This is a genomic window from Mobilisporobacter senegalensis (assembly GCF_003752155.1).
In the GTDB taxonomy this organism is placed as follows: domain Bacteria; phylum Bacillota; class Clostridia; order Lachnospirales; family Lachnospiraceae; genus Mobilisporobacter; species Mobilisporobacter senegalensis.
In genome coordinates this window covers 57,672-115,342 of sequence record NZ_RJVG01000010.1, presented here as the reverse complement: position 1 = coordinate 115,342, position 57,671 = coordinate 57,672, and the positions used below count along the sequence as shown (strand labels likewise).

General features: G+C 35.2%; 48 protein-coding genes (2 of these 48 cut by a window edge). 34 read left to right on the top strand and 14 right to left on the bottom strand.

Annotated features, from left to right (window positions below):
• Positions 1–399, top strand: partial view of an HAD family hydrolase gene (locus tag EDD66_RS14835; protein ID WP_123610363.1) — the 3' portion only. Its footprint begins 267 nt before the window's first position; only the last 399 of its 666 coding nucleotides appear in the window; the start codon falls outside the window, past its left edge; its stop codon occupies positions 397–399.
• Positions 400–491: 92 nt separating this feature from the next.
• Here the strand turns inward: EDD66_RS14835 and EDD66_RS14830 are convergent, their stop codons facing one another.
• Positions 492–1,853, bottom strand: a complete 1,362-nt coding sequence (locus EDD66_RS14830; protein ID WP_123610362.1) for a PQQ-dependent sugar dehydrogenase — start codon at positions 1,851–1,853, stop codon at positions 492–494.
• Between the two features lie 209 nt (positions 1,854–2,062).
• Here EDD66_RS14830 and clpB point away from each other — a divergent pair, with 209 nt between their 5' ends.
• Positions 2,063–4,645, top strand: coding sequence for an ATP-dependent chaperone ClpB (clpB, locus tag EDD66_RS14825; protein ID WP_123610361.1), 2,583 nt, complete (start codon positions 2,063–2,065; stop codon positions 4,643–4,645).
• A 148-nt stretch (positions 4,646–4,793) separates the two neighbouring features.
• Here clpB and EDD66_RS14820 read toward each other — a convergent pair whose 3' ends face one another.
• Entirely contained in the window at positions 4,794–5,084 is a 291-nt protein-coding gene (locus EDD66_RS14820; protein ID WP_123610360.1) for a hypothetical protein, read from the bottom strand.
• Between the two features lie 211 nt (positions 5,085–5,295).
• Between EDD66_RS14820 and spoIIR the strand changes: the two genes are divergently transcribed.
• From spoIIR to EDD66_RS14800, 4 genes are all read left to right on the top strand, one after another.
• Complete coding sequence (gene spoIIR, locus EDD66_RS14815; RefSeq protein ID WP_123610359.1) at positions 5,296–6,000, top strand: stage II sporulation protein R; 705 nt, start codon at positions 5,296–5,298, stop codon at positions 5,998–6,000.
• Between the two features lie 290 nt (positions 6,001–6,290).
• On the top strand, positions 6,291–7,352 hold the full coding sequence (locus EDD66_RS14810; RefSeq protein WP_123610358.1) for a D-alanine--D-alanine ligase family protein: 1,062 nt from the start codon (positions 6,291–6,293) through the stop codon (positions 7,350–7,352).
• Between the two features lie 12 nt (positions 7,353–7,364).
• Positions 7,365–8,171 (top strand): glutamate racemase, encoded by an 807-nt coding sequence (gene murI, locus EDD66_RS14805; RefSeq protein WP_123610357.1) that lies wholly within the window; start codon positions 7,365–7,367, stop codon positions 8,169–8,171.
• Between the two features lie 71 nt (positions 8,172–8,242).
• Positions 8,243–8,674, top strand: coding sequence for a DUF1934 domain-containing protein (locus tag EDD66_RS14800; protein WP_123610356.1), 432 nt, complete (start codon positions 8,243–8,245; stop codon positions 8,672–8,674).
• 68 nt (positions 8,675–8,742) lie between these two features.
• Here EDD66_RS14800 and EDD66_RS14795 read toward each other — a convergent pair whose 3' ends face one another.
• The 5 genes from EDD66_RS14795 to EDD66_RS14775 form a co-directional block, all read right to left on the bottom strand.
• On the bottom strand, positions 8,743–9,183 hold the full coding sequence (locus EDD66_RS14795) for an OsmC family protein (protein ID WP_123610355.1): 441 nt from the start codon (positions 9,181–9,183) through the stop codon (positions 8,743–8,745).
• 117 nt (positions 9,184–9,300) lie between these two features.
• Complete coding sequence (locus EDD66_RS14790; RefSeq protein WP_123610354.1) at positions 9,301–9,756, bottom strand: hypothetical protein; 456 nt, start codon at positions 9,754–9,756, stop codon at positions 9,301–9,303.
• Positions 9,757–9,839: 83 nt separating this feature from the next.
• Positions 9,840–10,568, bottom strand: a complete 729-nt coding sequence (locus EDD66_RS14785; RefSeq protein ID WP_123610353.1) for a lysophospholipid acyltransferase family protein — start codon at positions 10,566–10,568, stop codon at positions 9,840–9,842.
• 39 nt (positions 10,569–10,607) lie between these two features.
• Complete coding sequence (locus EDD66_RS14780) at positions 10,608–11,879, bottom strand: M15 family metallopeptidase (RefSeq protein WP_207667802.1); 1,272 nt, start codon at positions 11,877–11,879, stop codon at positions 10,608–10,610.
• A gap of 437 nt (positions 11,880–12,316) precedes the next feature.
• Positions 12,317–13,780 carry a nicotinate phosphoribosyltransferase gene (locus EDD66_RS14775; protein WP_123610352.1) on the bottom strand — a complete coding sequence of 488 codons (1,464 nt, stop codon included), beginning with the start codon at positions 13,778–13,780 and terminating at the stop codon, positions 12,317–12,319.
• A gap of 694 nt (positions 13,781–14,474) precedes the next feature.
• Between EDD66_RS14775 and EDD66_RS14770 the strand changes: the two genes are divergently transcribed.
• The 8 genes from EDD66_RS14770 (at position 14,475) to EDD66_RS14735 (ending at position 25,145) form a co-directional block, all read left to right on the top strand.
• Positions 14,475–15,290 carry a methionine ABC transporter ATP-binding protein gene (locus EDD66_RS14770; protein ID WP_123610351.1) on the top strand — a complete coding sequence of 272 codons (816 nt, stop codon included), beginning with the start codon at positions 14,475–14,477 and terminating at the stop codon, positions 15,288–15,290.
• Positions 15,283–15,969, top strand: coding sequence for a methionine ABC transporter permease (locus EDD66_RS14765; RefSeq protein WP_123610350.1), 687 nt, complete (start codon positions 15,283–15,285; stop codon positions 15,967–15,969). Before EDD66_RS14770 ends, EDD66_RS14765 begins: the two co-directional genes overlap by 8 nt.
• Position 15,970: 1 nt before the next feature.
• The gene (locus EDD66_RS14760; RefSeq protein ID WP_123610349.1) at positions 15,971–16,879 is read left to right on the top strand and encodes a MetQ/NlpA family ABC transporter substrate-binding protein; all 909 of its coding nucleotides are present in this window, start codon (positions 15,971–15,973) and stop codon (positions 16,877–16,879) included.
• Between the two features lie 154 nt (positions 16,880–17,033).
• Entirely contained in the window at positions 17,034–17,945 is a 912-nt protein-coding gene (gene uvsE, locus EDD66_RS14755; protein WP_123610348.1) for a UV DNA damage repair endonuclease UvsE, read from the top strand.
• A 142-nt stretch (positions 17,946–18,087) separates the two neighbouring features.
• Positions 18,088–18,270 carry a hypothetical protein gene (locus EDD66_RS14750; RefSeq protein ID WP_123610347.1) on the top strand — a complete coding sequence of 61 codons (183 nt, stop codon included), beginning with the start codon at positions 18,088–18,090 and terminating at the stop codon, positions 18,268–18,270.
• 81 nt (positions 18,271–18,351) lie between these two features.
• A complete protein-coding gene (locus EDD66_RS14745) occupies positions 18,352–18,939 on the top strand; it encodes a superoxide dismutase (protein WP_123610346.1) in 588 nt (195 codons plus the stop codon).
• Between the two features lie 354 nt (positions 18,940–19,293).
• Positions 19,294–22,473, top strand: a complete 3,180-nt coding sequence (gene ileS, locus EDD66_RS14740; protein ID WP_123610345.1) for an isoleucine--tRNA ligase — start codon at positions 19,294–19,296, stop codon at positions 22,471–22,473.
• Positions 22,474–22,706: 233 nt separating this feature from the next.
• Positions 22,707–25,145 carry a glycogen/starch/alpha-glucan phosphorylase gene (locus tag EDD66_RS14735; RefSeq protein WP_123610344.1) on the top strand — a complete coding sequence of 813 codons (2,439 nt, stop codon included), beginning with the start codon at positions 22,707–22,709 and terminating at the stop codon, positions 25,143–25,145.
• 146 nt (positions 25,146–25,291) lie between these two features.
• Here the strand turns inward: EDD66_RS14735 and EDD66_RS14730 are convergent, their stop codons facing one another.
• Together EDD66_RS14730 and sppA are read right to left on the bottom strand one after the other, a co-directional pair.
• Positions 25,292–25,852, bottom strand: a complete 561-nt coding sequence (locus EDD66_RS14730; protein WP_123610343.1) for an RDD family protein — start codon at positions 25,850–25,852, stop codon at positions 25,292–25,294.
• The gene (gene sppA / locus EDD66_RS14725; protein ID WP_123610342.1) at positions 25,830–26,825 is read right to left on the bottom strand and encodes a signal peptide peptidase SppA; all 996 of its coding nucleotides are present in this window, start codon (positions 26,823–26,825) and stop codon (positions 25,830–25,832) included. Before sppA ends, EDD66_RS14730 begins: the two co-directional genes overlap by 23 nt.
• A 472-nt stretch (positions 26,826–27,297) precedes the next feature.
• On the opposite strand from sppA, the gene EDD66_RS14720 reads away from it, so the two are divergent.
• The 5 genes from EDD66_RS14720 (at position 27,298) to EDD66_RS14700 (ending at position 31,269) form a co-directional block, all read left to right on the top strand.
• The gene (locus EDD66_RS14720; RefSeq protein WP_207667801.1) at positions 27,298–28,143 is read left to right on the top strand and encodes a transporter substrate-binding domain-containing protein; all 846 of its coding nucleotides are present in this window, start codon (positions 27,298–27,300) and stop codon (positions 28,141–28,143) included.
• A gap of 17 nt (positions 28,144–28,160) precedes the next feature.
• Complete coding sequence (locus EDD66_RS14715) at positions 28,161–28,967, top strand: amino acid ABC transporter permease (protein ID WP_207667800.1); 807 nt, start codon at positions 28,161–28,163, stop codon at positions 28,965–28,967.
• On the top strand, positions 28,967–29,695 hold the full coding sequence (locus tag EDD66_RS14710; RefSeq protein WP_123610341.1) for an amino acid ABC transporter ATP-binding protein: 729 nt from the start codon (positions 28,967–28,969) through the stop codon (positions 29,693–29,695). Before EDD66_RS14715 ends, EDD66_RS14710 begins: the two co-directional genes overlap by 1 nt.
• Before the next feature lie 72 nt (positions 29,696–29,767).
• Entirely contained in the window at positions 29,768–30,586 is an 819-nt protein-coding gene (locus EDD66_RS14705; RefSeq protein WP_170164377.1) for a M23 family metallopeptidase, read from the top strand.
• Positions 30,587–31,005: 419 nt separating this feature from the next.
• A complete protein-coding gene (locus EDD66_RS14700) occupies positions 31,006–31,269 on the top strand; it encodes a GIY-YIG nuclease family protein (RefSeq protein ID WP_123610339.1) in 264 nt (87 codons plus the stop codon).
• A 37-nt stretch (positions 31,270–31,306) separates the two neighbouring features.
• On the opposite strand, the gene trhA is transcribed toward EDD66_RS14700, so the two are convergent.
• On the bottom strand, positions 31,307–31,978 hold the full coding sequence (gene trhA / locus EDD66_RS14695; protein ID WP_123610338.1) for a PAQR family membrane homeostasis protein TrhA: 672 nt from the start codon (positions 31,976–31,978) through the stop codon (positions 31,307–31,309).
• A gap of 358 nt (positions 31,979–32,336) precedes the next feature.
• On the opposite strand from trhA, the gene EDD66_RS14690 reads away from it, so the two are divergent.
• The 9 genes from EDD66_RS14690 to EDD66_RS14650 all read left to right on the top strand — a co-directional run bounded on the left by EDD66_RS14690 (position 32,337) and on the right by EDD66_RS14650 (position 40,434).
• The gene (locus EDD66_RS14690; RefSeq protein WP_123610337.1) at positions 32,337–32,525 is read left to right on the top strand and encodes a DUF951 domain-containing protein; all 189 of its coding nucleotides are present in this window, start codon (positions 32,337–32,339) and stop codon (positions 32,523–32,525) included.
• Positions 32,526–32,653: 128 nt separating this feature from the next.
• Positions 32,654–32,941, top strand: coding sequence for a 30S ribosomal protein S6 (gene rpsF, locus EDD66_RS14685; RefSeq protein WP_123610336.1), 288 nt, complete (start codon positions 32,654–32,656; stop codon positions 32,939–32,941).
• A gap of 19 nt (positions 32,942–32,960) precedes the next feature.
• Complete coding sequence (locus EDD66_RS14680) at positions 32,961–33,401, top strand: single-stranded DNA-binding protein (RefSeq protein WP_123610335.1); 441 nt, start codon at positions 32,961–32,963, stop codon at positions 33,399–33,401.
• A 126-nt stretch (positions 33,402–33,527) separates the two neighbouring features.
• A complete protein-coding gene (rpsR, locus tag EDD66_RS14675) occupies positions 33,528–33,812 on the top strand; it encodes a 30S ribosomal protein S18 (protein WP_123610334.1) in 285 nt (94 codons plus the stop codon).
• A 366-nt stretch (positions 33,813–34,178) separates the two neighbouring features.
• Complete coding sequence (locus EDD66_RS14670) at positions 34,179–34,763, top strand: MptD family putative ECF transporter S component (protein WP_123610333.1); 585 nt, start codon at positions 34,179–34,181, stop codon at positions 34,761–34,763.
• Positions 34,763–35,494, top strand: coding sequence for an energy-coupling factor transporter transmembrane component T (locus EDD66_RS14665; protein WP_123610332.1), 732 nt, complete (start codon positions 34,763–34,765; stop codon positions 35,492–35,494). The genes EDD66_RS14670 and EDD66_RS14665 overlap by 1 nt, the downstream gene beginning before the upstream one ends.
• On the top strand, positions 35,491–36,921 hold the full coding sequence (locus EDD66_RS14660) for an ABC transporter ATP-binding protein (protein WP_123610331.1): 1,431 nt from the start codon (positions 35,491–35,493) through the stop codon (positions 36,919–36,921). Before EDD66_RS14665 ends, EDD66_RS14660 begins: the two co-directional genes overlap by 4 nt.
• 19 nt (positions 36,922–36,940) lie before the next feature.
• Positions 36,941–38,692, top strand: a complete 1,752-nt coding sequence (locus EDD66_RS14655; protein WP_123610330.1) for an ABC transporter ATP-binding protein — start codon at positions 36,941–36,943, stop codon at positions 38,690–38,692.
• A complete protein-coding gene (locus tag EDD66_RS14650; protein WP_123610329.1) occupies positions 38,689–40,434 on the top strand; it encodes an ABC transporter ATP-binding protein in 1,746 nt (581 codons plus the stop codon). The genes EDD66_RS14655 and EDD66_RS14650 overlap by 4 nt, the downstream gene beginning before the upstream one ends.
• 239 nt (positions 40,435–40,673) lie before the next feature.
• Here the strand turns inward: EDD66_RS14650 and EDD66_RS14645 are convergent, their stop codons facing one another.
• Positions 40,674–41,969, bottom strand: a complete 1,296-nt coding sequence (locus EDD66_RS14645) for a LysM peptidoglycan-binding domain-containing protein (RefSeq protein ID WP_170164376.1) — start codon at positions 41,967–41,969, stop codon at positions 40,674–40,676.
• 361 nt (positions 41,970–42,330) lie between these two features.
• On the opposite strand from EDD66_RS14645, the gene EDD66_RS14640 reads away from it, so the two are divergent.
• From EDD66_RS14640 to EDD66_RS14615, 6 genes are all read left to right on the top strand, one after another.
• Positions 42,331–48,960 (top strand): alpha-amylase family glycosyl hydrolase, encoded by a 6,630-nt coding sequence (locus tag EDD66_RS14640; RefSeq protein ID WP_123610327.1) that lies wholly within the window; start codon positions 42,331–42,333, stop codon positions 48,958–48,960.
• A 197-nt stretch (positions 48,961–49,157) separates the two neighbouring features.
• Positions 49,158–51,128, top strand: a complete 1,971-nt coding sequence (pulA, locus tag EDD66_RS14635; protein WP_243115382.1) for a type I pullulanase — start codon at positions 49,158–49,160, stop codon at positions 51,126–51,128.
• A gap of 255 nt (positions 51,129–51,383) precedes the next feature.
• Positions 51,384–53,441 carry a DHH family phosphoesterase gene (locus EDD66_RS14630; protein ID WP_123610326.1) on the top strand — a complete coding sequence of 686 codons (2,058 nt, stop codon included), beginning with the start codon at positions 51,384–51,386 and terminating at the stop codon, positions 53,439–53,441.
• Positions 53,442–53,888, top strand: coding sequence for a 50S ribosomal protein L9 (gene rplI / locus EDD66_RS14625; RefSeq protein ID WP_123610325.1), 447 nt, complete (start codon positions 53,442–53,444; stop codon positions 53,886–53,888).
• Positions 53,889–53,899: 11 nt separating this feature from the next.
• The gene (dnaB, locus tag EDD66_RS14620; RefSeq protein WP_123610324.1) at positions 53,900–55,231 is read left to right on the top strand and encodes a replicative DNA helicase; all 1,332 of its coding nucleotides are present in this window, start codon (positions 53,900–53,902) and stop codon (positions 55,229–55,231) included.
• Between the two features lie 359 nt (positions 55,232–55,590).
• Entirely contained in the window at positions 55,591–56,229 is a 639-nt protein-coding gene (locus EDD66_RS14615; protein ID WP_123610323.1) for a helix-turn-helix domain-containing protein, read from the top strand.
• A 143-nt stretch (positions 56,230–56,372) separates the two neighbouring features.
• Here EDD66_RS14615 and EDD66_RS14610 read toward each other — a convergent pair whose 3' ends face one another.
• The 3 genes from EDD66_RS14610 to grcA3 all read right to left on the bottom strand — a co-directional run.
• Entirely contained in the window at positions 56,373–56,540 is a 168-nt protein-coding gene (locus tag EDD66_RS14610; RefSeq protein ID WP_123610322.1) for a DUF362 domain-containing protein, read from the bottom strand.
• Between the two features lie 101 nt (positions 56,541–56,641).
• Entirely contained in the window at positions 56,642–57,409 is a 768-nt protein-coding gene (gene pflA, locus EDD66_RS14605) for a pyruvate formate-lyase-activating protein (RefSeq protein WP_123610321.1), read from the bottom strand.
• An 80-nt stretch (positions 57,410–57,489) separates the two neighbouring features.
• Positions 57,490–57,671: the 3' portion of an autonomous glycyl radical cofactor GrcA3 gene (gene grcA3, locus EDD66_RS14600; protein WP_330511293.1), read on the bottom strand. The gene runs 55 nt beyond the window's last position; the window shows 182 of its 237 coding nt (coding positions 56–237); its start codon lies off the right edge, out of view; its stop codon occupies positions 57,490–57,492.

Sequence of the window (57,671 nt, the reverse complement as noted above, 5' to 3'; positions counted from 1 at the left end):
GAAAATGAAGTTTATAATGGCGTAGAAAATATGCTATCTTCTTTAAAGAATGATAGAAAAAAACTAATCGTTGCAACATCAAAACCAACCTATTATGCTATTAAAATATTAGAATATTTTAATTTACTGGAATATTTTGATTTTGTGGCTGGAAGCGAATTAAATGGAGAGCGCTCAAGGAAGGCAGAAGTCATCTCATATGCCATAGAGCAATGTAATATCAGTGATAAGGACAAAGTAGTTATGATTGGGGATAGAAAACATGATATTAATGGAGCTATTGAAATTGGAATTGATTCAATCGGAGTACTTTATGGGTATGGAAGTAAAGAAGAACTGGAAAGGGCAGGGGCGACCTACATTGTATCTGATATTGCCCAATTAATGAAATTATTATAATTATAATAAATAAATAGAACTTAAAATGAAAGGACAGTTGTTTTAACGGATGTCCTTTCATTGATTATTTTCTTAATTTGGAAGACATATCTTTACATAGAATCGGTTCGAATTACCCTCCATATAACGCCGGTATTAGGAATAAATGTCTTCGGATTATTTCTTATATTCAATCCCACATCTACTATATACATGGCTTTATCTGGACCAAAGATTAAGTGAGTTGGTCTTTCAAATCCTCCCTCTCTGGATATGGAGGATGGAAATCCTGATTTGTTGATGGCAAAGGTACTAATTGTTCTGGATTTCATATCAATTCGGGATATTCTGTGCCCTGCCCCGGCATAGGAGATAGGATCGCCCACCCGGGAATGTACAGTGCTGCCATATTCAGCTATATACAAATCTCCATAGGTACTAAAGTCTCTGTTATAATTAAAGTCAAAGCCCCTGATATTTGTATTGGATGGAAATGAGACAAAAGGTCTTGGAGGAATATTTGGTTGATTTTTCAGCAGTAATTCAGGCTGAATTCCCCCATCAGGAGTGAATCTTGGTAAATTAACTGCTTCACCACCAGAATAATCAGGCCATCCATACCATAGACCCTGCTCCACATAGTAACAATCATCGGTTGCGTTTTCAATAGGCCTGCTTCCTACAGCTTCATAGCCGCTATTTCCCACAAATAATTTACCGCCATCATCAAACTTCATGAAGGAGGGGTTACGAAATCCCCAGGCTACCTGCTCTAGATTTGACCCGTTTAAGTTAGACCTTAATATGCTTCCGGAAGCCTTTATATATTTTTTTCTGATTTCATATGGCAGATTTGGTATTCCATAAGGAGAAAAAGCTCCTGTACTTGCCACATCATCAGTCAAAACATCTGTTAGAATATTATTCGTTTCATAATTTTGACCATGGAGCATAATGTAATCCCCAGGGTAGTCACATAATAAAGGTGAAGTTGTTACCCAATCATTATCATTTCCTACTATTCCAGAATTAGTCACTGTCCCTTGTCCAAAATATAATTTATTATCTGGAGAAAAAGTAACGGGACTATTTAAATGATCACCATTGCTTGGCAATCCTATAATGATATGCTGCTTTTCACCAGTTCTCTGTATTCTGGTAACATAACCTCTATGAGACACATATATCTCACCATTTAGATAATTAATCCCTGATATGGGGACATTAAAGCCCTGAGCAATAACTTCAAATCGTCCATCTACCAGCCGAAGAATTCTGGGATTTTCATCAGTTAATCCTGATTCAGCAATAAGGATGGATCCATCCTCATCAAAAACCATACTGACTGGTGAATTCAGACCACTTGCAAACACCTGAATCTGATAACCTTGTTGAATATAAATATCGGACGGATTTAAATTTCTTTCGGAAACTTCCTCATTTTGATTCACACGTATAAAAATATGCTCTTTCATTTTTTAAAATGATCTTTCACATAAAATATTTGTTTAAATATATTCTTATATATTTAAAATATTCACATACTAAAAATAGGGTAAATTAAAATGCATAAATAGCATAAAAAGTACTTGACTATTTTATTATAAATGTTATATTAGTTATAGAACAAACAAAATATAAAAGTTATAAATTAGAAAAGTATATCTAAATAGGAGGAGATCACATGAATATAAATAAATTTACTCAGAAATCAATGCAGGCAGTAAATGGCTGTGAAAAAGTGGCATATGAATATGGCAATCAAGAGATTGATCAAGAGCATTTCTTATATAGTTTGTTAACCATTGAAGATAGTCTGATTGCAAAGCTGATCACAAAGATGGATATCAATCTTGATGTCTTTCTGGCACAGGTAGAAGGTCTTTTAAAAAAGAGAGTGAAGGTATCGGGAGGACAGGTTTATATCAGTAATGATTTAAATAAAGTACTTATTAGCGGAGAAGATGAAGCAAAACATATGGGAGATGAATATGTATCTGTAGAGCATCTCTTCTTAAGCTTAATAAAATACCCCAATAAGGGAATCAAAGAATTATTCAGGAATTTTGGAATAACAAGAGATCGTTTCTTACAGGCACTGTCAACTGTAAGGGGAAATCAGAGAGTGACCAGTGATAATCCCGAGGCTACTTATGAAACATTAGAAAAGTATGGGTATGATCTGGTCGAGCGTGCAAGGGACGGAAAACTTGATCCGGTCATTGGACGAGACAGCGAGATACGAAATGTGATCCGCATCTTATCAAGAAAGACAAAGAATAATCCGGTATTGATTGGTGAACCGGGAGTTGGTAAGACTGCAGCAGTAGAGGGGCTTGCCCATAGAATCGTTCGTGGAGATGTTCCGGAAGGATTGAAGGACAAAAAGTTATTTGCTCTTGATATGGGAGCATTAGTTGCTGGAGCTAAATATCGTGGAGAATTTGAAGAACGTTTAAAAGCAGTTTTAGAAGAAGTGAAGAAAAGCGAAGGTCAAATCATATTGTTTATAGATGAGCTCCATACTATTGTTGGGGCAGGTAAGACAGAAGGTTCCATGGATGCAGGAAATATATTAAAACCGATGCTTGCCAGGGGAGAATTACACTGTATCGGTGCCACCACATTGAATGAATACCGGATGTATATTGAGAAAGACGCAGCTCTTGAGAGACGTTTTCAACCAGTAATGGTAGCTGAACCGACTGTTGAAGACACTATCTCAATACTTAGAGGTCTAAAAGAACGTTATGAAGTATTTCATGGGGTTAAAATAACAGATGCATCTTTAGTATCTGCCGCATCCTTGTCAAATCGATATATATCAGACCGATTTCTTCCAGATAAAGCAATCGATCTTGTAGATGAAGCCTGTGCTTTAATTAAAACAGAACTTGATTCCATGCCTACAGAGCTTGATGATATACAAAGAAGAATTATGCAGATGGAGATTGAAGAAGCGGCTCTTAAGAAAGAAACGGACCGTTTAAGCGGAGATCGTCTTTTGATTCTTCAAAAAGAATTAGCAGAATTAAAAGATACATTCATGAGCGCAAAAGCAAGATGGGATAGTGAGAAAGCATCTGTTGAGAAAGTGCAGAGATTAAGAGAAGAAATAGAAAATATCAACAATGAAATACAGATAGCACAGCGTAATTATGATTTAAACAAAGCTGCTGAATTACAATATGGAAAACTTCCTATGGTAAAAAAACAATTAGAAGAAGAGGAAGAAAGAGTTAAGACAGAAGACAGGACTCTGGTACATGAAAGTGTAACGGAAGAAGAGATCGCAAAGATCATCTCAAGATGGACCGGAATCCCAGTTGCTAAATTAACGGAAAGTGAGCGTAATAAAACACTGCATCTGGATGAAGAACTCCATAAACATGTAATTGGTCAGGATGAAGGTGTCACGAAAGTATCGGAAGCCATACTAAGATCAAAGGCAGGGATCAAAGATCCAACAAAACCAATTGGTTCTTTCTTATTCCTTGGTCCTACTGGTGTTGGAAAGACAGAACTTGCCAAGACCCTGGCAGCAAGTTTATTTGATAATGAGCAGAATATGGTCCGCATTGATATGAGTGAGTATATGGAGAAATTTTCAGTATCACGATTGATTGGAGCTCCTCCGGGATATGTAGGATTTGAAGAAGGGGGCCAGTTAACAGAGGCAGTTCGTCGAAAACCATATTCCGTTGTGCTATTTGATGAGATAGAGAAAGCACATCCAGATGTATTTAATGTCCTGCTCCAGGTATTAGATGATGGACGTATTACAGACTCCCAAGGCAGAACGGTAGATTTTAAGAATACAATATTAATTATGACATCAAATATCGGATCAAATTATCTTTTAGAAGGAATTAATGAGAATGGGGATATTAGCCCGGTAAGCGAAGAAATGGTCATGAATGATCTGCGGAATTCATTTAGACCTGAATTTCTGAACCGCCTGGATGAAATCATTCTGTTTAAACCATTAACAAAGAATAATATTGCAGAAATTATCAATTTATTGATTGATGATATAAATGATCGCCTTTCCGATAAAGAACTAAAATTAGAACTGACTCTAGCAGCAAAAGATTATGTGGTAGAACATGCATATGATCCAATCTATGGTGCAAGACCTTTAAAAAGATTCCTGCAAAAGAATGTGGAGACGTTAACTGCCAGACTGATTTTAGCGGATGATGTAAGAGCAGGTAATACGATTTTAATTGATGTACAAGAAGATAAATTAGTGGGAATACCAAAATAAACAGATTCAACACATGGGACTTTATATTATAAATAATAAATATAAATAAGAATTGTTGCAAAATACAATATCTGCAGAGTATTTTAAAAAGAAACTATATATTTTTGGAAAATATATAGTTTCTTTTAATGATAAAGAGAACTGTTTTCTATAACAACGAAAAATAATCGTCTAGCAGGTTGCCAATAGTTTCGCTATTATAGACCTTAATTACTTGATTATTTTCAGATAAGATTTTAGGCATAGATTCAAATTTAGAATCTACAAACATTTCAAACTGGGTAGTATCACCTGAGGCCTCGATAAATGCCATGTTTGGAGATGTTAATATAATATTTGCTTTGTCTGTTGAAATCCGTATTGCATTTTCTTTATTCTGTGGAATAACTAAGAAAGGAATTCCTTCAGAGATAAATCTGTTGACTAGTTCTTTAAACATTCTAATTTCCCCTTTATAAGTTTCATGTATTTTTACTAAATAAACACTAAATATTTTATTCAAAATTATTTTTATTAGAACAAAAAATAAGTTTAGATGTATAAAATTAAATTATCCGTGCATACTCCAAATATATTAACCGGTATATATTTCCAAATGAAGTCATTGGGAATAATCGCAATATATACATATATTAAATGGAGGTCTACATATGAACAAAATAAAAAGTATTATCAATCGTATAAATATAACAAAGAACCGAATATTTTTAGTGTTTCCAATTTTTATTGCAGTCTTATTATTCATATATTATTTATTTGATCCATCACCAGAATTAAAGGATAGTAAGGCTATGGAAGCTTCTTCAGTTATCCAGGAAGGAATTGCAAAAGAAATCATACGTTTTCATGTTCTTGCCAACAGTGATTCTGACGAAGACCAGGCATTAAAACTTAAGGTGAAAAATGCGGTGGTGGAAGGACTGAAAGAGCCTTTAGAAGAAGCAGAGAATATTGAAGAAGCAAGAAATATTATGAACCAAAATATTTCCCTTGTTACACAGATTGCCCTGAATATTATAAAAGAGGAAGGTTATGACTACGGAGTAAACGTTAATCTTTCTGATACCTATTTTCCAACAAAAATTTATGGTGATATGACATTTCCTCCTGGGATCTACGAAGCTTTAAGAATCGAGATTGGTGAAGCCAAAGGTAAGAATTGGTGGTGTGTGATGTTTCCTCCTTTATGTTTTGTGGATGGTACATATAGTGTAGTGCCGGAGAAGTCTAAAGAACAGTTAAAATATGTTCTGACAGAGGATGAATATGCTTCTTTAGCTAAGGAAGGAAAGTTAAAAGTAAAAGCGAAATTTAAAGTCCAGGAAGTAATGAAAGAATGGTTAGATAAGAAATAATTAGATCATTGGTGGAGAAACAGGGGTAGAAAAACATATTAAATAGTTGTATAATAGAATATAGCATAGGCTATCATGGATATCAAAAATCTTGAATAAATTTAAGATATTCCGAATAAAGATAGAAAAAAGAGTGAAAGAAAAACAAGTTCGCTCCCCAAATTTGCACCAAATAAAATCAAGACAACTTGATTTTGCTTGGTTTGGAAAACAAATTATAAATATAGATGCTCCCATTATGGTATAATGAATAGGAATTTGCAATCTATATTTCACAGAAAGGATATACAATGAATAGAAGAACAGTAGCAGTATTGTTTGGTGGACAGTCCTCTGAACACGAGGTATCCTGTGTATCTGCAACGACGATTATTTCGAATATAAACAAAGAACATTACGATATTATAATGGTAGGAATTACGAGAGAGGGTAAATGGCTGAAAGTAAACAGCATTGAAGATATAACATCAGGAGTGTGGAGAAATAGTAAAATTACGGCCATTTTATCCCCGGACACCAGCCAAGGCGGCATATTATTCATTGAAGGAAATAAGGTAACAGTGGCAAAAGTCGACATAGTTTTTCCTGCACTTCATGGTCTTTATGGAGAAGATGGGACAGTGCAGGGACTTCTTGAATTGGCCAAGATTCCTTATGTTGGCTGTGGGGTATTAGCCTCCAGTATATCAATGGATAAATTATATACTAAGATTATTGTTGATGCTCTAAATATAAGGCAGGCAAAATATGTTCCAGTCTTAAAGAATGAGATAAATCACATGGATGATGTGGTTAAGAAAGTGGAAGAAACACTGACTTACCCTGTATTCATCAAGCCATCAAATGCGGGATCTTCTCAGGGTGTATCAAAAGCACATAATAGAGACGAATTAATTACTGGTCTTAAAAATGCAATAATACATGATAGAAAAATTCTTGTAGAAGAAACAATCATTGGACGAGAAATTGAATGTGCCGTTCTTGGAGGTAGTGATCCAAAAGCATCTGGAATTGGCGAGATCGTTGCAGCAGCAGATTTTTATGATTATGATGCTAAGTATAATAATGCAGAATCAAAGACTATAATCTCACCAGAAGTTCCAGAAGGTGTAGAAAATAAAGTTAGAGAGAGTGCAATGAGAATATTCAGAGCAGTGGATGGATACGGATTATCCAGAGTTGATTTTTTCCTTGAAAAAGACACCAATGAAGTGGTATTTAATGAAATTAATACACTTCCTGGCTTTACCTCAATTAGTATGTATCCAATGCTTTGGGAAGCAAAAGGCATCGGTAAACCTCAATTGATTGAAAAATTATTACAGTTAGCATTTGCTAGATTTGGTGAGTAGGAGGACAAGAAGATGCCAAGTAATGCTCCAATTGGTGTATTTGATTCCGGTGTAGGTGGATTAACTGTTGCAAGAGAGATTATGAGACAAATCCCAAATGAAACAATTGTATATTTTGGAGATACGGCAAGAGTTCCATATGGAAGTAAGTCAAAAGAAACAGTCATTACATACTCAAGACAGATTGTGAAATTTCTGCAGACAAAGGAAATTAAAGCAGTTGTAATTGCATGTAATACTGCAAGCGCATTTGCTCTGGAAACAATTAGTAAAGAGATAGATATTCCAATTATCGGTGTAGTAAAGCCAGGTGCCAAGATAGCAGCCCAAACAACTAAGAATGGAAATATTGGTATTATTGGTACGGAAGGAACGATTAATAGCGGAATATATAATGAATTTTTAAGTAAAACTAATCCAAATGTAAAAGTTTTTGGTAAAGCCTGCCCTCTTTTTGTCCCTCTTGTGGAAGAGGGACTTTTGGAGGACCCTATTACTTATGAGATGGCAGGAAGATACCTTGACGAATTATTACATTATGATATTGATACTCTTGTCCTTGGATGTACTCATTATCCTCTTATCAGGCACACTATCCAGAAGGTAGTGGGGGACAAGATCACCCTTGTAAATCCAGCTTATGAAACAGCAAAAAGTTTGAAAGACGTTCTAATGACCAATAAGATTGAGAGTACAAGAGAACGACCAGAACATAGATTTTTTGTAAGTGACGGTGCAGAAAAATTTAAGGCTTTTGCAAATACGATTCTTCCTTGTGAGGTTCTTGAAACAAAGGATATCAATATTGAACAATATTAGTTATAATTCGTCCATGGAGAAACGGAAAATCGAGCTTATAGCTGAACTATAACTACAAAATAGGAGATGTTATGACAAAAGATGTACTTGTATCTATCTCAGGACTTCAGTTCGAGATTGATGAAGATGAGGCTGTTGAAGTAATTACAGCAGGAGAATACTTTAATCGAAATGGGAAACATTTTGTTTTATTTGAGGAATTATCAGAAGAAGACAGGGGAGTTACAAAGAACACCATTAAAATTTCAGACAAGCAAGTAGATATTATGAAAAAAGGAGTTAATAATGTTCATATGGTATTCGAAGAGAATAAGCAGAATATGACTTATTATAATACACCTTTTGGAGATTTAATGATCCAGATAAATACCACTTCTTTATCGGTAAAAGAAGAAGAGAATGAGATGTTAGTCCAGATTAAGTATGACTTAAATGTAAACTACTCTTATGTATCCGAATGCCTGATTCAAATTAAAGTGAAATCGAAGAGATTAAGCGAATAAAGAAAGAAGTCTGCCAAAATCCGTCTGGCAGGCTTCTTTTTTTATTCTTATTCAATATATGATATCATTTATTCAATAGTAACTTCGTAATTCATCTCTGGTGGGTTTTCAATGGTATCCTTAATTGGGCATGTACTTTCTATTCTTTCAATAAACTGCCTCATTTCTTCTTCTGTATTATTGGCTTTAATGAAATATCTGGTGACAATTCTGGATAATCCAATTTTAGCGACTTTACTTTTTCCAGTAAATCCATCGGGATCAAAATCAGCTTCTAATTCAATTCTTAGATTTTCAAGACTGATTTTAGAGGATTTGGACAACATTCTTGCTACCATGCATTTGCATCCTCCTAAAGAGGATAACAGAGCCTCTCCGGGACACATTGCTGTATTATCTCCTCCTCCCTCTTCTGACTGATCTAATCTAAAAGAAAATCCTCTTGAGGAACATTCTACTTTCAAATTCTCCATTAAATTTACTTCTGCTTTTAATATTTGAATAGCCATAATTTGACCTCCTAAATTTCTTTAAGATTATTATAATGATAAATTTGATTTCTATTCAATTAGATAGAATTGCATAAAAAACGGAGCTTAATATTTTAAGCTCCGTAACTATATTTATTATTTTTGATTTGTAAGTTTTGCAGTCATTCTTTTTAGGAAACCCTGTTTTTTCACCGGTGCTTCAAGATTAGAACGTAATCCTTTCACATCCATGATATAGATTCCATTCATAACTGCTTTTATTTCTTTTTTCACAGGAATCAAATCAAAGATTTTTTCATCACACATTAATGTCATAATCTTTGGACCGATTTTAGCTTTTACAATTGGAACTTTAGATCCACGTAAATACTTTGGTGTCTGATCAATTACGATCTGTGGAAGACCTGCTTCTTTTAACTTCATACGTTTTTTATCTATTACGAGTAATGAGGTTGTTTGGGCACCCACTTTCATCTGTGCTTGCGCATCCTCGGATTTTTTCTGCATTTTGTTCCCATAAATATATAAAGCAACTAATAATGCTATTACAATTACCAATACAACTAATAAAACGATTGTAAGCGTGCTCATGTATGTACCTCCTTCCTTATCATAATGCAATGCTAATATTGTATCATTATTTCATATAAATTGAAATAGAAATTCATAAATTTTTATACAAGCTTTGCATTTTTGTCTAAGGATTCTTTAATTATATTTTGCACATAAGCACCTAAGAATTTTTGGTGTTCTTTATCGAGTTCTTTTACATGAACTGGCTTTCCAAATTCAATAATGACATGAGCTTTCCGAATCCATGGAAAATGATTTTCAAAGGCTTCATCTGTATTACTTAGAGATACCGGAATGATAGGACATCCGGATTTTTCAGCAATTTTAAAACTTCCCTCTTTAAATGGCAGCATATCTGTTCCATGATTTCTTGTTCCTTCCGGAGAGATAAAGATGGAATAACCATTTTTAACAAGATCAACACCTTTTAAGATTGTCTTCAATCCCTCACGTACATTTTCACGGTCGATAAAAAGGCAGTTTAAATTCCGCATCCATACTCTAAGAAAAGGTACTTTCTCAATCTCTTTTTTGGCTACAAAACCAGTTAAACTAGTAACAGAAGTATATGCAACTAAAACATCGAAATAACTTCTATGATTTGATACATATAAAACAGGCTGGTCCTTAGGTATATTCTCTGCTCCAATTATTGTCTTTTTAATACCACAGCATTTTAATATAATATTAAATGCGAAGACAACAATTGCTTGAGAGTATTTTACTTTAAGGTATGGATTTATTTTTCCAATGAGAAATAGTATGAAAAATATTGGTATGCTAATAATAAAGAAACATAGTAAAAACAATAAAACAAAGATTGTCTTCATAGGATATTCTCCAATCTAAAAAAGTATTCTAAAAACAAATTATTTTTTAATGTTATTATTTGGCGTACCATTCGTTGGTGCATTACCTGTCGTATTAGTATTATCAATGGTGCCATCAACGGGAGGTGGATTTTCAATACCTGTATCAGGTATTTCAGGATCTCCGGTTGAATCATCCGGACTTTCCACAGGATCTTCCACTGGTGTCTCATCTTCATCAGGAACTGTTTCTTCCACTGGCGGGTCGGTTTTTGGATCAGTTTCTACAGGTTTATTATTTTCAGGTTTTGCAGGTTTATTCCCTTTGGAATCATTATTCTTTCCAGTGTCTTTTGAAGGCGCCTTGTTCTTAGCTTTTTTATCTTCTGATTGCTTTGTATCTTTTTTGTCATCATCTTCTTTATCTTCTTTTTCTTTATCTTCTTTTGATATTTCTTCAATCTCTTCATTGGTAGGTTCCTGGATTTCTTTTTTCTCTGTAGAAGTATCAATATCTATAACGTTATCATAAGATATCTCTGTAGTTTCTAATTCAAATGGTTCAAGACCATAGTAATCTTCTAAAGTCAGTTCATTTTCATAAAGATATTCTGCCAGATCTTTTCCAACATAACGCACATGCCAAGGTTCATAAGAATAACCAGTAATATATTCTTTCTTATCAGGATATCGGATGATAAATCCAAAGCGATGGGCATTTTTAGCCAGCCATTTACCTTCCGGGGTATAAGCAAAAACAGGTTCGAGCCTGTTATCTACAGATATTGTAGAAACATCCATAGAAAGACCGGTTTGATGCTCACTGTGCCCAGGTTTTGCGGAATAACGATTGGTATATTCTTCACCTTTCGTTGCAATATTGGAATCATAAATTTCTTTTTGTCTATCATATGAACGATAACCCGAGATAGCGTATAAAGTAAATCCTTCCTCTTTTGCTGCATTAAACAGATCTTCAAGTGCAGTGGCTGCAACTTGTCTTAATAACTTCTTCTCATCATAAAAGTTAAAATTAAATAAGACATCAGGTACAACTAAATCTTGCGGTACATAATCTGCAGGGAGAGCGTATTGTTTATTGACTATGACGGTGTAACTGTCTTTGACGGTATCGACAGCTTCTGTATGTAATAATTTTGAGTTATTATTTGTCATAATAGTTCCGTCCTCATTTAGGCTATTATCTTCATTATAATAATATTCATCTTCTTTTGATATGTTACTTGCCAGTGAATGGGATGAAAATAGATTATATATAATAAAGCAGACTAAAAAAACGGATGCAAAAATAAAAAGTACTTTTTTCATCATCTGTCCCCCCCTAGTGGTGGTGGTTAGTTTTTTCGGAGCATTGCTTATCTTCAATGTTTACGCAGATTGAAAGCTCAAAACTTCGTTTTTCGCTCACGTTGCACTTATCCATAGACTTTAGGGCATTTATTCAAGCAAGCTTGGTAAATGCCCTAAAGTCTATGGACTAATCTGCTCATCGTGGATATTATACCATATATAGTGAATAAATCTAGTAAATTTATAAAAAAATACAAAATGTAAGGTTTTCTTAATAAAATATTATTCTGAATATCCAGTTATAGGAATGTAAGGAATTTTTATCAATTCATCAAAAATTAATATAATTGTCAAATAAAAGTTATATAATTTAAAAAAAGAACCATATGTTTTAGAGACATATAGTTCCTTTTTAAAAATCTTCTAAATATTTTTTATTAGTTATTTGTTTTCTATAATTATTTACTTGTATGATAAAATTCGTTTATACTATCCAGCAATTCATTCTTAATTGTCCATAGCTTCTTTGATAAATCCACATATACCTTATGAGGATTTACGAGACGCCTGGTTTCATCCCAGAGAGTATCCAGTTCCTTTTGGCAATAAGCTCTGATATCCATAACTTTTGGTGATTCATATACACATTCCCCATTTAAAAAGATAGGAACCAAAATTTCTCTTAAGGTATAGGAACCTGGCCTTAAATATGTTTTTTTCCAGGTTTCGATAGGATCAAATATCATAAGTGAATTCTCTTCGGAAAATTCTTCGTCAATTAATGCGATTAAGTCTGCTTTTATCTTACCACTTTCCTTATCATAAATACGATAAATTGTTTTGTTACCCGGGTTGGTAATCTTCCAGGTGTTTTCAGAAAGTTTGATTTTTGGAATGAATATACCATCTTTTTCTATAGCAGCCAATTTATATACTCCGCCAAAGGCTGGGCAGTCTTTGGAGGTAATAAGATTGGTACCAACACCCCAGGAATTGATTGCAGCACCTTGTGTTTTTAAAGAATCGATTAAATATTCATCCAAATCACTGGAGGCAGTAATAATAGCATCTGTAAAACCTGCTGCATCTAACAATTTTTTAGCTTTTTTTGATAAGTATGCAAGGTCTCCACTATCGAGACGGATGCCATATTTCTTTGGCATTTTACCAGCTTCCTTTAATTCAGAAAAGACTTTGATTGCATTAGGGACCCCGGATCTTAAGGTGTCATAAGTATCTACCAGTAATGTAGTATTCTCTGGATATAGATTTGCATAATGCCTGAATGCAGTTAATTCGTCTTCAAAACTCATGATCCAACTATGTGCATGGGTTCCAAGGGGAGGAATATCATATAGTTTTGCCGCCAATACATTACTTGTTCCAATGCATCCACCAATAACAGCCGCTCTTGCGCCTAATGTGCCGGCATCTGGTCCCTGGGCTCTTCTTAACCCGAATTCCATAACTCCATCACCCTTTGCGGCATACGCAACCCTGGCTGCTTTTGTTGCAATGAGGCTTTGATGATTTATAATAGTCAAAATTGCTGTTTCTACTAATTGTGCTTCCATGATCGGAGCAATGACTTTTACTAACGGCTCCATTGGAAATACTACAGTGCCTTCTGGAATAGCATAAATATCTCCTGTGAACCGAAATGTAGATAAATACTCAAGAAAATCTTCATCAAAAATCTTTTGTTCTCTTAAATATTTAATATCATCCTGGTCAAAATGAAGATTTTTAATATAATCAATCATTTGTTCTAAACCAGCGCATACTGCATAGCCGTTACCACTTGGATTACTTCTGTAAAATGCATCAAAGATTACCGTTTCATTTGATTTGTTTTTAAAGTAACCTTGCATCATGGTTAATTCATAAAAATCAGTTAATAAAGTTAGATTACGTTCTCCCATGCCAGACTCCTTGTTATGTTGCAGATTAGAAAATTAAAGCGTCGTTTCAGCTAATCTGTTTATTGTGGATAGATTACGAACAATTTTGCAAGCAAGTAAAATTGTTTTACGTCATATTATTAAGTTCTGCAGATTAGGAGAGAAAAAACTTTGTTTTTTCTCTCACGTTGCACTTATCCAAGAGACTCATGACATTTATTCAAGCTTGCTTGATAAATGCCCTGAGTCTTTTGGACTAATCTGCCTATCGTGAATAGTTCATAAATTCTACGAATTTATGAGCCCGCGAACAATTTTACTCTTGCAAGCAAGTAAAATTGTTTTCACGAGTATTATAACATAATTTCCAAATTGTACAATGAGAGAAGCAGGAAATTTATAGGAAAGGAAAAAATAATTGAAATTATATAGAATGTTTGATATAGTATGGAACAAGTAAAAACGACAGATAATAGGTAAAGTAAGTTAATAACTTGTAGATAATGGAAAAGGGAGGGTTGTTTTGGTAATGTAAGAAAGTTGTTGACAAATGATTAATTAGGTAGTATAAATAATTAAACATACAAAACCTATCAAGTTAGTTGGAATTAAAATATACTTAGATAATATAAAGAAAATTCCTAAATTCCAAATTACTATATACATAGAAAAGAGTTATAGTTATCAATTTAGAAAGACTTTAGAGGGTGGGTTAATGATTAAGATAAGAGACTTAACGAAAATCTTTAAAATGAAGAACGACGAATTAGTAGTTCTTAATAATATAAATTTAGATATTGAAGATGGAGATATTTTTGGAATTATTGGTATGAGTGGCGCTGGAAAGAGTACATTGATCCGATGTATTAATCTTTTAGAAAGGCCAACCAGCGGTTACATTGAAATAGATGGAGTAGACATCACTACAAAAAGAGGAAATGAATTATTAAAGTTAAGAAAGAATATCGGAATGATATTCCAGAACTTTAATCTTCTAATGCAAAAAAGTGTAAAGAAAAATATAGCATTTGGCCTTGAAATTACAAAATTAAGAGAATTTAAAATTGAGGGCATGGCAGAAGAAGAATGGCGTAGATTAAATTATTTCAAGAAAAAGCAATTAAAAAAAGAAGCTATTGAGAAGAGAGTGAATGAATTATTAAAAGTTGTTGATTTAGAGGAGAAGGCAGATGTTTATCCTTCCCAGCTAAGTGGAGGACAAAGACAAAGAGTGGCAATTGCAAGAGCACTGGCTACAAAACCGTCTGTTTTACTTTGTGATGAAGCAACATCAGCGTTAGATAGCATGACCACGAAATCTATTTTAAATTTATTGAAAAAGATTAATGAGGAAACAAAAGTAACCATTATAATCATTACCCACGAGATGAATGTAGTTCAGGAAATCTGCAACAAAGTTGCAGTTTTAGATAAATCTGAAGTGGTTGAGACTGGACATACAGATGAGGTTTTTGGAAATAAATCATCTCTAATTGTACAAAATCTGCTGGGAGGTGTTGTAAATGAATAGTTTGACAGCTTTTTTCCAAGCCAATGGACCAATGCTTCTTGAAGGAGTTTTAGATACATTATATATGACATTTACTGCAACCATAGTAGCATATATATTCGGTGTTCCGATTGGAATTCTTGCAGAGATTACAAGAAAAGGCGGAATTCACCCAATGTCATTATTCAATAAAGTATTAGGGTGGATTATAAACATAGGAAGATCTATTCCATTTATTATTCTTTTGGTGGCTGTTATGCCTTTTACAAGGATAGTGGTTGGCACCACAATCGGACCAAAAGCAGCTACCGTGCCTCTTATTATTGCAGCAATACCATTTGTAGCAAGACTCGTTGAAACTTCACTCAGAGAGCTTGATGATGGGGTAATCGAAGCTGCAAAAGCGATGGGAGCTAATGACAGACAGATCATATTCAAAGTCATGCTTTCAGAAACTCTTCCATCTTTGGTACTGGGTTCATCACTGGCAACAATTACTCTTGTAGGATACACTGCAATGGCAGGAGCAGTGGGGGGCCGTGGACTTGGTGATATTGCAATTCGTTTTGGATATTACAGGTATCAACCGGATATTATGATAGTTACAATTGTTTTGCTGGTCATAATCGTACAGATCATTCAAAGCATTGGGCATATAGTTTCTAAAAAATTAGACAAAAAAAGTAAAGGAGAGAGTTAATATGAAAAAATTTAAAACATTTAGTATTTTACTAGCAACAACGATTCTTACAGGAGCGTTACTCACTGCTTGTGGTGCCAATAAAACAGAAAAACAAGATAATGCATCTAACGAAGCCGTTACGGAAGAAACGACAGAAGAAACAACAGGGGAAGCAACAGACAATAAAGAATTAGAAGAAATTATCGTGGGGGCTTCTATTGAGCCTCATGCAACAATACTTAATTCAGACGCAGTAAAAAATTCTTTGGCAGAGCAAGGATTCACTATTAAAGTGGTGGAATATACAGACTATGTTCAACCTAATATTGCAACAGAAGATGGAAGTCTTGATGCAAACTTTTTCCAACATACACCTTATTTACTGGACTTTAATGAAAAGAATGGTACAAATCTTGTAGGAGTTGCAGATATCCATTTTGAACCACTTGGAATTTATCCTGGTAAAATAAAGACAATTGAAGAAGTAGCTGATGGAGCACAAATTGCAGTACCAAATGATACAACGAATGAAGCAAGAGCTTTATTACTACTTGAGAAAGCCGGACTTATTACATTGAAAAAAGACATTGGTCTTAATGCAACTAAGAATGATATTCTTGAGAATCCTAAGAACCTTGAAATTGTTGAAATGGAAGCAGCACAAACGGCTAAAGTATTGCAAGATGTTGAGCTTGCTGTTATCAACGGTAACTATGCACTTGCAGAAGGATTATCCGCAAGTAAAGACGGTCTGTTAGTGGAAGATGCATCTTCTGAAGCAGCAACTACTTATCCAAATATCATTGCAGTAAAAGCAGGGAACGAAGAATCTGAAAAGACAAAAGCTTTAGTGGCAGCTGTTACTTCAGCAGAAGCAAAAGCATTTATTGAAGAAAAATGGTCAGGAGCAGTAGTTCCTATATTTTAAGTAAGAAAAATCAATACGGTATTATATTATGGGATTTGATAAATTATAAATTCTTAAATAAGAGGGTATCCTTAGAGTAATAACTTTAAGGGCCTTCTTTTTTATTAGAGTGAAGGAAACATAAATCAAACATTTTTAATGGAGGTGGGATATCATGAATATCGGATATGCATGTTTACTTATGGGAGTGCCGAATACCAATATGAAAAGATGTATCCTTAAAAATGCCAGTGAATCTAAATTACTTGAATTAACAGCATATAATTTAAGCTCTCTCAATAATATTATTGAGTATAATATTATGAATCACATCAAATTATTTCGTATCAGTTCTGATATAATCCCATTTGGATCAAATAGAATCAATCAACTTTACTGGTGGAGTATCTTTGAGAAACAGTTTACAGAGATAGGTAATAAAATTAGAGAGAATAATATGAGAGTTTCCATGCATCCGGGGCAATATACGGTCTTAAATTCCATCAATGATAATGTTGTGATTAATTCTATTGCAGATTTAGATTATCATACAAGAGTCTTAGACTGCCTTGGGGTAAGTTCAAAGAATAAAATAGTGCTGCATATTGGCGGGATCTATAATAATAAAGAAGAAGCGAAGAAAAGATTTATTGAAAATTATAGACGGCTGGATGAAAAGGTAAAAAGGCGCCTTGTCATTGAAAATGATGATAAATCTTATAATATTAGTGATGTTATAGAAATCGGGAGGACCTTAGATATACCGGTTGTTTTTGATAATCTGCATCATAGGATTAATCCATGTATAAGACAGGAAAGTGAATTCTATTGGATCACAGAATGTAAGAATACCTGGAAGACAAAAGATGGGAATCAAAAGATTCATTATTCACAGCAAAATCCATTGAAAAATCCGGGTGCTCATTCTGAAAGTATTGATATAGATGAATTTTGGGAGTTCTATGAGAATTTGAATAGAGAAGATATTGATATAATGCTGGAGGTAAAAGATAAAAATCTTTCAGCAATAAAGTGTATCCGGTATGTGAAGGACAAAAAATTAGGAAGTGATATTGTAAATAAGTAGAATATTATTGCCAGTATTTTGATATTATATGATATAATGAAAACAATGAGCCAAGGGCGAAGCATTTGGCGAATGCAACAAGATTATGAACTTGTTCATGATTAACCATAGCAGCAGATATTCTTTTAAGGGAGGATGTAATATGAGCATGTTGAAAGATTTTATAAGTAAAGACTGGACCAGAGGAGAAAAAGTATTATTGGCATCAACTTGTATTTTGGCGGGGATAATTGTTGGATTTTTAATCGCACCAATTAAAAAGGGAATTCAATGTGGAAATAATAATGGAAATACCACTGTATATGGCGAAGAAGAGAGAGAATAAAATTAAAAAAATACATCTTTAAAAACAATAAACTTCTATTATTGCATATATTAATTATAGTAATAATGGAGGTTTATTTTTATGGCATTAAGAAAGATCAACTTTGAGTACACGAACGATGTTACTGTAATTAATCAAGAGCAATTTGAAGTACACATGAGATTATATGAAGGATATATAAGAAAAATAAATGAAGTGGACGGCTTATTAGAAAATGATTCTGGTTTAGAAGATGCCAATGCTACTTACAGTAAGTACAGGGGAATTAAAAGAGGCGAGACTTATGCGCTGGATGGTGTAATTCTTCATGAATATTATTTTGAGAATATAGGGTCGACGAATAATATTCCAGATAATGAAGTTGCAGAATGTCTGGCCCAGGACTTTGGAAGCTTCGAACAATGGGCGGATCATTTTGTAGCTACAGCAAAAGCCAGCAGGGGATGGGCTGTTTTATGTTATGATATCCGTTCTAAAAAATTAAGAAATATTAGTTTAGATGCCCATGATGTAGGGAATTTGGCAATATGTATCCCATTACTGGTGCTGGATGTATATGAACATGCGTATTTCTTACAATATGCAGATAAAAAGGATGAGTATATTAATAATTTTATGAAAAATATTGATTGGAATATTGTCCGAAGAAGAATTGGTCTAAGCGATTAATTGGAAAGAGTAAAAAATACTTTTATATCTGATGATTCGATTTGGTATCCCCTTGACAATTGGTTTAATTTATACTAATATAGGACACAATATAAGAAAAACATTGATGGAGACAGTAGAGATTTTTCGAAACTCAAAGTGAGTTAGGGATAGTGGGAACCTAATAGTAGTAGTAATTCTTGAATATCACTCCTAAGTTGTAAGCTGAAAGGTCATATTTGTGACTTATGTAAGCCGTGCCGGTTTCCACCGTTATATGGAGAGCATATGTTGGTATGTAAATAGGTGGTTTATGATTGTTTAGCTTTCATCCTGTTTAGGATGGAAGCTTTTTTAATTAAGGAGGAAATAAACGTGTACAATAAAGTATCCACGAATCTTAATTTTGTTGAAAGAGAAAAAGCAATTGAAAAGTTCTGGGAAGAGAACCAGATTTTCAAAAAGAGTATCGAACAAAGAAAGCAGGGAGAGACTTATACTTTTTATGATGGCCCTCCCACTGCAAATGGAAAGCCTCACATTGGACATGTATTAACAAGGGTTATTAAGGATTTAGTTCCCAGATATAGAACAATGAAAGGTTATAAAGTACTTCGTAAGGCTGGTTGGGATACTCATGGTCTTCCTGTTGAACTTGAAGTTGAGAAGAAACTTGGTCTTGATGGTAAAGAACAGATTGAAGAATATGGCTTAGGACCATTCATCCATGAGTGTAAAGAAAGTGTATGGAAATATAAAGGCATGTGGGAAGATTTCTCGGCAACCGTAGGTTTCTGGGCAGATATGGAGAACCCATATGTAACCTATGACAATAATTTCATTGAATCAGAATGGTGGGCATTAAAGCAGATTTTTGAAAAAGGTCTTTTATATAAAGGATTCAAAATCGTACCGTACTGTCCAAGATGTGGAACACCACTTTCAAGTCACGAAGTTGCACAAGGATATAAGGATGTAAAAGAAAAATCAGTTATCGCAAAATTCAAAGTAAAAGGTACTGAGAATGAATATATCTTAGCATGGACAACAACTCCATGGACTCTTCCATCTAACGTTGCCCTATGTGTAAATCCAAATGAAACATATGTGAAAGTAAAAGTTTCTGTCAATGGAAAAGGGGATGTAGTTAAAAAGGATGCCGAAGGTGATGCCGGGGTAGTTGTTAGAGAAGAACATTATATCTTGGCGGAAGCTTTACTTTCGGTTATTGAAGGAGAATATGCAGTTGAAGAAACATATGTAGGGAAAGACCTTGAATATAAAGAATATGAACCACTATTCAATTATGCTGAGACAGATAAGAAAGCATACTATGTAACATGTGATACTTATGTAACATTATCAGATGGTACAGGTGTTGTTCACATTGCTCCTGCTTTTGGTGAAGACGATTCACAAGTTGGACGTAGATATGACCTTCCATTTGTTCAATTAGTTGACGGTAAAGGTGAATTTAAACCAGAGGCAACTGATTTTGCCGGTGTATTCTGTAAAGATGCAGATGAAGGCATTATGAAGATGTTAGGTGAAAAAGGACTTTTATTTAAGGTTCTTAAATTTGAACATAGCTATCCATTCTGCTGGAGATGTGATACTCCGCTTATTTATTATGCGAGAGAATCCTGGTTCATCAAGATGACGGAAGTAAAAGATGATCTTATCAGAAATAATAATACAATTAACTGGATTCCTGAAAATATCGGGAAAGGGCGTTTTGGCGACTGGTTAAATAATGTTCAGGATTGGGGTATCAGCCGTAATCGTTATTGGGGAACTCCTCTTAATGTATGGGAATGCGAATGTGGGCATTTACATTCAATCGGAAGTATTGAAGAATTAAAATCTATGTCCGGTAACTGCCCGGATGATATCGAATTACACCGTCCATTTATTGATGAGGTTACCATTAACTGCCCTCATTGTAATAAAGAGATGAACCGTGTGCCTGAGGTGATTGACTGCTGGTTTGACTCGGGAGCAATGCCATTTGCACAATGGCACTATCCATTTGAAAATAAGGATATCTTTAAAGATAATTTCCCTGCAAACTTTATCAGTGAAGCAGTGGATCAGACAAGAGGGTGGTTCTATTCCTTATTAGCAATCTCTACTTTGATCTTTAATGAAGCACCATATAAGAATGTAATTGTACTTGGACATGTTCAGGATGAGAACGGTCAGAAGATGTCCAAATCAAAAGGAAATGCAGTGGATCCTTTTGATGCATTAGCAGAACATGGCGCGGATGCAATTCGTTGGTATTTCTATAGTAACAGTGCACCTTGGCTGCCAAACCGTTTCCATAGTGATGCTGTAACAGAAGGGCAGAGAAAATTCATGGGAACCTTCTGGAATACGTATGCATTCTTTGTTCTGTATGCCAATATTGATGAATTTGATGCTTCAAAATATAAATTAGAATATGATAAACTTCCTGTTATGGATAAATGGCTGTTATCAAAATTGAATACTTTAATAAAGACGGTTGATAACAATATGGAAAATTACAGAATTACAGAATCAGCAAGGGCTCTACAGGAGTTTGTAGATGAATTAAGTAATTGGTATGTAAGAAGAAGCAGAGAACGTTTCTGGGCAAAGGGAATGGAACAGGATAAGATTAATGCGTATATGACGTTATATACAACTTTAGTTACGCTATCTAAAGTTACTGCACCATTCATTCCATTTATGGCAGAAGATATCTATAGAAATCTTGTGTTAAGTGTTGATAAGAGTGCATCTGAGAGTGTACATTTCTGTGACTATCCGGTATACAACGAAGCTCACATTGATAAAGAGTTAGAAGTGAATATGGAAGAGGTTCTTGATATTGTAGTACTGGGTCGTGCTTGTAGAAATAATGCCAATATTAAGAATAGACAGCCGATTGGTAATATGTATGTAAAAGCAGATAATGAATTATCTGACTTCTATAAAGAGATTATCGAAGATGAATTAAATGTAAAAGCAGTTACTTTTACAGATGATGTACGTAACTTTACTTCTTATAGCTTTAAACCACAACTTAGAACCCTTGGAAAGAGATTTGGAAAGCAGCTCAATGATCTTAAGACAGTTCTTTCTGAATTAAATGGGAACAAAGCTATGGACGAAATTAATGGAACTGGTCAATTAAAGATAACTTTAGATGGAAAAGAAGAAGTTCTTGAAAAAGAAGATCTTTTAATTGAGGCAGCACAGACAGAAGGGTATGTATCTGATTCTGATCATGGCATTACTGTTGTCCTTGATACAAATCTATCAGAAGAATTAATCGAAGAAGGTTTTGTAAGAGAGATTATTAGTAAGATTCAAACTATGAGAAAAGAAGCAGGTTTTGAAGTAATGGACCACATCAAAGTATATCAGGATAAGAATGCCAAGATCAAAACCATTATGGACAAGAATGCAGAGCAGATACAGTCGGAAGTACTGGCAAATGAAATCATCTTTGGAGAAACCAATGGATATGCGAAGGAATGGAATTTAAATGGAGAAAATGTATCTCTTGGAGTTGAAAAAGTAAATTAAATGATAATTATCAGGATGGGGCTGTCGCATTTCCAGTTTTGCGGCAGTTTCATCCTTTTTGTCAAATTCACAGTTTCATAGTGGTTAGAATAAAATATAATAGGTGAATATTTCATTCCTTAGATTTATGTTGTGCAATAGATTAAAAGGGTATATAATGACAAAAATATCTATTTATCTGCTGACTGCAAAACTAGTTTACTTATAATCTATGCCATAGTAAGGAGGTATTTATGAAAGAATTCAATAAAACTAAATTTAAATATAATGTAGAAAATTATCTTAAAATCTTATTTCGTAAATCTATAGAAGAAGCCAGTGAGCAACAGATTTTTCAGGCGGTATCTTATTCCATTAAAGAGTATATTGTGGATTTATGGATAGAAACCCATAAAGAATACGAAAGCCGTGACGTTAAATTTGTATACTATTTATCCATGGAATTTTTAATGGGCAGGGTACTTGGTAATATGATAATAAATCTTAAGGCGGATGAAACAGTTCGGGAAGTATTAGAAGAATTAGGGTTAAACTTGAATAGCATAGAAGAGGAAGAGGCAGATCCTGCCCTTGGGAACGGAGGGCTTGGAAGACTTGCTGCCTGTTTTTTAGATTCACTGTCTACCCTTGGATATCCGGCGTACGGATGCGGAATACGCTATAAATATGGTATGTTTGAACAAAAAATTGAGAATGGTTTTCAGATAGAAGTACCAGATAATTGGTTGAAATATGGGAACCCATTTGAAATGAAACGAGAGGAATATGCACAGGAAGTAAAATTTGGCGGATATGTGAGAATGGAAAGAGATGGTGAAGGAAGAGATAAATTCATCCAGGAAAATTATCAATCTGTTATTGCAATTCCCTATGACATTCCTATTGTTGGGTATGGGAATCATATAGTAAATACTTTAAGAATATGGGATGCAAAAGAAGCGAATACATTTAATTTAGACTCCTTTGATAAAGGTGATTATCTAAAAGCGGTAGAAGAAAAGAACCTTGCAAATACAATTTGTGAGGTCTTATATCCAAATGATAATCATTATGCAGGAAAAGAATTAAGATTAAAGCAGCAATATTTTTTTGTATCGGCAACCATTCAAAGGGCAGTATCCAAATATATGGAAAATCATAAAGATATACGTAAAATCCATGAAAAAGTATGTTTTCAGCTCAATGATACCCACCCTACAGTAACAGTAGCTGAATTAATGAGAATTTTATTAGATGATTATAATTTATCCTGGGAGGAAGCATGGGAGATAACAAATAAAACCTGTGCCTATACAAATCATACCATTATGACAGAGGCACTGGAAAAATGGCCAATTGATTTATTCTCAAAATTACTTCCTAGAATCTATCAAATTGTTGATGAAATCAATCGAAGATTTCTTCTCGTTGTAGAGAGCAGGTATCCAGGGGATAAATTAAAGATAAAGAACATGGCGATTCTCTATGGTGGTGAGGTCCGGATGGCAAATCTGGCAATTATAGGTAGTTTTTCTGTGAATGGAGTAGCAAAGATTCATACAGAGATTCTAAAAGAACGTGAGCTAAAAGATTTTTATGAAATGTATTCCGAAAAATTTAACAATAAGACAAATGGAATTACACAAAGAAGATTTCTGCTTCACGGGAATCCTCTTCTTGCTGAATGGATATCAAAAAAAATAGGAGATGAATGGATTACAAATCTTCCTGCAATTAAGAAAATCGCAGATTATGCAGAAGATATGACAGCACAAAAAGAATTTATGGATATTAAATATAAAAATAAAATAAGGCTTGCAGATTATATTTATAAACATAATGGTATAGAAGTAGATCCAAATTCCATCTTTGATGTCCAGGTAAAAAGACTTCATGAGTATAAACGTCAGTTATTGAATATTCTTCATATAATGCATTTATATAACCAGCTAAAGAAATATCCTGATATGGATTTCTATCCTAGAACATTTATATTGGGCGGAAAAGCAAGTGCCGGATATAAAATAGCAAAAGCAATTATTAAGCTTATTAACAGTGTTGCAGATGTAATTAATAAAGATGAATCTATCAATGGAAAAATAAAAGTGGTCTTTATAGAAAATTACAGAGTATCAAATGCAGAATTAATTTTTCCGGCAGCAGATGTTTCAGAACAGATTTCTACTGCCAGCAAAGAGGCTTCCGGGACTGGGAATATGAAATTTATGTTAAATGGCGCATTAACGGTTGGAACAATGGATGGCGCCAATGTTGAAATTTTTGAAGAAGTTGGAGAAGAGAACATGTTCCTCTTTGGATTAAGTTCAAAAGAAGTTATGGAATATGAATTACATGGAGGGTATGATCCAAAAGAAATCTATGATTCTGATGCAGAGATACAACTGGTTTTAGATCAATTAATTAATGGCTGCTATTTCCCAGATCATGGATTATTTAACGATATCTACAAATCGTTACTGGGAATCCATAAAAATGAAAAGGCTGATCCATATTTTATATTGAAAGATTTTCATTCCTATGAATTGGCGCAAAGAAAGATAGGTAAAGCCTATAGAGACACTGGAGCCTGGGCAAAATCAGCCATCATTAATGTGGCGAAAAGCGGCAAGTTTTCCTCGGATAGAACAATTGAAGAATACGCAGCAGAGATATGGAAACTTAAAAAAATATAAGATGGCTTCATGACAAAGGGCTATCGTAAATTATTATGAATAACAAAAAAATCTATGCCCTCCCTATAAACAGAGCATTATAGGGAGGGCGTAGATTTTTTATAATAATCGGATTAGAAATGGGACAGCCCTGATCCAGTTGTTTCTCATTCTTCTGATGGAAGACTGTTTTCCTCTTTGTTTATTTCTTCGATTGAAATATTAGGAATGAAATCATTTGTATTTTTACTTGATTCATTTTCAATAAGAATAACTACATTAGAGTAAACAACCTTTGTATTGCAAAGAATATCATGAAGTCCTCTCTTCTCATTATCTACGGCAATAAGAATATAACCTAAGCACATCAGGCCGGACAAATATCTTCCAATTGTTTCTCGATACAATATATTAAAGAAGGTTGGTTTTTCACCTGCAGTCGTAACGACCTTTAAGTTCATTAAACGTTTGCCAATAGTCCTTCCGGTGAAATGGGTCATTAAGACAAAATAAGTCACACCTAATAAATATAAAAAGATATCCCAAACCGAGAATTGAAATAATATGGGAGTGGTAAATGGATTGTTTGCCTGAAACAGGGAAAAAATCCACATAGGCATACGTAAGAATATTAATGCTGTTCCAACTAGTAATATATCAATCAAATAAGCTGCCAAACGTACAAAGAAACCACCATTTACAGAATTAATATTGTCCTGGTTTTGCATAATACATTGGCACCCCGCTTCCCTCTTTTTCAAAGAATTCAGTCATGATTTCAGCATCTGATTTCGGCTTTATTTCTTTTGCAGCACCAAATAATGTACTAAATTTGAAAGAACTATCTGTAGGTGTATAAAGAATATGAGAATCTAATTCATCCTGGAATGTAGCGGCCGTATTTTCATAAGTATCTATCTGATCAATTAAATTTAGTTTAAGAGCCTGAGAAGCAGAGTAGATACGTCCGTCAGCAATAGGTTTTACCTTATCTACACTCATTTTTCTGCCGTCTGCTACAATAGATACAAATTGTTCGTAAGATTCATCTACAAGGCTTTGAAGAATCTGTTGCTGTTCTTTTGTCATATCAAGTGTGGGAGATCCCATTGCTTTATTTCTGCCGCTGGTGAAATAGATGGATTTCACTCCGATCTTATCTGCTAATTCTTTGTAATTTAATAATTCCATTATTACGCCAATGGATCCGGTCCAGGTATTACGATTGGCAATGATTTTATCAGATGCCATTGCGATGTAATATCCTCCTGAGCAGGCTTGTGTCTCCATATAAGTCCATACAGGACGTTTGGTTTCTTCTTTATATTCTTTTAACTTAAGGTATAATTCATCACTTTCGTAGACGCCGCCGCCAGGACTATTTACGGTTAATAAGATTCCCTTGTTATAGCTGGAATCCTTTAGGGCATCTATTAAATCAAGTGTACTTTGATGGTTATAAGGCAATGTTTCGAAAAGGGATGATGTAGTAGCACTGGCAATTGTTCCCTGGACATCTACAACTCCTATAAAATCTTCCATTGGTAAGTTAAAACTTTCACTGGTTTCCATCAATGTATCTAAAAGATCCTTTTGGGGAAATAGAGTTTTGGTTAAATTGTTAGTTATGATACTCATAGAACACACGAAGGTAAAGACAATACCTGCGACTACGATACCAATTATCTGCTTCTTATTCATATATATATCCTCCTTGTATTAAACTAAATATATGTTTAATTGGTACATGTATAATTATACCATATTGAAATAGTATACACTAAAATCTCTTAAAAAAACACCACCTTTCTAAAAATCTAATCTGTTTCTAATATTGTTAATCTGATGACTACCATCTGTAATATTTCTGCTTCTAAAGTGGGAGATAACAGATGGTATGTCCCTAGATAAGTGAAACTTAATTCAGATATGCTAAAACCATATCTGAATTAAGTTTCACTTTATATTTAGACATAATTTAATGGATTAATTCAATAAAATCTGTTGATATTTTATGCAATAGATGATAGAATGTAGAACGAATCCTTTGTGATGGTTTAAGGTTTAAAATTTGAAGAATGACAAGAAAGTCTAATTATATTGCTGGGGATAACAATTTACAAATGGGTAAATGATTTGTTTTTGTTATCTTTTTTTATGGAAGGAGAATTATATGAAAAAAATAAACAAATTCATTTTAGTTGCAACTTTATTCACATCAGTACTGGTGTTTACCGCATGTGCTAAGAAAGTGGATGATACTACAAAGGACAATGATAATGTATTCCGTGTTGGTATGGAAGCTATGTATCCACCGTTTAACTGGTCACAACTGGATGATGCAAATGGAGCAGTTCCGATTGATGGCAGCAAGGAATTTGCAGGTGGCTACGATGTTGAGATTGCAAAAAGAATCGCAGAGGGCCTTGGAAAAGAGTTAGTAATTGTTAAAACGGATTGGAAAGGCTTAATTCCATCTATGCAATCTGATAAAATCGATGCTATTATCGCTGGTATGTCTCCAACAGCGGATCGTAAAAAAGAAATTGATTTTACAGATAACTATTATCGCTCAGATTTAGTAATGGTTGTTAAAAAAGGAAGCCAGTATGAGACGGCATCTTCCATTGCAGATTTCAAAGGAGCAAAGATTACTGCTCAGCAAGGTACTTTCCACTATACGGTAATCGACCAGATTGAGGGAGTGAAGAAAGAATCAGCTATGGCGGATTTTTCAGCTATGAGAGTTGCTCTTGAAGCAGGAATGATTGATGGATATGTTTCTGAAAGACCGGAGGGTGTCAGTGTAACAGCCGCAAATGACAATTATGCGATGGTTGTATTTGATGAAGGAAAAGGTTTTGAAGCATCGGATGATGATACTGCAGTTGCAGTAGGTATTAAAAAAGGAAATGAAGACCTGGTTTCTAAGATTAATGAGATTCTTGCCGGGATCTCAGAAGAAGAGCGTGTTGAAATTATGGATAATGCCATAAAGAATCAACCGGTAGCAAATTAGGTTAAGGGAGATCATTCATGAATGAGTTTTTTCAAAAGGCGATAGATTTAATACAGATATATTGGCCAATGTTTTTAAGAGGTGCATGGACAACTTTATATATATCTATCATTGGTACTGTTTCAGGATTTATCATTGGTCTATTAATGGGTATTATTAGAACCATACCGGGATCAAAGAAAAAGGGGAGCATAAAGGGATTTCTATTAAAGATTATTAATTTTTTAATATCTGCATATGTGGAAATATTTCGTGGTACTCCAATGATTGTACAAGCAATGGTTATCTACTATGGTATTCCCATTGTGACCGGATATCAATTGGATAAATTTGCAGCAGCTATGTTTATTGTAGCTGTTAATACTGGTGCATATATGTCTGAAATTGTTCGTGGTGGTATTGTATCTATTGATAAAGGACAATTTGAAGCTGCCCACGCAATTGGGATGAATCATGTCCAGACGATGGTACATGTAGTGCTTCCTCAGGTAATCCGCAATATTTTGCCTGCTACCGGGAATGAATTTGTTATTAATATTAAAGATACTTCTGTGTTAAATGTTATTGCGGTTACAGAGTTATTCTATAATACAAATTCCATTGCAAGCAGTAATTATTTGTATTTCCAGGCATTCTTAATCGCAAGTGTAATATATTTTGTTATGACTTTTACAATTACACGTATTTTGCGGTTTATTGAGCGTAAGATCGATGGGCCTTCCAACTATGTAATACTTGATAATCAGAAGCCTTCTGTTAAGGGTGAAGTTATGGGAAGTGGACATAATCAGGTTTCCTTACCTAAAAAAGGAGGTACAAAATAATGTCAGAAGTAATAAGCGTCAGCCATCTTAGCAAATCCTTTGGCGATCATCATGTTCTAAGAGATATTGATTTTACCGTTAATAAAGGGGAAGTGGTATGTATTATCGGCTCCAGCGGTTCTGGAAAGTCGACATTGCTACGCTGCCTTAATCTGTTAGAACAACCAAGCGGCGGAGAAATCTATTATAAAGGGCAGAGTATTTTACAGGATAAACATAATCTGCAGGAATACTGTACTAAGATGGGAATGGTTTTTCAGCAATTTAATTTGTTCAATAATCATAATGTACTTAATAACTGTTTGATTGGACAGACAACAGTTTTAAAACGTTCCAAAGAGGAAGCGACTAATGTTACCATGAAATATCTTGATGTGGTAGGAATGAGCCAATATATCAATGCAAAACCATCCCAATTATCAGGTGGGCAAAAACAACGTGTTGCTATAGCAAGAGCGCTTTCTATGGAACCAGATGTAATTTTATTTGATGAACCGACTTCAGCTCTTGATCCTGAAATGGTTGGTGAAGTATTAAAGGTTATGAAAGACCTTGCTGAAACCGGACTTACCATGTTAGTTGTGACCCATGAGATGGGATTTGCAAGAGAAGTTGCAGATCGTGTTGTTTTCATGGATCAAGGAGTAATTGTAGAAGAAGGTACGCCGGAAGAGATATTTGAAAATCCGAAAGAAGGACGTACCAAAGAATTTTTGAAAAGGGTATAATTCAATAAAAATTTCTTACAACATTGTATAATCATCACATTTCTGGAAATGATATATTTAGAGGTGATGATGGTGAAAAAAGAAAATTTTTCTGCATATTTTAAGGGTAAAAATTTTTATATATCTTTACTTGTTGGAGTATGCGCGGTAGTTGCCATTGCAGCAGTTTATGTAAGTGTAACTACAGATAATAATAAAGATTTAGTTGATTTAAACGAGCCATTAACAGAAATTGCAGATGAACGAGCTGATATGAATAAAGTCACTGAGGATACAGATGCAATACAAGAAGCTCAGAATGCCAATGACAGTTTATTAGAAAATGATGTTGTTGTAGATGAGAAGGTATTACAAGAAGCAATATCAAAAACTGTAGCGGACGAAAACAAATCTGACAGTGGAAAGGCGGCAGATAATTCAAAACCGGATGCCGTAGCTGTTATGAATCCAGGTGGAACACCAAACCTTAAATTCAATGAAGAAAAGGGTCTATTATGGCCAATTAAAGACAATCCTGATGTTATTATGAAATATAGCATGGATAAAGGAATCTTATTCCAAACATTAGCACAGTATAAATGCAATCCTGCGATTATAATTGCTAGTAAAGTTGGAGAGGATGTTCTAAGTGCTGCTGATGGTATCATAACAGAGATCAGCAATAATGAAGAAACAGGATTAACATTAACTATGTCTATCGGTAATGACTATAATTTGACCTTTGGACAGTTAAAAGATTGTACGGTAGATGTAGGCGATGTAGTAAAAGAAGGAGATATTATCGGTAAGGTTGCAGATCCAACAAAATACTATATCGTAGAAGGCAGTAATTTATATTTTCAAGTCACCGAGAAAGGTGAAACAGTAGATCCACTGTTATTACTTCGTTAAAAAGATAGGCTTTGCCTTAGGGTTAAACTTAAGGTAAAGCTTATTTTTGCCCCTGTTATATCTCTGGACAAGTTTCATTAAAATTCAGATGTGGTTTCAATTACTTCTGAATTAAGTTTCACATTATGGAACAAATAGCTAAATTTGTAGTATAATATAATATAGTATCAAAGAAATAAGACGGGAGTACATATCTACGAAAATATGCAGCCGAATTTATTTTACCGTATTCTCGTTTTATTTACATGACAGTGATACTTTGTAGATTTTGTCTATGAGCTGACTGTCTGTGAATGTGAAAAGACATTTGTGTTTTCACTAGCTAACGAACCAGCTTTATTCGGGTGCTTTCCATAGATATTATTAACTAGGTAGGTTCGCCTACCTAGTATAATAAAACATAAAAGGAAGAGATACAAATGAATTATACATATATAGTAGAGTGTATGGATAATACACTCTACACTGGATGGACCAATAATTTAGAAAAAAGAATAAAAGATCATAATAGCAAAAAAGGGGCCAAATATACGAAGAACAGAGGCCCTGTCACTTTAGTTTACTATGAAGAATTTGAAACAAAAGAGGAAGCACTGAAGAGAGAAGTGGCTATAAAAAAGCTGACCAGAAAGCAAAAATTAGAATTAGTGAATAAAAGACAGGCAGGCACAAATACTAATTAGTACATTTAGTTTTGTGCCTGCCTGTCTTTTAAATACATTAATTTAATGGCATGGATGCTACAAAAAGATACATCAGCATAAAGTGGCAAAAACTTCCGCCTAGACAGAATAGATGAAAGATTTCATGAGATCCAAAATATTTATGCTTATTATTAAAAATGGGAAGTTTTAGCGCGTAAATAACTCCTCCTATGGTATAAATGATTCCTCCCACTAAAAGCCAGATAAATCCGGGCTTTGGTAAAGAATTAGTTATCTGGGTAAAAGATAAGACACACATCCAGCCCATTGCGATATAAATGACAGAGGAAACCCATTTTGGACAATGAACCCAGAATGCTTTCAAACAAATGCCCAGAATAGCAATGGACCAAATAATAATTAAAAGGGCGATACCAACTTTACCGGATAAAACAATAAGGCAGATTGGAGTATAAGTTCCTGCAATAAGTACAAAAATCATCATATGGTCAAATTTCTTTAAAATCAGATTTACTTTTTGGGATAGATTAAAGGTATGATATAAAGTACTGGCAGTGTATAATAATATCATACTAAGTATGAAAATACTTAAGGAAATAAGGTGAATGGAATCTGGCTCTCTTCCTGCCTTGATTAGTAAAGGGGAAGCCGCAAATAAAGCCATTAACATTCCAATAAAATGTGTAATTGCGCTGCCTGGATCTTTAATCTTCTTAATATGTTTCATTGTATCAGTCTCCTTTATTTATAGTATAAGATTAGATACCAGTGTTTTAAATTACTTAGTATCTTTAAGTCACATCCTATATAAACATAGGATGTATATATGTATATTATTATATGTAGTATTGAAAACTATGTGTTGTTGTATTGATATTACATCAAATAAAATGAAAATGCAACCTATTTTTGAAAATTTCTATAATTTTCTATTACAATTGGGCCATATAGACTGTCCATAAAATCTGAAAAAAAGAAATTGAGCTTAAGGCTGAACTGTAACAATTTGAAAACCGACTTGAATCCAGTGAAAAAATATCGTAAACTTAACAAAGGAAGTTTTGTAGCAGGAAAGGAGTTATCATATGGATTTAAATGTTGGGGAGATTGTAAAATTAAAAAAACAACATCCATGCGGAAGTAATGAATGGGAAATATTAAGAGTCGGTATGGATTTCAGATTAAAATGCCTGGGTTGTGGGCATCAAATTATGATTCCCAGAAAACAGGTGGAAAAGAATGTTCGGGGAATTCGTAAGAAAAATGATCAATAACAGGGAAAAAGCTTGCATTTTATGGCAAGCTATGTTAAAATACTGATTTGTGATATATTATATTAATTATTCCTTGCTCTTTACAGTAAAGTGAAAGGGCCAGAGACCAAAAGGAGGTGCACGCAACTATGAATCAATATGAATTAGCCTTAGTTGTAAATGCAAAAATCGAAGATGAAGCAAAAGTAGCAACTGTTGAATCAGTAAAAGAATTAATTGCTAGATTTGGTGGTACAGTTACAAATGTTGATGATTGGGGTAAGAAAAGATTAGCTTATGAAATCCAAAAGATGAAAGAAGGCTTCTATTACTTCATTAAATTCGAATCAGATTCTACTACTCCAGGCGAAATCGAACAAAGAATTCGTATCATGGAGCCAGTAATCAGATATTTATGCATAAGACAAGACGCTTAAGAAGAAGGAGGTTTCCTTTATGAATAAAGTCGTTTTAATGGGTCGTCTAACAAGAGATCCTGAAGTGAGATACTCTCAAGGAGAGAATTCACTTGCAATTGCAAGGTATACACTAGCTGTAAACCGTACATTTAAGCGTAACAATGATGCACAAGAAGCAGATTTTATCAACTGTGTAGTCTTTGGTAAATCTGGTGAATTTGCAGAAAGATATTTTAAACAAGGTACTAAAATTCTAGTATCAGGACGTATCCAGACTGGTAGTTATACCAACAAGGAAGGTCAAAAGGTTTATACGACAGAAGTTATTGTGGAAGAACAAGAATTTGCAGAAAGCAAAAATGCTAGCGGCGAATCCGGAAACTTCGGGCAGACTTCAAGACCGACTCCTAGTGAGGCAGTCGGAGATGGCTTCATGAATATACCGGATGGTATTGATGAAGAATTACCATTTAACTAATATGAATTTAAAATATATTTGAAAAATCCTGATGAAGCAATTCATCAAACAATAGATCATTCTATTGTGAATAATAATGACAAGCTGGTTGAAATTTAATCAGTTTACAGATAAGGAGGTCATGTTATGCCATTTAATAAAAATGATAGAAATGATAGAGGCGATAGAGGCGATTCTTCATTTAAGAGAAGAGGCGGACGCAGAAGAAAAAAAGTTTGCGTATTCTGTGCAGATAAAAATCATACAGGTATTGATTATAAAGACATTAATAAATTAAAAAGATATGTATCTGAAAGAGGTAAAATTCTTCCTAGAAGAATCACAGGTAACTGTGCGAAACACCAAAGAGCTCTTACAGTTGCAATTAAGAGAGCAAGACATATCGCTTTAATGCCTTATACTTTAGATTAATCCTTGGTTTTTCAAGGGTTGTGGAGGGTCGTGAGTACACGACTTGTACACAGTTTGAATAGGAAAATGAAAAAAGCCGTTACATAACTTAGGTTGTGTAACGGCTTTTATGCCGTGTATGTGATTATCAGAACGTGTTTTTAGTTCCTGTAATATAAGTTTTTCTTTAATATGGTACACAATTATTTTATATACAGATCGAAGACAATATGGAAATGTATCGTAACTGATAAAGTTATACCATTGAAGGAGTTGATTTTAAGACCAAATTATGGTAAAATAATCGAGTTAGTTATCGCTAACCATCTTTTTTGTTCAACAGTTAGCCTTTGCTAACTCATTCAAATATACATAAAGGAGGCTTTTATGGAAAACAAGAAAATTACAGCGAAAGACCTGATTAACATCGGAATATTTGCAGCAATATATTTTGTGGTATTGTTTGTAGTAGCGATGATCGGATTTTTCCCGCCTTTTATGGTGGCACTTTGCTTTATTTGTCCAATTGCAACAGGTATTCCGTTTATGCTTTATATGACAAAAGTTCATACCTTTGGACAGCTTACAATTTTTGGCGTTGTCATGGGGCTCGCGAATATGCTGATAGGAGACCAGTGGATTACTTTAGCTTTTGCGGTGATTTGTGGACTTTTGGCTGATCTCATCTGCCTTTCCGGCAAATATCGCTCCGGCAGCCTGGCAGTTCTCGGCTATGCAGTTTTCAGTATTTGGACCTTTGGTAAAATGCTGCCGCTTTTTATTATGCGTGACAGCTATTTCCAGGCTATGGGGCAGGGCTACGGAAAAGAATATGCCGAAGCAGTCCTTAAACTCACGTCAAACTGGGTATTTCCAATTATTTTGGTAAGCGGATTTATCGGCGGATTAATTGGTGCTTTTATAGGAAGAGCTGTGCTCAAAAAACACTTTGAGCGTGCCGGTATTGCATAATGAATACTTTTTTACATACAACCGCAGGAAAACGTCATTTACGCCTCGACCCGCGAACTAAATTTGCGCTTATTTTATGCACAAGTTTTACTCTGGTTTGGGGTATGAGCCTTATTGGGGTAATGGCAGTGGTACGACCTGCTCTTGCCTTTGTTCCAGCTATACTGTTGCTATTTACACCACGCCTAAGAGTGGGGATCGTATACGGTATCCTTGAAATATTGTGCTTTACGGCAGAAATTACTGTTTTTCAGTCCACAACAGGATTTTGGAATTTAATCCTTCTTCCTGTTTGTGCGATCATTACCAGATATATGCCCTGTGTTGTCGCTGCTTATTATATGATGGCAACGACTACCGTCAGTGAATTTATAGCAGGTATGGAAAGGATGAATGTGACACAAAAAATTGTGATTCCTTTATCTGTTATGTTTCGTTTTTTTCCGACAATAGTAAGGGAACACCGTTGTATCAACGATGCCATGAGAATGAGAAATATTACAGCTTCAAATCCTGTGTCTATGCTTGAATACCGCATTGTTCCTTTGATTGCAGCAGTTGCCAAAATCGGTGATGAGCTGAGTGCGGCAGCATTAACAAGAGGATTTGGGGGAGATGTCAAACGCAGTAATGTGTGCGAAATCGGATTTGGGGTACAGGATATTATTATTCTGCTCATATCCTTTGGCGGTGCGTTTACGTCTATATTGGCGAAGGTGGGATTAATATGATTCGTATTGAAAATTTAAGCTTTTATTATAAAAGAGGACGCAGTGATGCGGGAGTTAATAATATTAACCTTAAAATAAATATGGGCGAAGTCGTTTTGCTTTGCGGCGAATCGGGCTGCGGCAAGACCACGTTGACCCGTCTGATTAACGGCCTCGTTCCTCACTATTATGATGGAGATATTGACGGGACTGTCTTTACCCATGGTAAAAACGTTCAAAAAAGTACACTGTATGAATTATCTCGTATCGTGGGTTCGGTTTTTCAAAATCCACGCAGTCAGTTTTATACCGTCGATACATACAGCGAACTTGCATTCGGTTGTGAAAACCAAGGATTACCGGTGGATGAAATCAAAAAACGTGTGGATGAAACCATTTATTTTATGGAAATTGAACACTTGATGGGAAGAAGTATTTTTGATTTATCGGGCGGGGAAAAACAAAAGCTGGCATGCGCAAGTGTCTGGGCTGCATCGCCAAAAGTGCTTGTACTAGATGAGCCGTCTGCCAATTTAGATGAAAAAGCAATTGAGGATTTGCGGGCGGTACTTGAGAAATGCAAATCTGCCGGAATAACTATTATTATTGCCGAACATAGACTTTATTATCTAAAAGGCCTTGTAAACCGTGTACTTTTTATGGAAAACGGACAGATCACAAAAGAGTTTGATGCCAAATCTTTTTTTGAGATGAAAGACTCTCAGCGCATTTCATTTGGACTCAGAACGCTGACGCCTCCCACACTTTCATTCAGTGAATCAGCAAATGAAAGTCATTCAGCCGTGTTATCCAATTTTAAATTCAAGTATAAGCATAGTGAAATCGGTATCTCAGTAAAGAAAGTGTGTATTTACAAAGGCGCAATCACAGCAATTACCGGACATAACGGTGCTGGTAAAACCACTCTGCTTAGATGCTTGTGCGGACTTGAAAAGACTGCCGAGGGTGAGCTTTGGCTTGAAGATGAAGTTCACAAACGTAAAAAGAGGCTGAAAAACTGTTTTCTCGTGATGCAGGATGTAGGTCATCAGCTTTTCTGTGAAAGTGTGCTTGATGAAGTTATGATTAGTATGCCAAATGCTGATAAAGAAAAAGCCCTTGCACTTTTAAAAGCCCTTGATTTAGAAAAGTTTGCAAGCGACCATCCGTTAAGTCTGTCAGGTGGACAAAAACAACGTGTTGCGATTGCCTGTGCCGTTGCAAGCGAGCGGCAGGTCATATTATTTGATGAACCTACCAGTGGATTGGATCTGCGGCACATGGAAGCGGTGTCTAAAGTGATTGAGAGGCTGGCCCAAAGCGGCAAAACTGTTCTTGTCACGACCCATGACAAAGAATTTATTAAAGCTTGCTGCCATTATGTGCTGCACATGAAAAATGGGGAAGTGACTGCAAACCGTATCTTAAAAGAAGTAGAAAAAGTATAATTTAAAGGAGGGATTGATTTTGTTCAAAAAAGTACTTGAGTATGCAGGAGAATACCGGAGAACTACATATAAAGCAGTAGTTTTGATGTTAATAGGCCTTATTTTTAGTGTCTCCCCGTTTTTCCTTGCCTATCAAATCATAAGACCATTGCTGTTAAAACAATCGATTGATATTTTAACTGTGTCGGCTTTAGTAGCAGCTATCGCTGTTTGCGGTGTTTTACATACCGTATTCTATATTAAAGGACTGGAATTGTCTCACATTTCGGCGTTTCATACCTTAAAGAATTTGCGTATATCACTTCAAGGCAAGCTGGAAAAACAGCCGCTAGGTGCCATTCAGGATAAAGGCACAGGAGCTATTAAGAAAATGTTTGTTGATGACATTGAAACCATTGAGCTGCTGCTTGCCCACACATTGCCGGAGGGTCTTGCAAATCTTGCTGTCCCTGTTATTGTTTTTATTGGTATGTTTATTGCCGATTGGAAACTTGGTTTGTTGTCACTGTGTGCATTACCCCTTGGTGTATTGTGCATGGGTATGATGTTCAAAATTGGTATGAGAGATATGGGCAGCTATTATGCTGCCGGTAAAAAAATGAACAATACGATTGTGGAATACATAAATGGTATGGAAGTCGTCAAAGTATTTAACCGTGACGGCGAATCATACCATCGCTTTGAAGGTGACGTGAAAAGCTATCGTGATTTCACGCTGAAGTGGTATAAAGCATGCTGGCCGTTCATGGCTTTATACAGCAGTATTTTACCATGCATAGCCATGTTCACTCTGCCGATTGGCGCTTATCTTGTATTAAATAATCATTCAACCCTGCCGGATTTTGTTCTTGTTTTATGCATGTCCTTTTCCGTTGGACCGCTGTTTTTAAAAGCATTAGGATTTATGTCCACTTTGCCCCAAATAAACTTTAAAATCAAATCACTTGAAGATACTTTCAATTCACCCCCACTGCAACAAAGTGATAAACCCTTTACCGGAAATGATCACGGGGTTGAATTTGAAAATGTTAGCTTTGCCTATAAAGAGGAAGAGGTTCTCCATGGCATTTCCCTGAAAGTAAAAGAGGGTGATCTGGTGGCGTTGGTTGGCGAATCGGGGAGCGGCAAATCCACCCTTGCAAAACTGTTGGTGCATTTTTATGATGTTACCGGCGGCTGCGTGAAAATCGGCGGTCAGGATATTCGTGATATGAGTGTTGAGGCTTTAAATAATGAAATATCCTATGTGGCACAGGAACAGTTTTTATTTAACATCAGTCTTCTCGAAAACATTCGTTTAGGAAAACTGGATGCTACTGACGATGAAGTTATGGCTGCCGCCCAAAAAGCACAATGTGGCGAGTTTTTGGCACGGCTGCAAGATGGTATCCACACAATGGCCGGTGATGGCGGAAAACAATTATCCGGTGGAGAACGTCAGCGAATTTCTCTTGCCAGAGCTATACTTAAAAATGCCCCTATCATTGTGCTTGATGAGGCAACGGCATTTATGGATCCCGAAAACGAAGAAAAGATGAATGAAGCCATTGCCGAACTGATACACGATAAAACGGTTATTGTTATTGCTCACAGATTATATTCCATTGTAGGCGCTGATATTATCTGTGTTCTTGAAAGGGGTAATCTTGTGGCTGCCGGCACACATAAAGAATTATTAGAAGGCTGCCCGGCATATCAAAAACTATGGAGTGCAGCCGAGGACAGTGCCAGCTGGAAAGTCGGCACAGCTATAGGAGGTGAACAGGCATGATACGTTTAATAAGCAGAATTCTTAATTTTTCCGGTAAGTATAAAACCAGGATAATAGGTGCATTGGCTTTTTCGTTTTTAAAATCAATCCTTATGAAGTCTCCGATCGGTTTGGCTTTTTTTGCACTAAGTGCTTTTTATAACAAAACAGCAACCGATGAAATGTGCCTTTACATTGGTATTGCAATTATAGTTAGTCTTATTTTACAAGTAATCTTTCAGCATTTTGATAATAAATTACAGGCTTCAGCCGGATTTATGTTTATGGCTGAAAAACGTATGGAGCTTGGTGCATTTTTAAGAAAATTGCCGATGGGATATTTCACCAAAGGCAATATCGGCAAAATCAGCTCTGTTTTATCCACTGATATGGCGTTTGTAGAAGAAAACTGTATGATGGTCATTGCCGATTTGGTGGGCTATATTTTTGCAGAAGCCATTCTCTTGATTTTTATGCTGATGTTTAATATCTGGCTTGGCCTCCTTGCTATCTGCTTTGTAGTTATATCCTTTTTTATATGGAAAAAGCTTGAAAAAGCAGCGTTAAAGGATTCTCATAATCGCCAGGAGCAAAGCGAAAATCTAACCGAATCGGTGCTTGATTTTACTGAAGGAATCGGAATTATTAAAACATATAATCTCCTTGGCGAAAAATCAAAAGAGCTGTCAGATGATTTTATTAAAACCTGTAAAACTGCTTTAGAATTTGAAGATAACTATGTTGTATACCAGCGTCTTATCGGAATCTTGTTTGGTCTTGGAACCGGTGCTGTTGTGGGTCTTGCCATGTTTTTGAATTTCAATTCAGTAATTACCGCAACGGCTGCTGTCGGCATGATGTTGTTTGTTTTCGACCTTTTTGCACCAATTAAAACTCTGTACGCTCAAAGCGCACGTCTTACCATTATGGACAGTTGCCTTAACCGTATTGAGGAAGTGTTCTCTGAGGCTATGCTTGCTGACAACGGCACAGATATAATTCCGGACGCCTCCCGATCTGCTGAAGTTGAATTTAAAAATGTCAGCTTTGCCTATGACGAAAAGGAAGTTTTGCATAATATTTCCTTTGATTTGAAGCGCAACGGCATGGTGGCGCTGGTTGGCCCTTCAGGTGGCGGAAAATCAACTATTGCAAGTCTTTTACCCCGATTTTGGGATGTAGAATCCGGCCAGATTATGATTCGGGGAAAGGATATCAAAAAAGTAAAACTTGCTGATTTGATGGATCATATCAGCATGGTATTCCAGCGAGTCTATCTTTTTCAGGATACTATTTATAATAATATCAGTATGGGACGTCCGAATGCAACCGAACAAGAGGTCATAGAAGCGGCTAAAAAAGCCCGTTGTTACGATTTTATAATGGCACTGCCCGAGGGATTTAACACAGTTGTTGGTGAAGGGGGAGAAACACTGTCAGGCGGGGAAAAACAGCGCATTTCAATTGCTCGTTGTATTCTAAAAGATGCACCCATAGTAATCCTTGATGAAGCAACCGCCAGCGTGGATGCTGACAACGAAAGCTATATACAGCAGGCTATTAGTGAGCTCTGCAAAGGTAAAACATTGCTTGTGATTGCTCACCGGCTAGGCACCATTCGAAATGCCGATAAAATTCTTGTCATTGCAGAAGGCAAAATTGCTCAGCAAGGAACTCATGATGAGCTAATGGAAAAAGACGGAATTTATAAGGATTTTGTTACTGTACGTCAAAGCAGCAAGGGGTGGAGCCGAAGGGCATAGCACTCGGGTTTGTGTTTATGTATATTGGTTCATTATGCTCTCATACTGCTGCTTTTAAAAATTTATATGGAATACGCATGCTCCTTGCAAAAAAAATTATCTGAGCTTCCCAGGGGTTTCATAATGAAAACTCTAATGGTAAAATCAGAAAAATGTACCTCAAAAGATAAAAGACTTTTATTGAGTCTCTATCTTTTGAGGTACATTTTCTTTTTATAAATATAAACCTTACAACAATCTTACGGTAACAACTTTTCTATTTCATATTGGGTATTAATGACCAGCCACAATTGTGAAAAATAATTCATAATATTCCAAATACCAACTCCTCTGAAACTATATTCAGGAACGATATCCACAAGAGCCTGTGCGCTTCGTGCATCTTTGAACCATACAATATGGTGTACCAGCAAACCGGAAATAAATTCTGTATATTGAAAATAAGGAGATGCGGAATTGGGTTCATAATAAATAGTGGCACCCACTTGAGATGCTAAATCTATAGCCGCCTCTGTACTTAAAGATTCTGCTTTTGATATACCTAAAACATATGGCAGGCTCCAATTATACCCCATTACAGATATACCTACATTTATCATATTCGGTGGTACCTGAGTGATAAGCTTATCAAAAAATATTTTAGACATATGAACAGAAGGAACTGCTGTGGGTGGTCCATAAGAATAACCCCAATCATAACCTAAAATCAGCATATTATTTACGACCTGGCTGACTCCTGTATAATCGAACTCTTCATAGGTTACCTCATTAATACCTATATATGTTTTGGCGATAAGAGTCAGTGTGACCGAATATCCTTCTGCATTTAAACGCCTTGTCAATTTGGCCAGGTAATATTCATAGTAATTGCGATTTTCTAAATTCATATAGTGGATGGATATATTCAAACCGTAATAGCCTTTTGTTCTTAACAGTGTAAGAATATTTTCTATCTGTCGATCTTGAATTTCTTCATTATATAAAATACTATAGGCTACTTCCCGATTACCGAGTCCTTTTGGAGATAATGTGGAGATTGACATAATAGGTGCAGTTCCATAATCTTTTGCCAATTTAATGAGTTCTTCATCATCAATATCGATCAGACTTCCATCGGCCAGGGCAGTATAACTAAATATAGTAAGGTAGGTTAAAAAAGGAAGTGTTTTTCGAAGGATGTTTTTATCGATAAAAGGATAAGCATATCCATTCGTGGATATTTGAGGTTTATTCTCATTGCCATATCTAAGAACTAAAATTTCATTGGTATAAATATAATCTCTATCTGAAAGAAAAGGATTATTTCTTAACAACTGATTTAATGTAATCTCATGGGAATTGGCAATTCCTATTAATGTATCACCTGCTCTTACGGTATAAGTTTCAGTAGGATAAACAATTACTATAGCCTGCCCAACTACCAGAGTATTGGGATCAGTGATACCATTATCTAATATTAATCTTTCCGGTGATATATGATATTGATTCCCTATGGAATAAATTGTGTCCCCAGCTTGTATCACATGTATAATCATTTTTATCCTCATAGAATCTATTTATAATTATTATATGATATGAAAAATGAATGGTTCGACAAGACTATTAATGAAAAGTCTTTTAGAAGTTACGGAATGCCGGAAAAGAAATTTCAGGAATTTATATCTCTAAAATTTCTTTTTTACATCAAATAATGACAATCTATTACTTTATATAAATAAAAAAGACAAAAATAGTCGAAAACTTTACGAAAATTTGCGAAATTATTTCTTCTTAATTTGAAAATTCTATGATATATTGATTATGGATAAGCTCTTTAAAATTAGGAATATAGTACATCCTAAGAAATGAAAGGGCTTTTCAAATATCCGAAAGAGCAATATAGAAAGGAGAAGTAATATGCAAAAACTATTAAGACAAAAGAAAGTGATCAGCTGGCTATTGTTTATTGCCATTCTGGTTACATTGTTACCGGGTAATCTGGTAGCAAGAGCAGAAGATGTGAATGCAGGTGGGGCTGCATTTCGTAAAATCACAGATATTGTGGAAGCTTATATTGGGGAAGATAAAGTTCCACTTAATCTTTATTCCAATGGAATCTATGAGACTAAAATTAATGTCGCCACAGGTTCTGCCATTGAAGTGTATGTAAATGGAATAAAAGAGGGGACAACATCCTGGATTTTTAATGGGGATACAGAGCTATATATACGATATGATTCAGATACAGGAGAAATATCAAACTCTGTCAGTGATCCAGAATTATATAAGCAATCAGCAACCTGGGTCGGTAATTTTACCGGACTTGATGTAGGTATTAGTAATTGGGCGCCAGCTGATATGAGCGGAGATTTAGACTATATGGGTGGTGGGATTTTTTCCAAGACATTTTATTTCACCCAGACCACTTCCGCTATTACTTTGGCAGATGGGGGATATAAGGTTGCCTATAATCATAATTGGGGAAATGGTGAGGTAAGCGATAATATTTCATTAACGATACCATCCGGCAGTGATCATATTACTATCTTTGCAGATTCGATAAAAGGTGATATTACCGATTCATTTATGGATCCGGATATAAATAAAATAGTTTCCGTGATAGGAACCATAAGAGAATCAGAGGATATTAACTGGGATCCCACTCTTTCCGGTTATGAAATGAGACGGATAAGCAAGGACTATTATACATATAGCAAAGTATTTCAGATTCCAGGGTCCTATGAATATAAATGTTCTTTTAACCATCAGAATGAATGGCCTTCCTGGAATAATAAAGTTCTAGATATAGAGAATGCCAATACCAATGTAATATTCTTATATAATATTGAAAAAGATTGTATTTATGATTCGGTGAATGATTATAATACAGTGGCATCTGTTTTTGGATTTTCCCAATCCGGGGAAGAAGAACAGACAGATTCCTTTATAAGCCAGCCTGGTGGAAATAGTATATGGAGAGTAACAGGTGGACTGGGCAGTTATGATAACTGGGATATTAACAATTCAAAAACAGTTATGGCACACCTGGTTGGGGAATTTTATGCAAAGTCCATGGTATTAGATGGAGGTACCTATGAATTTAAATTTACTAAGAATGGTTCCTGGGATAATGCCATTGGTTCTGATGGGATTAGTAATAATGCAGCTAATATTAAATTAGAATTAGAAGAAAGAACAACGGTAAATTTTTATCTAAATGATGAGTTAGAAGGTCAGGATAAAGTAAGGGTCAGTATTGGAGGATTAGAAGTCCAAGGTATTAAACAATATGTACCTGCTCTTAATATTGAAGAACATCCAAGATTAGTTGGTAATTTACAGACGGTTCTTGGCGAATCAAATGATTGGAGTCCTGGTACTTCTAAGCTGATGTTTATTGACTATTACTTTAATAATACAGTTTATAAATTGCAGCGGACCCTTCCTTTAGGAAACTATCAATGTAAAGTCGTATTTGGAGACAGCTGGAATGGTTCTGAGATAGGAGATCCGGCTGGTCCCGATGGAAATCTTGAATTAAAGATCTTAGATGCTTCGGGAAACGTAACGTTTACCATTGATAATTCTGCAGAAAGAAAAGTTTTGACTCATAATTATAAACCTGTGGATTCCAACTATGATGGAACCATTGATAAAACTTCACTTTACTATGATAGCCGTTCCATAACATATAAGAAGCCTTTTGGGGCAATTAAGCAGGAAAGTGAAGATGTCACATTTCGTTTTGCTGCAAAGACATCAGATGCACAACTGGTCAAATTAGAATTAATTAATAATGATGGGATATCTAGGTCTTATGATATGGCAGTCACTACAGTTCTTGATGATAAAGATTATTGGGAAGTAATGGTGCCGAAAGAAGTATTTAAAGAGATTGGTATCTGGAGCTATAAATTTATTATCATTGATGGTGCTGCTAAATTAGAATATGGTGATGACGGCAGCAGTGGTGGAATCGGTGGTGCTTCGGAAGATGGGCAAACTCCATATAATCTGACTGTATATGCAAAAGATTATAAGACACCCGATTGGATGAAGAATGGAATTGTATATCAAATATTTCCGGATCGCTTTTTTGACGGAGATGCCTCAAATAATCATGCAAAAGATGTGGATGGATCCAGAGGTGATGGTATCCAGCTTTTTGATGGGGATAAATGGAGCACAATACCGGAGAATCCAAGACAGTCGGAAGAGGCCAATAAACCATATTATCCGGATGCCACAACAGATGGAGTATGGTCCAATGAATTTTATGGTGGAGATATTGCAGGGATTGAACAAAAACTTTCATATTTAAAAACCTTAGGGATATCAGCCATATATTTAAACCCTGTATCCTGGGCTGCATCCAACCATAAATATGATGCTACGGATTATAAACATTTAGATCCTATGTTTGGTAAGCCTGTTTATAATATATCAGGTGATCCTGGCTCTGGACTTAATTATGAAGCAACAAAAGAAGCTTCGGATAAAATATATAGTGATTTTGCCAAGGCTTGTAAAAACCAGGGGATTTATTTGATTTCAGATGGAGTATTTAATCACGTTGGAGATGATTCCATCTATTTTGACCGTTATGAAAAATATCCTGAAATAGGTGCATATGAATATTGGAGCAGAGTATGGGATGAAGCAGCAACAAGTAAGGTATCTCAGACAGAGGCTGAAAAAATAGTAAAAGATTATTACAAATCACTTATTAACCCTGGAACTGGCAAAAACTATACAGATTCTGACTTCGCTTATATTGATTGGTTTCAAGTTGGACCGGATAAGGTAACAGATGAAACCGGTGTTACCAGATATAATTATGAAGGATGGTGGGGATACGATTCGCTGCCAGTGGTATCTACTGTTTTGGCTGAGGAGACAAAACTTACGAACGATTCTAAGGCAACAATTGCAGGGGAACATGAATATAACAATATTGATTACCGTGAAAATGTAATAGGATATGACTTGAACCAAAGTAATATTACAGATATAACAGGCGCAATGAAAAAGGCCAATTCACAGAGATGGTTATGGATGGGAGCAGATGGCTGGAGACTGGATGTTGCACCAGATGTATCTAATGAGACCTGGAAAGAATTTAGAAAATCCGTAAAATCAGCAACTGGAAAGGCAGATATTAATGGTGATAGGATTGAAGACCCAATTATTCTTGGAGAGGAATGGAATGTAGCAACTCAGTATCTTTTAGGAGATATGTTTGATTCTGTCATGAACTATCAGTTCAGAAGTGCAATACAGAATTTTATTGTGAATAATGGCAATGGATCGGATTTAAATAATGCCCTTGAGATCATTAGAGAGAATTATCCGAAAGAAGCCTGGCAGGCTATGTTAAATCTTGTGGATTCCCATGATACGGTAAGGAATATTACGAAAATAGATAATCCCACCTGGGAAGAAGAGAATATTAAAATTGCACCGGAACCATCGGAGAAAGCGATTAAATTGCAGGCATTGACTGCAATATTCCAGATGAGCTACCCAGGGGCTCCAACTATTTATTATGGAGATGAAGTTGGAGTGGCGGGAACGAAAGATCCTGATTCCAGAAGAACATTTCCCTGGGAGCGGGTAGAAGAAAAGTCAGATGGAAATTATAATATTTCGGATGCTTATGAAGAAAAGTATGGAGATCTACTGGATACATATATCAATGCAGCAAAGGTTAGAAATCAACATTTAGAGTTATTTGCCACAGGTGATATAAAGACGGCATACGCAGATGGGGATGTAATAGCTTATGCCAGAAAAAGTGACACGGAAGGTGGTCTATCCATTATAAATAAATTGGATAAGTCTGTTGATATTGTAGCCGATGTAAAGGATTTCTTACCGGATGGACTTATTCTGGAGGACCAATTGGGCACTGGAATCAGGGCAACAGTTACCAATGGAACTTTAAGAATTCAGGTACCTGGATATACCGGAATGATGATGGTATCAACTACCAAGCTGACCACGTTACCACCGGCTCCAAAAAATCTGACTGCCACCGGAACAGAAGGGAAAGAAGCAAAAGTAATATTAACCTGGGATCCTGTGGAAGGGGCAGGGGGATATTATATTTACCGGACACTTTTAGAAGGAATGGAGACCGTTCAGCTAAATTCAGCTCCAGTTACAGATACAACATTCACCGATGATAATGTTGTTCATGGTACAAGATATTATTACTATGTAAAAACAGTGAAAGAAAATGCACTTAGTATGTATAGTAATACTGCAACTGCTTTGCCATGTTTTAAGATTACTGAAATCGGAATGCCTACCGGAGTAACGATTGACACAATTGGAGTAGGTAAGAAAACCACAAACACAGATGTAACCATCATCATACCCGGATTGACAGACAGGGAAGAATATACAGGAAAAGAAGTTCCCGGCTTAATATTTCATCTGGCTTATTATTTAGAAGGAACCTCAAAGGACAGAGCTTTAGAAACAAAATTAAGATACAAAGAAGATTCGGATGGAGGTAAAGTTTATACTGCAGCCTTTGAGCCAACAAAGGAAGGAGTATATAGATACTTTGGTAAGGCAACAGTGAATAATGGCTATACATTTATACTGTCCCAAGAAGCAAGTATGAATGCAACGGCTGACTATTCGTTACCTGTTCCTGAAACACCTGATTTAAAGCAGCCAATTCAGGAATCAAGCCGGGTCACTCTAAACTGGGTAGTGGAAAGCAATGAAAATATTGCCGGATTTGATATTTATCGGGCCATAGAAAATCTTACCGGATCAGAAGAAAAAATTGGGACTGTGGATAAGGATATAGAAAGCTATACTGATTTTATGGTAAATAATGATGTGACCTATACTTATCGTATTGAAGCATTTAATAAAGAATATAATAGAAAATCTTCTGAAATAATTAGGATCACTCCGAAACTAACAATGATTGATGTTACAATCAGGCTGACAATTCCGGATAAAGTATTTACTTCGGCCACAGATAATATTTATCTTGCCGGCGATGTAAATGGATGGAATGCATCCGGCTGGCTGCTTAAGAAACCAAGCGGAGCCACAGATAGTAATATTGTGGAATATTCATTTAAGATGATGGCTGGTAAGAAGATCCAGTATAAATATACGAGAGGTACATGGGCTACAGAGGCTTTAACAAGTAATATTCCTAATGACACCACATCTCCTGGCAACTATGGCTATAGTTCAACGGATACCAATATTCATGCGACAATAACTAATCAGGGCGGAAACAAAATGTTGATTAATGATTATGTTCTTCGTTGGGTTGATATGCCAATTATGATAACAGTTCCAAGAATTTCATATAAAGGAGAAACAATTGAATATTCAACGACAGAAGATAGTTTTCATTTGCAGGCGAGTGTTCCATTTGGGGGGATTTTTACCATCAATGGTAAGAATATAAATTTAATCAGTCCCGGAGCATTAGACTCGTATGGTAATGTCAGGCTGAATAATATCCCATTAGTAAAAGGTATCAATGAATTTGAAATTCATATTGAACCGACCGATGAGACGAAAGCCCTGCCATGGCTAACAGATACAGGCAGAATTACATCTCAAATGAGTGCCACAACAATGATTCGTATTACCAAAACCACAGATACACCAAGTAATCCGATTCCTCCAACAACGCCAGTCAGTCCATCAGATAATAATGGGATATCTGACCCTAAAGTGAAGGAGCCTCAGTTTGCAGGAGAGAATGGGGTAACAGGCTGGAATGGAATTGTAAGTAAACTAAAGAATATCATAGTAGATAAAGGTGAAAAATCAGAGGGATTAAAATTTACGATAGATATGAATTCTACTACGCTTCTCCCAAAAGAGATATTAGAAACAATAAAAGGTAAAGATGTGGAAATCTCTCTTAATATGGGTGACTATGTGTGGACAATATCAGGAAAAAATATTAAAGATAATATAGCCTTTGAAGAGAATTATAACTTAAAAGTATCAAGTATAACTAATATCAAAGAGAAATCCCAGATTACGAAAGCAATCAATGACGCCAAAAGAAATAATAAAGTGGCAAATAAAAAAATTCAAATACAACAATTTGCAATTGAAAATTACAGAGAATTCCCTTTTAGTGCGGATTTAACATTGAAATTAGAAAATAAATACAACAATCGTTATGTTTATTTGAACTATTATAATGAGAAAACAAAAAAGATAGAGCTTTATGGTTATGGGAAAGCAGATAAATATGGTTATGTTACATTATCTTTGGAACATTCATCTGCATATGTATTAACTTCTGAGAATCCTATTCTTCCATCAGTAATCAAAACTAAGACCTTGAAGGCTGGAAAGAATTACACATTAAAAGTTAATAATGCCTTAAATAAAGCTGGTATAACTTATAGTTCAGGTAATCCGTCAGTTGCTGCAGTCAGTAAAAAAGGATATGTAAAGACTAAAAAGAAGGGAACGGCAATAATTAAGATTAAAGTTGTGCAGGCAGGGAAAACATATCTATATCAAACAAAAATCACAGTAAAATAGAGCAGCAGCATTTCAAAGGGGTGGCAGGATGATATCTTGCTGCCTCCTTTGTTAATTTAAGGGGAAGTTCTTAATCATGTAAGGTAGTGATAAAATATTTCTTGTTACGAAAAAATACGAAAATTATTATTTCAATTAGTATTCCCCTATGTTATAATTCGATTAGATATTGTTGATGTGGAGGAAAATAAGATTATATGGACAAGATGATTATGGCAGAAAATGAAGATTGGAATAAAAAGTTTTATAAAGATATGTATGATATAGATAAAAATTTCTATTATAGTGGAGATGATTTAGGTGTTACTTATAGCAAGGAAGCTTCTGGTTTTCGCATATGGGCTCCCACTGCCAAAGCAGTTTCACTTAACTTGTATCAGGAAGGATTGGGAGATAATTTAATTAGCCGGCATTCAATGATGCCGGATGTAAAGGGGACGTATTTTATCCGTATTCCAGGAGATTTAAACGGAATCTATTATACATACTGTATTGAATTGAAAGATTCTTCTTATGAAGTAATGGATCCATATGCCAAGGCAGCAGGAGCCAATGGTGAGAGGGGCATGGTCATTGACTTTGAAGATACGAATCCCAAAGGATGGACAATGGAAAAGAAGCCCGTGTTAATAAGTCCTACAGATGCAGTTATCTATGAAATGCATATTAGAGACTTGTCTGCAAGTCCAAGTGGAAATATTAAAAATATTGGAAAATTTCTTGGATTAACGGAAAGGAACACTAAAAACAGAGAAGGTTTATCCACTGGACTAGATCATATGAAAGAATTAGGGATTACCCATCTGCATCTTATGCCTTCTTTTGATTATGGCTCAGTTGACGAAACACGTTTAGATGAGAAACAATTTAACTGGGGATATGATCCTAAAAATTACAATGTCATAGAAGGTTCTTATTCTACAGACCCATATCATGGTGAAATCAGAATCAAAGAGTTTAAAGAGATGGTGAAAACCTTACATGAACAAGGGATTCGGGTGATTCTTGATGTAGTTTATAATCATACGGAATTAACGGAGGATTCTAATTTTAATAAAATCGTACCAAATTATTATTACCGGATGAAAGATGGAATGTTTACAAATGGATCTGGCTGCGGGAATGAAATCGCTTCTGAAAGATCAATGGTACGGAAATATATTATAGATTCTGTGGTATTTTGGGCAAAGGAATATCATCTGGATGGTTTCAGGTTTGATCTTATGGGACTTCATGATATTGAAACAATGAATGAAATAAGGAAAGAGCTGGATAAGATAGATGAATCTATCCTCATTTATGGAGAAGGCTGGGCAGGAGGAGTCTCCATATTACCAAATGAAATGCGTGCCCATAAAGAAAATACCAGACAGCTTAATAGAATTGCTGTATTTAGTGATGATATCCGTGATTCTGTAAAGGGAAGTGTATTCGATTTTAAGGAACCAGGATTTGTTAGTGGTAAAAGTGGAATTGAAGATGCAATGAAATTTGGAATCGTTGGAGCAGTAGCCCATGAGCAGGTTAGGGAAAAGAAACCATGGGCAGTGTCCCCAGAACAATCCATTAACTACGTATCTTCTCATGACGACCTGACTCTATGGGATAAATTAACATTATCTGCCCCTGATACTTCTTATGAAGAAAGGGTGGGGATGAATAAAATGGCAGCAGCCATAATATTTACCAGTCAGGGAATTCCTTTTTTCCAAGCAGGAGAAGAGCTGCTTAGAACAAAGCCAGGAAATGGAGTGAATGAATTATTTGATAGTAATAGTTTTAAATCTTCAGATGAAGTAAATAGTATAAAATGGGATGATAAGACAAAGAATTATAATGTATTTAAATTTTATAAAGGTCTTATTGCATTTCGAAAAGCACATCCATCACTTAGAATGAGAACACAGACAGAGATCCAGGAACATATTAAATTCTTAGAAGATTTAGAAAATAATGTAGTAGCCTTTCATATTCGGGCAGTGGAAAAAGATAAGGAGATCTGTGTTATTCATAATGGAAGGAACGAAAGAACTATAGTTACAATTCCCGTTGGAACATGGGACGTTTATGTAAATGAGAAGCAGGCAGGTTTAGAGATCTTGGATACTATTACTAATAATATGGTAGAATTGAATCCTATTTCTTCAATGGTATTAGTAAAGCGGTAGATTTATATGAATAGATATCAGCATGGATTGAAAGACATATTGTTGATTTTGTATGGCAGAGACGTACGCTTTTGTCCGTCTCTGCCATACAAAATCAATCATATGTCTTTTGCCCGTACGTGAAGGGAGAGCAGGATTTTACAAAACACCTTTGAATTTAATGGATTTTTAAAAACACTTTCCTTCAACTGCTTTAGATGTTATAATGGAATGTGAACGAATAAATATGCCTTTCCTATAGTAAGGAGCAGAAGTATGAAGAATAAAGTGAAACTCAAAGGTAATTTAAAAGCATATCTTAGATGGCCTTTGCTCTTGAGTGCATTACTGATCTGTATGAATATTAGTATTTATGCAGTTGATAAAGATGCCGGAATAATTATGTCCATATATTTAGCAATTTACGTAGTTATTTCAATGATTTTATATTATTATAAAGTTTCAACCATTCAAGGCGAGCTAATTCGTTTTGCTGCTGATTATGGACAAGTCCAGAAACAACTGCTAAAAGAACTAACCTTACCATATGCATTACTGGATCTGCAAGGTCATCTGCTATGGGGGAATAATGAGTTCCTGGATATTATATTAGATGAAAAAATGTCCAGAAGAGGGATTCATAATATATTTCCTGAGATAACAAAGGATACACTGCCACAGGCAGATCATGACTCGGAAATTCATATCACATATGAAGACATGAATTATAAAGTTGTTATGAGAAGAATAGTTGCAGATAGCTTTTATGAGGATTATAGTATCGAGGATGCAGAAGAATCGAATAAATACAGTGATCCTAACTCTTTGATCGCAATTTATCTATATGATGAGACAGAGATAACGACTTATATCAGGGAGAACAAAGAGCAGCGTCTTATTGTTGGATTGCTATATATTGATAATTATGAAGAGGCATTAGAGACCATAGATGAAGTAAGACGGTCTCTTTTAGTGGCACTTGTAGATCGTAAAGTTAATAAATTTATGCAAAGTATTGATGCTATTGTGAAAAAGTTAGAGAAGGATAAATATATTATTCTTTTTAAGCAAAAATACTTACCACAATTGCAAAGCAATAAGTTCAATATTCTTGATGAAGTGCGCTCTGTAAATATTGGAAATGATATTGCGGTTACGATCAGTATTGGTCTTGGAATTAGTGAAGATTCCTATAATAAGGGCTATGAATATGCAAGAGCAGCCATTGATCTGGCTCTTGGCCGTGGTGGTGATCAGGCTGTGATCAAAGAAGGAGAAAAACTTTCTTATTATGGTGGAAAGAACATCCAGATTGAAAAGAATACAAGAGTTAAGGCAAGGGTGAAAGCTCATGCATTACGTGAATTAGTGGAAGCAAAAGATAAGGTCGTTATCATGGGCCATTCCATTGGAGATGTAGATTCTTTAGGCGCAGCAATTGGTGTATATCGAATTGCCAAGACACTAAATAAAAAGGCTCATATCGTCTTTAATGAAGTGACAACATCAGTTAGACCTTTAATGAACCGGTTTTTAAACAATCCTGAATATGAAGAAGATATGTTCTTAAGAAATGTACAGGCAATGAATGTAGTAGATAACAATACATTACTTGTAGTTGTAGATGTAAATAAGCCCAATTATACTGAATGTGCTGAGCTTTTAAATTTTACAAAAACTATCGTTATATTGGATCATCACAGACAGTCAGGAGATAATATAGAGAATGCAGTTTTATCCTATATTGAGCCATATGCTTCTTCCACCTGTGAGATGGTCGCAGAGGTATTACAATATATTGGTGATGTAAAACTAAGACAGGCAGAAGCAGATGCCATGTATTCCGGTATCATGCTTGATACCAATAACTTTTTAACTATGACGGGCGTCAGAACCTTTGAAGCAGCAGCATATCTTCGCAGAAATGGTGCAGATGTTACAAGAATCCGCAAGAGTTTTCGCTCTAATATGGATGAGTTTAGAACAAGAGCATTTGCTATTAGTCAGGCTGAATTGTTTCTGGACCATTATGCAATAACAGAATGCCCAAATGATCAAGTGGATAGTCCGACAGTAGTTGGCGCTCAAGTTGCCAATGAACTTTTAAATATCACAGATGTAAAAGCCAGTTTCGTATTTACTGCTCTTCATGAAAAAGTATATATCAGCGCCAGAGCCATTGATGAGATGAATGTACAGGTCATCATGGAGAAATTCGGTGGTGGTGGACATATTAATGTTGCTGGTGCCCAGATGAAAGACTGTACTGTAGAAGAAGGTATTGAAATACTTAAATCCATACTATCTGAGATGAAAGAGGAAGGAGATATATAGATGGAAGTTATATTATTACAAGATGTTAAGACATTAGGGAAAAAAGGCGATAAAGTTAATGTAAATGATGGCTACGCCAGAAATTATATACTGCCGAAGAAATTAGGAGTAGAAGCTACACCAAAGAACTTAAATGAATTAAAGTTACAAAAAGCAAATGAAGAAAGAAGGCAGCAGGAAATATTAGAAGAAGCAAAAGCATTTGCAGAACTAATCAGTAAAAAACCTGTTCTTGTTAAGATAAAAAGCGGTGAAGGTGGAAGGACATTCGGATCTGTTTCCAGTAAGGAAATATCAGTAGCAGCAAAAGAACAACATGGACTTGATATTGATAAGAAGAAATTACAATTATCAGATCCACTAAAGAATTTGGGAACCTTTACGATCCCAGTTAAGATACATCCTAAAGTAACAGGAGAACTAACCGTTAAAGTAATAGAAGCTTAGGAGAAAAAGTCATGGATGAGGCACTTATAAAAAAGGTTCCACCCCATAGTGTTGAAGCAGAAAGATCTGTTATTGGGTCCATGCTGCTTGATAAAGATGCAATCACTACTGCCTCTGAAATTGTAACAAGTGAGGATTTCTACCAACATCAGTATGAAGTACTCTTTACGGCAATGATTGAGCTGTTTAATGAAGGAAAACCGGTTGATTTAATTACTTTACAAAATAGATTAAGAGAGAAAGAATTGCCGCCGGAATTAAGCAGCCTGGAGTTTATAAGAGAACTGATCACTGCAGTTCCAACGTCTGCTAATGTTAGATATTATGCTAATATCGTAAAAGAAAAGGCAGTACTTCGAAGACTCATTAAAGTAACAGAGGGTATTACAAATCAGTGCTATTTGAATAAAGAAAAATTGGAGAATATATTACAGGACACTGAAAAACAAGTATTTGATATCATTCAAAACAGATCTTCCGGTGATTTTGTAAGCATCAAGGATATTGTAATTAAATCTCTGGAAAGTATCGAATCTGCTGCTAAGAATAAAGGCAGTGTAACAGGGATTGCCACTGGATTTTATGATTTAGATTATAAAACAGCAGGGTTCCAACCCTCCGATCTTATACTTGTTGCAGCAAGACCTTCTATGGGTAAAACTGCATTTGTATTAAATATAGCGGAATATGTAGCAGTAAAATCTAAGACTACTACGGCTATCTTTAGCTTGGAAATGTCTAAAGATCAGTTAGTAAAACGTATTATATCGATGAACTCGAAGGTAGATTCCCAAGCAATCCGCAGTGGTGAACTAAAGGATGAAGATTGGATTAAGATTGCAGAAAGTGCCAGACTTATTGGTAATTCCAATCTTATCATTGATGATACCCCTGGTATCTCTATTTCTGAATTACGATCAAAATGCAGAAAATATAAATTAGAACATAATCTTGGATTAGTGATTATCGATTACCTTCAGCTTATGTCTGGCGGTAAAAAATCTGAATCCAGACAACAGGAAATTTCTGAAATCTCCCGTTCCCTGAAGGCATTAGCAAGGGAGATAAGTGCTCCGGTGGTAGCCTTATCTCAGCTTAGCCGTGCAGTGGAACAAAGACCAGATAAAAGACCTATGTTGTCAGATCTTAGAGAATCAGGAGCGATAGAGCAGGATGCCGATGTGGTCATGTTCATCTATCGTGATGATTACTATAATCATGATTCTGAGGAAGCCGGTATCTCAGAAATTATTATTGGGAAGCAGAGAAATGGTCCTACAGGCACTGTGAAGCTGGCATGGCAATCACAGTATACAAAATTTGCAAACCTGGAAAGACAATAAGAGATATCATAATACATTAGGGAATGTCGTAGGACATTCCTTTTTTTGATAATAGTATCATTGTATCCTGATCTAAAATGAGCTGAAATAAAAAATAAAAGTATCTGTCCGAACTCTTTACATGCAAGAAAATACAGAAAAACAAATGGATGCTGTCAAGATGGGTTGACAGATAAAAGATGATAGAAAATGCTGTCGATAATTTAAATTGTAAAAACTAGGAAATTTTGTTGCAATTGAATATTGCTGTGGTATAATATTATTAATGTAAATATTTGTAATAATTAAGACAATTTAGATATTTGGGACAAACAGTCATCATTGATCTTTATTGTTTATAACTTTGGAGGAGGGCTATAATGAGCACGACAAGATATATCATATCGGATGCTTCAAAAAAAGTTGACGTAGAACCACATGTTCTAAGGTATTGGGAGGAAGAATTAGAGATAGAGATACCAAGAAACGAGATGGGTCATAGATACTATAAACAGGAACATATAGACACTTTTAAAACGGTAAAAGCTCTAAAGGATCAAGGGTTTCAATTAAAAGCCATTAAAATGTTAATATCTGATTTACATAATATTGAAGGATTAGATACCCAAACTATCTTAAGGTTAAGAGAAGAACTGAATGAAAAAGCAATGGAATTAGAATCAAAAGAAATCATTGAGACTACAAATGGGACAAGTGTCAGTGAATGCAATACCATGGAAGATAAAATGGGGCAGTTTAAAGTTATCATGCATAATTTGATAGTGAACGCCCTACAGGAGAACAATTCAACACTAACGGAAAGTCTAAGTACAGATATTACAGAAGGTGTTATTAAAGAAATGGATTATCTTTTAAGACTGAAAGAAGAAAGAGAAGAAGAAAGATACAAAAAGTTTGATGAAACAATACGTGGATATCAAAAGAGTAGATTAGAAATTGCTGCAGGAAAAGAGAATAAAAACAGAAAAAAAGGGATATTATTCCGTAAGAATAGATAAAGTATATAAATGAAATTTAATTCATTTATAGTATAATATAATTCAAGATAAAAGTCGAAGAGTTAAAATATAGATAGTAAAGAAATAGTGTTATATTATAGGGGTAAAAAGAAAAGCTCGTCCAAAGCGAGCTTTTCTTTTTATTAAGCTATGATTGCGCCTGTTGGGCAAGTAGCAGCGCATGAGCCACAATCTATACAAGCGTCTGCATCAATTTCATATTGAGAAGCACCTTCTGAGATAGCTTCAACTGGACATTCTGCAGAACATGCTCCACAGCTAATGCATTCGTCAGTAATTTTATAAGCCATTGTACTTTATCCTCCTTTTTATATAGTAATAAAATTCTGTATAATTCTATTACCTTGTTTGTATTATTTTAATATAAATATATGGTTTTTACAAGCTAATTTTAACCATTTTGTTGGGATTTCTTTTCAAGGAGCCGCCTTTTCATACCTTTAAGAATGGTATTACGGGCTTTTATGGCTTCCGATTTGCCTATGGATTTTAAGTCTGCCAGAGGATAATCAATGCCAAGCTCTTGATATTTTGCTTTTCCCATATCATGATAAGGAAGTACATCTAAAGCTTTGACATTTGTTAAATCACCGATGAAATATCCTAATTTATCAAGATATTCTTCGTCGTCAGTGATTGTTGGGACAACAACATGGCGAATCCATACGGGAACCTTTTTTTTATCCAAATACCTGGAAAAAGCCAGTATTTGATCGTTGGTCTGACCTGTCAGATCCTCATGTAATACAGGGTCTATATGTTTTATGTCTAACATGATAAGATCTGTTACACTTAATAATCGATCAATTTTTTCTATTATTCTGGGATTGTTTTCATTAAAAACTATTCCGGAGGTATCAAGGCAGGTATGAATTTCTTTCTCTTTTGCCTTTTCAAACAATTCAATTAAAAAATCCATCTGCATCATAGGTTCGCCCCCCGTTGCAGTGATACCTCCATCTTTTAAGAAGTTTCGATAGCTCTCATATTCTTTAAGAATATCATCAACTTCAACCTCTTTCCCAGTTTTAAGGTCCCAGGTATCTGGATTATGACAGTATTTACAACGCATTGGACAACCCTGCATAAAGACGACATAGCGAATTCCGGGACCATCAACTGTACCAAAAGATTCTGTGGAGTGAATATATCCTTTCATAATCTATGACCTGCCTTTCTATCTATTAATAAATGTTATAGTTCAGCCGTACTATTCATGTATGGCTGAACTGTAATAAATTACATATTTGTATGGAATGTACGGGCGATTACATCATCTTGTTGTTCTTTTGTAAGTTTTATAAAGTTTACTGCATATCCGGATACACGTACAGTTAACTGAGGGTAATTTTCCGGATGTTTTTGTGCATCCAGCAATGTTTCTTTTGTAAATACATTAACATTAAGGTGATGACCACCTT

What these genes read in the sequence shown, in the direction of transcription:
- uvsE (WP_123610348.1), top strand. Translation starts at nt 17,034, where the DNA reads ATGAATATCGGATATGCATGTTTACTTATGGGAGTGCCGAATACCAAT.
- rpsF (WP_123610336.1), top strand. Translation starts at nt 32,654, where the DNA reads ATGAATCAATATGAATTAGCCTTAGTTGTAAATGCAAAAATCGAAGAT.
- pulA (WP_243115382.1), top strand. Translation starts at nt 49,158, where the DNA reads ATGGACAAGATGATTATGGCAGAAAATGAAGATTGGAATAAAAAGTTT.
- EDD66_RS14645 (WP_170164376.1), bottom strand. Translation starts at nt 41,969, where the DNA reads ATGATTATACATGTGATACAAGCTGGGGACACAATTTATTCCATAGGG.
- EDD66_RS14710 (WP_123610341.1), top strand. Translation starts at nt 28,967, where the DNA reads ATGTCAGAAGTAATAAGCGTCAGCCATCTTAGCAAATCCTTTGGCGAT.
- EDD66_RS14750 (WP_123610347.1), top strand. Translation starts at nt 18,088, where the DNA reads ATGAGCATGTTGAAAGATTTTATAAGTAAAGACTGGACCAGAGGAGAA.
- spoIIR (WP_123610359.1), top strand. Translation starts at nt 5,296, where the DNA reads ATGAACAAAATAAAAAGTATTATCAATCGTATAAATATAACAAAGAAC.
- EDD66_RS14665 (WP_123610332.1), top strand. Translation starts at nt 34,763, where the DNA reads ATGAATACTTTTTTACATACAACCGCAGGAAAACGTCATTTACGCCTC.
- EDD66_RS14640 (WP_123610327.1), top strand. Translation starts at nt 42,331, where the DNA reads ATGCAAAAACTATTAAGACAAAAGAAAGTGATCAGCTGGCTATTGTTT.
- pflA (WP_123610321.1), bottom strand. Translation starts at nt 57,409, where the DNA reads ATGAAAGGATATATTCACTCCACAGAATCTTTTGGTACAGTTGATGGT.
- EDD66_RS14775 (WP_123610352.1), bottom strand. Translation starts at nt 13,780, where the DNA reads ATGGGAGAACGTAATCTAACTTTATTAACTGATTTTTATGAATTAACC.
- EDD66_RS14830 (WP_123610362.1), bottom strand. Translation starts at nt 1,853, where the DNA reads ATGAAAGAGCATATTTTTATACGTGTGAATCAAAATGAGGAAGTTTCC.
- rpsR (WP_123610334.1), top strand. Translation starts at nt 33,528, where the DNA reads ATGCCATTTAATAAAAATGATAGAAATGATAGAGGCGATAGAGGCGAT.
- EDD66_RS14610 (WP_123610322.1), bottom strand. Translation starts at nt 56,540, where the DNA reads ATGGCTTATAAAATTACTGACGAATGCATTAGCTGTGGAGCATGTTCT.
- EDD66_RS14700 (WP_123610339.1), top strand. Translation starts at nt 31,006, where the DNA reads ATGAATTATACATATATAGTAGAGTGTATGGATAATACACTCTACACT.
- EDD66_RS14745 (WP_123610346.1), top strand. Translation starts at nt 18,352, where the DNA reads ATGGCATTAAGAAAGATCAACTTTGAGTACACGAACGATGTTACTGTA.
- EDD66_RS14730 (WP_123610343.1), bottom strand. Translation starts at nt 25,852, where the DNA reads ATGCAAAACCAGGACAATATTAATTCTGTAAATGGTGGTTTCTTTGTA.
- EDD66_RS14765 (WP_123610350.1), top strand. Translation starts at nt 15,283, where the DNA reads ATGAATAGTTTGACAGCTTTTTTCCAAGCCAATGGACCAATGCTTCTT.
- EDD66_RS14680 (WP_123610335.1), top strand. Translation starts at nt 32,961, where the DNA reads ATGAATAAAGTCGTTTTAATGGGTCGTCTAACAAGAGATCCTGAAGTG.
- rplI (WP_123610325.1), top strand. Translation starts at nt 53,442, where the DNA reads ATGGAAGTTATATTATTACAAGATGTTAAGACATTAGGGAAAAAAGGC.
- EDD66_RS14820 (WP_123610360.1), bottom strand. Translation starts at nt 5,084, where the DNA reads ATGTTTAAAGAACTAGTCAACAGATTTATCTCTGAAGGAATTCCTTTC.
- EDD66_RS14790 (WP_123610354.1), bottom strand. Translation starts at nt 9,756, where the DNA reads ATGAGCACGCTTACAATCGTTTTATTAGTTGTATTGGTAATTGTAATA.
- murI (WP_123610357.1), top strand. Translation starts at nt 7,365, where the DNA reads ATGCCAAGTAATGCTCCAATTGGTGTATTTGATTCCGGTGTAGGTGGA.
- EDD66_RS14720 (WP_207667801.1), top strand. Translation starts at nt 27,298, where the DNA reads ATGAAAAAAATAAACAAATTCATTTTAGTTGCAACTTTATTCACATCA.
- EDD66_RS14650 (WP_123610329.1), top strand. Translation starts at nt 38,689, where the DNA reads ATGATACGTTTAATAAGCAGAATTCTTAATTTTTCCGGTAAGTATAAA.
- EDD66_RS14785 (WP_123610353.1), bottom strand. Translation starts at nt 10,568, where the DNA reads ATGAAGACAATCTTTGTTTTATTGTTTTTACTATGTTTCTTTATTATT.
- EDD66_RS14660 (WP_123610331.1), top strand. Translation starts at nt 35,491, where the DNA reads ATGATTCGTATTGAAAATTTAAGCTTTTATTATAAAAGAGGACGCAGT.
- dnaB (WP_123610324.1), top strand. Translation starts at nt 53,900, where the DNA reads ATGGATGAGGCACTTATAAAAAAGGTTCCACCCCATAGTGTTGAAGCA.
- EDD66_RS14715 (WP_207667800.1), top strand. Translation starts at nt 28,161, where the DNA reads ATGAATGAGTTTTTTCAAAAGGCGATAGATTTAATACAGATATATTGG.
- EDD66_RS14760 (WP_123610349.1), top strand. Translation starts at nt 15,971, where the DNA reads ATGAAAAAATTTAAAACATTTAGTATTTTACTAGCAACAACGATTCTT.
- EDD66_RS14630 (WP_123610326.1), top strand. Translation starts at nt 51,384, where the DNA reads ATGAAGAATAAAGTGAAACTCAAAGGTAATTTAAAAGCATATCTTAGA.
- EDD66_RS14735 (WP_123610344.1), top strand. Translation starts at nt 22,707, where the DNA reads ATGAAAGAATTCAATAAAACTAAATTTAAATATAATGTAGAAAATTAT.
- sppA (WP_123610342.1), bottom strand. Translation starts at nt 26,825, where the DNA reads ATGAATAAGAAGCAGATAATTGGTATCGTAGTCGCAGGTATTGTCTTT.
- EDD66_RS14810 (WP_123610358.1), top strand. Translation starts at nt 6,291, where the DNA reads ATGAATAGAAGAACAGTAGCAGTATTGTTTGGTGGACAGTCCTCTGAA.
- EDD66_RS14690 (WP_123610337.1), top strand. Translation starts at nt 32,337, where the DNA reads ATGGATTTAAATGTTGGGGAGATTGTAAAATTAAAAAAACAACATCCA.
- EDD66_RS14615 (WP_123610323.1), top strand. Translation starts at nt 55,591, where the DNA reads ATGAGCACGACAAGATATATCATATCGGATGCTTCAAAAAAAGTTGAC.
- EDD66_RS14800 (WP_123610356.1), top strand. Translation starts at nt 8,243, where the DNA reads ATGACAAAAGATGTACTTGTATCTATCTCAGGACTTCAGTTCGAGATT.
- EDD66_RS14795 (WP_123610355.1), bottom strand. Translation starts at nt 9,183, where the DNA reads ATGGCTATTCAAATATTAAAAGCAGAAGTAAATTTAATGGAGAATTTG.
- EDD66_RS14770 (WP_123610351.1), top strand. Translation starts at nt 14,475, where the DNA reads ATGATTAAGATAAGAGACTTAACGAAAATCTTTAAAATGAAGAACGAC.
- EDD66_RS14780 (WP_207667802.1), bottom strand. Translation starts at nt 11,879, where the DNA reads ATGATGAAAAAAGTACTTTTTATTTTTGCATCCGTTTTTTTAGTCTGC.
- EDD66_RS14670 (WP_123610333.1), top strand. Translation starts at nt 34,179, where the DNA reads ATGGAAAACAAGAAAATTACAGCGAAAGACCTGATTAACATCGGAATA.
- clpB (WP_123610361.1), top strand. Translation starts at nt 2,063, where the DNA reads ATGAATATAAATAAATTTACTCAGAAATCAATGCAGGCAGTAAATGGC.
- trhA (WP_123610338.1), bottom strand. Translation starts at nt 31,978, where the DNA reads ATGAAACATATTAAGAAGATTAAAGATCCAGGCAGCGCAATTACACAT.